Annotated in this window: 48 protein-coding genes, 1 tRNA gene and 1 pseudogene; 9 read left to right on the top strand and 41 right to left on the bottom strand. The window is 39.1% G+C overall.

Annotated features, from left to right (window positions below; genetic code table 11):
* Nucleotides 1-100: 100 nt before the first annotated feature.
* The 3 genes from ACIY19_RS06370 to ACIY19_RS06360 form a co-directional block, all read right to left on the bottom strand.
* Nucleotides 101-334, bottom strand: coding sequence for a hypothetical protein (locus tag ACIY19_RS06370; RefSeq protein ID WP_049489831.1), 234 nt, complete (start codon nt 332-334; stop codon nt 101-103).
* A gap of 86 nt (nt 335-420) precedes the next feature.
* Nucleotides 421-801, bottom strand: a complete 381-nt coding sequence (locus ACIY19_RS06365) for a rhodanese-like domain-containing protein (RefSeq protein WP_070569096.1) — start codon at nt 799-801, stop codon at nt 421-423.
* A complete protein-coding gene (locus ACIY19_RS06360) occupies nt 798-1,091 on the bottom strand; it encodes a YqgQ family protein (RefSeq protein WP_049477930.1) in 294 nt (97 codons plus the stop codon). Before ACIY19_RS06360 ends, ACIY19_RS06365 begins: the two co-directional genes overlap by 4 nt.
* Nucleotides 1,092-1,132: 41 nt before the next feature.
* Here ACIY19_RS06360 and ACIY19_RS06355 point away from each other — a divergent pair, with 41 nt between their 5' ends.
* Both ACIY19_RS06355 and ACIY19_RS06350 read left to right on the top strand, forming a co-directional pair.
* Nucleotides 1,133-2,041 carry a LysR family transcriptional regulator gene (locus ACIY19_RS06355; RefSeq protein WP_001222578.1) on the top strand — a complete coding sequence of 303 codons (909 nt, stop codon included), beginning with the start codon at nt 1,133-1,135 and terminating at the stop codon, nt 2,039-2,041.
* A 44-nt stretch (nt 2,042-2,085) separates the two neighbouring features.
* Nucleotides 2,086-3,885 carry an N-acetylmuramoyl-L-alanine amidase gene (locus ACIY19_RS06350; RefSeq protein ID WP_409002983.1) on the top strand — a complete coding sequence of 600 codons (1,800 nt, stop codon included), beginning with the start codon at nt 2,086-2,088 and terminating at the stop codon, nt 3,883-3,885.
* Nucleotides 3,886-3,916: 31 nt separating this feature from the next.
* On the opposite strand, the gene ACIY19_RS06345 is transcribed toward ACIY19_RS06350, so the two are convergent.
* From ACIY19_RS06345 to ACIY19_RS06330, 4 genes are all read right to left on the bottom strand, one after another.
* Nucleotides 3,917-4,228 (bottom strand): LiaF transmembrane domain-containing protein, encoded by a 312-nt coding sequence (locus tag ACIY19_RS06345; RefSeq protein ID WP_247925565.1) that lies wholly within the window; start codon nt 4,226-4,228, stop codon nt 3,917-3,919.
* A 230-nt stretch (nt 4,229-4,458) separates the two neighbouring features.
* The gene (locus ACIY19_RS06340; RefSeq protein ID WP_409002982.1) at nt 4,459-5,940 is read right to left on the bottom strand and encodes a hypothetical protein; all 1,482 of its coding nucleotides are present in this window, start codon (nt 5,938-5,940) and stop codon (nt 4,459-4,461) included.
* Between the two features lie 156 nt (nt 5,941-6,096).
* Nucleotides 6,097-6,987, bottom strand: a complete 891-nt coding sequence (locus ACIY19_RS06335; RefSeq protein WP_409002981.1) for a hypothetical protein — start codon at nt 6,985-6,987, stop codon at nt 6,097-6,099.
* Nucleotides 6,988-7,674: 687 nt separating this feature from the next.
* Nucleotides 7,675-14,106: a S8 family peptidase gene (locus tag ACIY19_RS06330; RefSeq protein WP_409002980.1), complete on the bottom strand. Its 6,432-nt coding sequence runs from the start codon at nt 14,104-14,106 to the stop codon at nt 7,675-7,677.
* Between the two features lie 504 nt (nt 14,107-14,610).
* On the opposite strand from ACIY19_RS06330, the gene ACIY19_RS06325 reads away from it, so the two are divergent.
* Complete coding sequence (locus tag ACIY19_RS06325) at nt 14,611-15,867, top strand: ISL3 family transposase (RefSeq protein ID WP_409002979.1); 1,257 nt, start codon at nt 14,611-14,613, stop codon at nt 15,865-15,867.
* Nucleotides 15,868-15,960: 93 nt separating this feature from the next.
* Here the strand turns inward: ACIY19_RS06325 and ACIY19_RS06320 are convergent, their stop codons facing one another.
* The 17 genes and pseudogenes from ACIY19_RS06320 to ACIY19_RS06240 all read right to left on the bottom strand — a co-directional run bounded on the left by ACIY19_RS06320 (nt 15,961) and on the right by ACIY19_RS06240 (nt 33,633).
* Nucleotides 15,961-16,746, bottom strand: a complete 786-nt coding sequence (locus tag ACIY19_RS06320; protein WP_409002978.1) for an ABC transporter permease — start codon at nt 16,744-16,746, stop codon at nt 15,961-15,963.
* Between the two features lies 1 nt (nt 16,747).
* Nucleotides 16,748-17,566, bottom strand: a complete 819-nt coding sequence (locus ACIY19_RS06315) for an ABC transporter permease (protein WP_409002977.1) — start codon at nt 17,564-17,566, stop codon at nt 16,748-16,750.
* 1 nt (nt 17,567) lies between these two features.
* Nucleotides 17,568-18,559, bottom strand: a pseudogene (locus ACIY19_RS06310) (ATP-binding cassette domain-containing protein).
* 293 nt (nt 18,560-18,852) lie between these two features.
* Nucleotides 18,853-21,069: an N-acetylmuramoyl-L-alanine amidase family protein gene (locus tag ACIY19_RS06305; protein ID WP_200370240.1), complete on the bottom strand. Its 2,217-nt coding sequence runs from the start codon at nt 21,067-21,069 to the stop codon at nt 18,853-18,855.
* A 312-nt stretch (nt 21,070-21,381) separates the two neighbouring features.
* Complete coding sequence (locus ACIY19_RS06300; protein ID WP_001018995.1) at nt 21,382-22,263, bottom strand: class II fructose-bisphosphate aldolase; 882 nt, start codon at nt 22,261-22,263, stop codon at nt 21,382-21,384.
* Between the two features lie 139 nt (nt 22,264-22,402).
* Complete coding sequence (gene vncS / locus ACIY19_RS06295; RefSeq protein WP_409002976.1) at nt 22,403-23,731, bottom strand: sensor histidine kinase VncS; 1,329 nt, start codon at nt 23,729-23,731, stop codon at nt 22,403-22,405.
* On the bottom strand, nt 23,728-24,384 hold the full coding sequence (gene vncR / locus ACIY19_RS06290) for a response regulator transcription factor VncR (RefSeq protein WP_409002975.1): 657 nt from the start codon (nt 24,382-24,384) through the stop codon (nt 23,728-23,730). The genes vncS and vncR overlap by 4 nt, the downstream gene beginning before the upstream one ends.
* A 48-nt stretch (nt 24,385-24,432) precedes the next feature.
* Entirely contained in the window at nt 24,433-24,516 is an 84-nt protein-coding gene (gene pep27, locus ACIY19_RS06285) for a putative autolysis signal peptide Pep27 (protein ID WP_198523890.1), read from the bottom strand.
* A 179-nt stretch (nt 24,517-24,695) separates the two neighbouring features.
* The gene (gene vex3, locus ACIY19_RS06280) at nt 24,696-26,075 is read right to left on the bottom strand and encodes an ABC transporter permease subunit Vex3 (RefSeq protein ID WP_000902984.1); all 1,380 of its coding nucleotides are present in this window, start codon (nt 26,073-26,075) and stop codon (nt 24,696-24,698) included.
* 50 nt (nt 26,076-26,125) lie between these two features.
* Nucleotides 26,126-26,773 (bottom strand): ABC transporter ATP-binding subunit Vex2, encoded by a 648-nt coding sequence (gene vex2, locus ACIY19_RS06275; protein ID WP_084971582.1) that lies wholly within the window; start codon nt 26,771-26,773, stop codon nt 26,126-26,128.
* A 12-nt stretch (nt 26,774-26,785) separates the two neighbouring features.
* Nucleotides 26,786-28,063, bottom strand: coding sequence for an ABC transporter permease (locus tag ACIY19_RS06270; protein ID WP_409002974.1), 1,278 nt, complete (start codon nt 28,061-28,063; stop codon nt 26,786-26,788).
* Nucleotides 28,064-28,235: 172 nt separating this feature from the next.
* Complete coding sequence (locus tag ACIY19_RS06265) at nt 28,236-28,670, bottom strand: hypothetical protein (RefSeq protein ID WP_409002973.1); 435 nt, start codon at nt 28,668-28,670, stop codon at nt 28,236-28,238.
* 149 nt (nt 28,671-28,819) lie between these two features.
* Nucleotides 28,820-28,905: transfer RNA gene (locus tag ACIY19_RS06260), tRNA-Leu, on the bottom strand.
* An 80-nt stretch (nt 28,906-28,985) separates the two neighbouring features.
* The gene (locus ACIY19_RS06255; RefSeq protein WP_409002972.1) at nt 28,986-29,561 is read right to left on the bottom strand and encodes a cysteine hydrolase family protein; all 576 of its coding nucleotides are present in this window, start codon (nt 29,559-29,561) and stop codon (nt 28,986-28,988) included.
* Nucleotides 29,561-30,349 (bottom strand): GTP-sensing pleiotropic transcriptional regulator CodY, encoded by a 789-nt coding sequence (codY, locus tag ACIY19_RS06250; protein WP_000940725.1) that lies wholly within the window; start codon nt 30,347-30,349, stop codon nt 29,561-29,563. Before codY ends, ACIY19_RS06255 begins: the two co-directional genes overlap by 1 nt.
* 283 nt (nt 30,350-30,632) lie before the next feature.
* Complete coding sequence (locus ACIY19_RS06245) at nt 30,633-32,210, bottom strand: DEAD/DEAH box helicase (RefSeq protein ID WP_049479576.1); 1,578 nt, start codon at nt 32,208-32,210, stop codon at nt 30,633-30,635.
* A gap of 196 nt (nt 32,211-32,406) precedes the next feature.
* Entirely contained in the window at nt 32,407-33,633 is a 1,227-nt protein-coding gene (locus ACIY19_RS06240; RefSeq protein WP_409002971.1) for an OFA family MFS transporter, read from the bottom strand.
* Between the two features lie 192 nt (nt 33,634-33,825).
* On the opposite strand from ACIY19_RS06240, the gene ACIY19_RS06235 reads away from it, so the two are divergent.
* From ACIY19_RS06235 to ACIY19_RS06220, 4 genes are all read left to right on the top strand, one after another.
* Nucleotides 33,826-35,142 carry an FAD-containing oxidoreductase gene (locus ACIY19_RS06235; RefSeq protein ID WP_409002970.1) on the top strand — a complete coding sequence of 439 codons (1,317 nt, stop codon included), beginning with the start codon at nt 33,826-33,828 and terminating at the stop codon, nt 35,140-35,142.
* A gap of 99 nt (nt 35,143-35,241) precedes the next feature.
* Nucleotides 35,242-36,585, top strand: a complete 1,344-nt coding sequence (murT, locus tag ACIY19_RS06230; protein ID WP_206284402.1) for a lipid II isoglutaminyl synthase subunit MurT — start codon at nt 35,242-35,244, stop codon at nt 36,583-36,585.
* Nucleotides 36,585-37,367 carry a lipid II isoglutaminyl synthase subunit GatD gene (gatD, locus tag ACIY19_RS06225; protein WP_125389078.1) on the top strand — a complete coding sequence of 261 codons (783 nt, stop codon included), beginning with the start codon at nt 36,585-36,587 and terminating at the stop codon, nt 37,365-37,367. The genes murT and gatD overlap by 1 nt, the downstream gene beginning before the upstream one ends.
* 127 nt (nt 37,368-37,494) lie before the next feature.
* Nucleotides 37,495-38,577 (top strand): M24 family metallopeptidase, encoded by a 1,083-nt coding sequence (locus ACIY19_RS06220; protein ID WP_409002969.1) that lies wholly within the window; start codon nt 37,495-37,497, stop codon nt 38,575-38,577.
* 40 nt (nt 38,578-38,617) lie between these two features.
* Here the strand turns inward: ACIY19_RS06220 and ACIY19_RS06215 are convergent, their stop codons facing one another.
* From ACIY19_RS06215 to ACIY19_RS06135, 17 genes are all read right to left on the bottom strand, one after another.
* Complete coding sequence (locus ACIY19_RS06215) at nt 38,618-39,079, bottom strand: ECF transporter S component (protein ID WP_206284404.1); 462 nt, start codon at nt 39,077-39,079, stop codon at nt 38,618-38,620.
* Nucleotides 39,057-39,830, bottom strand: a complete 774-nt coding sequence (locus ACIY19_RS06210) for a bifunctional hydroxymethylpyrimidine kinase/phosphomethylpyrimidine kinase (RefSeq protein ID WP_206284405.1) — start codon at nt 39,828-39,830, stop codon at nt 39,057-39,059. The genes ACIY19_RS06215 and ACIY19_RS06210 overlap by 23 nt, the downstream gene beginning before the upstream one ends.
* Nucleotides 39,820-40,569 carry a tRNA pseudouridine(38-40) synthase TruA gene (truA, locus tag ACIY19_RS06205; protein WP_206284406.1) on the bottom strand — a complete coding sequence of 250 codons (750 nt, stop codon included), beginning with the start codon at nt 40,567-40,569 and terminating at the stop codon, nt 39,820-39,822. Before truA ends, ACIY19_RS06210 begins: the two co-directional genes overlap by 11 nt.
* A gap of 97 nt (nt 40,570-40,666) precedes the next feature.
* The gene (locus ACIY19_RS06200; protein WP_000816259.1) at nt 40,667-41,818 is read right to left on the bottom strand and encodes an MFS transporter; all 1,152 of its coding nucleotides are present in this window, start codon (nt 41,816-41,818) and stop codon (nt 40,667-40,669) included.
* A gap of 112 nt (nt 41,819-41,930) precedes the next feature.
* Nucleotides 41,931-42,554, bottom strand: a complete 624-nt coding sequence (locus ACIY19_RS06195; protein WP_000775204.1) for a Pr6Pr family membrane protein — start codon at nt 42,552-42,554, stop codon at nt 41,931-41,933.
* A gap of 2 nt (nt 42,555-42,556) precedes the next feature.
* The gene (locus ACIY19_RS06190; RefSeq protein ID WP_001061600.1) at nt 42,557-42,895 is read right to left on the bottom strand and encodes a zinc ribbon domain-containing protein YjdM; all 339 of its coding nucleotides are present in this window, start codon (nt 42,893-42,895) and stop codon (nt 42,557-42,559) included.
* Nucleotides 42,896-43,104: 209 nt separating this feature from the next.
* Entirely contained in the window at nt 43,105-43,623 is a 519-nt protein-coding gene (locus ACIY19_RS06185; RefSeq protein WP_409002968.1) for a Dps family protein, read from the bottom strand.
* Between the two features lie 188 nt (nt 43,624-43,811).
* Entirely contained in the window at nt 43,812-44,570 is a 759-nt protein-coding gene (gene tpiA, locus ACIY19_RS06180) for a triose-phosphate isomerase (protein ID WP_255777841.1), read from the bottom strand.
* Nucleotides 44,571-44,666: 96 nt separating this feature from the next.
* Complete coding sequence (locus tag ACIY19_RS06175; protein WP_049505240.1) at nt 44,667-45,344, bottom strand: DnaD domain-containing protein; 678 nt, start codon at nt 45,342-45,344, stop codon at nt 44,667-44,669.
* A gap of 8 nt (nt 45,345-45,352) precedes the next feature.
* The gene (gene metA, locus ACIY19_RS06170; RefSeq protein WP_001122729.1) at nt 45,353-46,297 is read right to left on the bottom strand and encodes a homoserine O-succinyltransferase; all 945 of its coding nucleotides are present in this window, start codon (nt 46,295-46,297) and stop codon (nt 45,353-45,355) included.
* 186 nt (nt 46,298-46,483) lie between these two features.
* On the bottom strand, nt 46,484-46,996 hold the full coding sequence (locus ACIY19_RS06165; RefSeq protein WP_001049315.1) for an adenine phosphoribosyltransferase: 513 nt from the start codon (nt 46,994-46,996) through the stop codon (nt 46,484-46,486).
* An 86-nt stretch (nt 46,997-47,082) separates the two neighbouring features.
* Nucleotides 47,083-47,841 (bottom strand): class I SAM-dependent methyltransferase, encoded by a 759-nt coding sequence (locus ACIY19_RS06160; RefSeq protein ID WP_061426931.1) that lies wholly within the window; start codon nt 47,839-47,841, stop codon nt 47,083-47,085.
* Between the two features lie 499 nt (nt 47,842-48,340).
* A complete protein-coding gene (gene rplA / locus ACIY19_RS06155) occupies nt 48,341-49,030 on the bottom strand; it encodes a 50S ribosomal protein L1 (RefSeq protein ID WP_001085675.1) in 690 nt (229 codons plus the stop codon).
* A 207-nt stretch (nt 49,031-49,237) separates the two neighbouring features.
* A complete protein-coding gene (rplK, locus tag ACIY19_RS06150) occupies nt 49,238-49,663 on the bottom strand; it encodes a 50S ribosomal protein L11 (protein WP_001085809.1) in 426 nt (141 codons plus the stop codon).
* A gap of 122 nt (nt 49,664-49,785) precedes the next feature.
* Complete coding sequence (gene ldcB / locus ACIY19_RS06145; RefSeq protein WP_000747819.1) at nt 49,786-50,502, bottom strand: LD-carboxypeptidase LdcB/DacB; 717 nt, start codon at nt 50,500-50,502, stop codon at nt 49,786-49,788.
* A gap of 17 nt (nt 50,503-50,519) precedes the next feature.
* The gene (locus ACIY19_RS06140) at nt 50,520-50,981 is read right to left on the bottom strand and encodes an HIT family protein (protein WP_409002967.1); all 462 of its coding nucleotides are present in this window, start codon (nt 50,979-50,981) and stop codon (nt 50,520-50,522) included.
* Nucleotide 50,982: 1 nt separating this feature from the next.
* Nucleotides 50,983-52,020, bottom strand: a complete 1,038-nt coding sequence (locus tag ACIY19_RS06135) for a M42 family metallopeptidase (protein ID WP_409002966.1) — start codon at nt 52,018-52,020, stop codon at nt 50,983-50,985.
* A 139-nt stretch (nt 52,021-52,159) separates the two neighbouring features.
* On the opposite strand from ACIY19_RS06135, the gene ACIY19_RS06130 reads away from it, so the two are divergent.
* On the top strand, nt 52,160-52,711 hold the full coding sequence (locus ACIY19_RS06130; protein ID WP_049505244.1) for a DUF1307 domain-containing protein: 552 nt from the start codon (nt 52,160-52,162) through the stop codon (nt 52,709-52,711).
* Nucleotides 52,712-53,032: 321 nt separating this feature from the next.
* Entirely contained in the window at nt 53,033-53,572 is a 540-nt protein-coding gene (locus ACIY19_RS06125; protein ID WP_125441411.1) for a DUF1307 domain-containing protein, read from the top strand.
* Nucleotides 53,573-53,681: the final 109 nt, after the last annotated feature.

The raw sequence follows: 53,681 nt of genomic DNA, 5'->3' as shown, positions 1-53,681 counted from the left end.
TATCATCATAACTCAATTTCATAATAAAACACCCCAAAAGTTAGATTTTTTCTGTCTAACTTTTGGGGTGCAGTACATTTAAAGCTTTTTTCTCTTTTGCTTATCTAAAAAATATTGCGATGGCTGCAATCCAGTTAAGAACAGAAACTACAAGTCCTACGATATTGAGAATTTTTTCTGTTTTATAGTCTAGTCCAGATTCTTTTTGGTATGAAAAAGCCAAGACCAATCCTATGATCCCCAAAATCAGACCCACTATTGGCGATAGCAAACCAAGGACGATAGATAAGATACCTAAAATAAGTGAAGGTTTTTTCTTTTGTTGTGAATTCATATTACAAAATCTCCTTAAATTTAATATAAATGATGATACCATAAAATGCTAGCTTTATCTATCATTCGACAGTTTTTTACAGAATCTTAGCTAGTCTTGACCTTCCCAATCCAAGAATCCAATCCATAAGAAAGGATATAAATCTCAGAGAAACCTTGTTTCTTCAAATAAAGTGCTGCATTGGTCACTCGTTGTCCGCGTTGGTTTTCGTAGAGAAGGACAGGTTTATCCTTACGAAGGGCTGCAAGGCTTGACTTCAACTGATTTGAAGGAATATTGCGAGCTCCGAGGATATGTTTTCTGTGAAATTCTGCTGGTTCACGGACATCAATCAATTGCCCTTTTCGAATCAAGGCTTCAAATTCTGCATTATCCACAATCTTAGCCGCACGACGAATACGAAGGTAGTTATAACCCATCCATGCCGCCATCGCTAGTACGATTCCCCACAAAACCCAAATTGTCATAAGTTCTTATCTCCATTTTTCTCTATGTAGTCTAATTCTATCTTGTGCTCTCTACGAAGAACAGCTTCCGCCTCTAGATAGTCTAGCTTGTCCATCAGACCTGCATCATAGATCCGAGAGAGTTCGAGCTTCATCAGTTCAATATCATACAAGCGCTTCCCCATGTAAACAATAATGCCAAACTGTTTGAGAAATTGCTGCACATCATAGAATGTTTTCATAGCTTTCATTCTAACAGATTTTAGACTTTTTTTCAATACCAGTTTGGGGCTTTCCTCTCTTCCTTTCATCTTCTTTGCTCATTCTTCACCAAGTATGGTACAATAAAAACATGAGAATTCAACAACTACACTATATTATCAAAATCGTCGAAACTGGCTCTATGAATGAGGCAGCCAAGCAACTCTTTATCACCCAACCCAGTCTCTCTAATGCTGTTCGAGACTTGGAAAATGAAATGGGCATTGAAATCTTTATCCGCAATCCCAAGGGAATTACCTTGACGCGTGATGGGATGGAGTTTCTCTCCTACGCTCGTCAAGTTGTCGAGCAAACTCAGCTTCTGGAGGAACGTTATAAAAATCCTATCGCCCACCGCGAACTTTTCAGCGTTTCCTCTCAGCACTATGCCTTTGTAGTCAATGCCTTTGTCTCTCTGCTCAAGAAAAGTGATATGGAGAAATACGAACTTTTCCTTCGTGAAACTCGGACTTGGGAGATTATCGATGACGTCAAGAACTTCCGTAGCGAGGTCGGTGTCCTCTTTTTAAACAGCTACAACCGCGATGTTTTAACGAAAATGCTAGATGACAATCACCTCTTAGCCCACCACCTCTTTACCGCTCAACCCCATATCTTTGTCAGCAAGACCAACCCTCTAGCTAAAAAAGACAAGGTCAAACTGGCTGATTTGGAAGACTTTCCTTATCTGAGTTATGACCAGGGGACGCACAACTCCTTCTACTTTTCAGAGGAGATTCTTTCACAAGAGCACCACAAGAAATCCATCGTAGTCAGTGACCGTGCCACCCTCTTTAATCTTTTGATTGGTTTGGATGGTTACACCATTGCAACAGGGATATTGAACAGCAACCTCAACGGAGACAATATCGTTTCCATTCCACTGGACATTGACGACCCGATTGAACTAGTCTATATCCAACATGAAAAAACCAGCCTGTCTAAGATGGGCGAACGCTTTATCGAATACTTACTAGAAGAAGTTCAATTCGATAATTAATAGAAAAATGAAAAAGGGAAAAAGAAAAAGTTAGGAAATAAAAAGTGAAAAAGATACTACTGACCAGTGCTTTAATCCTTTCAATCGCAGGATTAGCACCCGCATCCGTCTTAGGAGAAGAAAACACAACTCAATCCACATCTGCTGTCAAGGAAGCAATTGCCAAAGAAGAAAAGAAAGAGTCGAGTGTTGAGGAAAACTCTAAATCAGAAGTTCTTCCTAAAGTAGATGTGCAAGAAGACAAGCCCAAAAAAGAAGGATGGTACCAAGAAAATCATCACTGGCGCTTTTACCAAGATGATAAACCTGCTTTGAACTGGAAACAAATCCAAGGCAAATGGTACTACTTCGATCAAGATGGTAATCGTCTTCATTCTACTGTCTACAAAGGTTATGCCTTTGACCAAGATGGTGTCATGACAGAAAATAGCTGGACCAAACTGGACAATCAATGGTATTATGCTGATTCCTCTGGACGACTTGCTCAGAACACCTGGAAAAAAATCAATGGTTCTTGGTATTATTTTGACCAAACTGGAAGCATGCTCAGCAACACTGCCGTTGACGGCTATCTGCTCACAAAAAGCGGGGCTATGGCGGAAAAGGGCTGGACAAAATTAGATCAAATTTGGTACTATGTCGCTCCTTCTGGAAAGATCTCGCAGGATAAATGGGAGAAAATCAACGGTTCTTGGTATTACTTTGACAAAGACGGTGGAATGCTGAGTGCGACAACCTTCAAGGGCTACCTCTTCAACCAGAGCGGAGCTATGGCAGAAAACAACTGGGTCAAAATCAAGGATACTTGGTTCTATGCGAACGGGTCAGGGAGATATGTCCAAGAAAACTGGCAAAAGATTCAAGGTTCCTGGTACTCATTTGACCAGAATGGTGGGATGCTAGCAGACAAATGGAAAGAAAGCTACTACCTTAAAACCAGTGGAGCCATGGCGGAGAATGAGTGGATCTTCGATAAAGCCTACAAGAGCTGGTTCTATCTAAAAGCGGATGGTCGTTATGCAAATCAGGAGTGGATTGGAGCATACTACCTCAAGTCAGGTGGTTACATGGCAAAGAGCGAATGGATTTACGATAACTCTGACAAAGCACGCTACTACCTAGATGATAATGGACATTATGTTTCAGGAACTTACAAGATAGACGGTAAGGAACACCTGTTCCAAAAATACGGCCAATGGATTTCTGAAGTTTCAACTGAAGGTGGATTTGTAAAAGGCCAATACAGCAATACCATTTTCCTAGATCCTGGGCATGGTGGTCGAGATTCAGGTGCCTTTTACTACAATGTAGCTGAAAAAGATCTCAACATGCAGATTTACCGTAAGCTTCGTAGTAAGTTGGAAGAACTAGGTTACAAGGTCCTCACTTCTCGTGATAGTGATATTGACGTTGATTTTGTTACCGAACGTTCTCGTATGGTTAATAAAACCAACTCGGATATTTTTATCAGTATTCACTTCAACGCTACTGGTAATACCTACTCAAAAGCGAGCGGTATTCAAACCTACTCCTATAGCGATGAACCTGATTATCCAAGTAAGATTAATAAATACTGGCACAATCACCCAGATCGTATGAGTGAAAGCAAACGCCTCGCCACTGCCATCCACTCCTCTCTCCTAGCAGAAACAGGGGCCAAAGACGCTGGTCTGTTGGAGAGCAGCTATGCCGTACTACGCGAAACAGCCAAACCAGCCGTACTCCTTGAACTTGGTTATATGGATAATTTCACTGAAAGCCAACAAATCAGAGATAGTCGCTACCAAGATAAACTGGTCGCAGGCATCGTAAAAGGGATCCAAAAATATTACGCTGGTAAATAAAAATAAAGTCTCGAGAAACCTCGAGACTTTTCTATTTGTCTTCTTTTTTATCTGGAAAGAGATAGCCAATGCCTACACAAGCTAGCACTCCCGCACCAATCACCAAACCACTTGAAATTGGCAAGAGATCAAAAATAGCATTTGCAATGATAAAGGCGATAATCAAGCACATCAGACTAGCCTTGTAGTCTTTTTTCAAAAGATTTTCTAGAGTGAAATAGAGGAATAAGCCAACTGGAATCAGTGACCAGAGGTTGACATCTAAACTTGGCCATCCAACAGAACCGAAATACAAGACCAGCGCTGCAGCTACTAAAAATACAAGTCCCAATAATTTTTTCATTTTTTGTCTCCATTTTCTTTTTTATTGACTTGAGTTGTCTGATACTGACCCCTCACGTCCTTTACATGAACCATTATAGCAGAGGAATTTTTCAAGAACAAGCCCGTTTGCCTATCTGGTCAATATCTCTGTCTAAGTGGTTGAATATAAAAACGGAGAGAACAACGATTGTCCTCTCCAGATGTTATCTTTTTTTCAATCCACTACAGTTGATAAAGAGCCAAAAAATATTACTCAAATTTTTTCCAACTAAGTTTATCTGCATCTAACACTGTAGATTGATTTAAAAGATTTTGTAAACTCTCCTCGGTATATTTTTCTCCTTGCTTATCCTTTATATTAGGAGTATCTGCCTTTTTATGAGTTACTGGGTCTTCACTATTAATTGTTAAAGATAATACTTCAACAATCCTAGTTCCATCAAGTGTGAATTTGTACTGACTAAGACCATGTAGAAATGCACCCCCTGAACCATATTCCCAAAAACTACCATCTGTCATTGGATATACATGAGAACGATAGCCTCTTCCTGGGAAATTATCGACTATCTTATCACCTTCCAAAGTAAAAATACCGAAAATTTCACGTTTCCAAACTAATTTTGTATCATTAGTTGATACAGAATTTTCATTTGTTGTTCGGACTTCACTAGCTATAACCAGCTCATTTACACCATTGTGGTCAAAATCATATAAAGAATAATAAAGATCTCTAGGTTTACCGCTAGATAATATTTCACCATTGACAAATTTTGATCCTTGTATATATTGACCAGCTTTAATCGTTTTTAAATATTCATCCAATACAGGTTGATAATCTTTTTCAGTTCCTTTAATTTCTTCTTTGCTTTTTAGTCCTGATACTGTTACTTCTACAACATTTTCCTCAAATGTTTTTCCTTTTGACTTTAACTCTTTTAAATAAGAATCTTTAACCTTAAATGTTAATTTATCACCGTTCTTCAGATTTTTGGGTTTATCTGTTTGTTTGAATTCTAGAACAGAATTTGGACTATCTAAAAATTTACCATGGCCATCGACTCCTGTAAATTGAATATTTGCTTCTTTTATTAAATCTTCCGCTGAAACCTTCTCATATTCCTTTAAATTTTCAACTTTAAAAGTTTTCTTCTCAGATTTTATAGGAACATTAGGATTTGTAACTGTCACTGCAATAGTTACTTCTTCTCCATTTTTTAGTCCATTTTGCTTATCGATATCAATATGTACACTCTCAAACATTGATTTAATAAGTGGCATTTTAGAAGCATATCGAGGATCTGATTCTATTTTCTTTTGTCCATCTGGATCAGTAGCGAATAGTTTTGCTTGGTCTTTATCAACACCAGCTTTTTCTAAAATAATCTGCATCATCCAAGATTGAAATTCTGTCTCATTAGATTCCTTTAGTTCACCATCTCCATCGTAACCAGAAAATTCAACAGTTAGTACGTTGAATACACTTTTTGGTTGAGACTGAAAATAAATATAACCACCTAAAGAAAACAAAACAAGTAATAATACAATAAAAATTCCTACAGACTTCTTCCGATTAGTTGATACAAATTTCTTAATTTTTTCTAAGAAAGATTGTTTCTTTATTGATTTACTCCTATCCGCACTTAAATTTTTTAAATAAAGTGACAATTCTTCTGGTGTAGGTTTACGACCATTTTGCTCTTCAAATTGATTTATCCAATCTTTATTATTCATTCTTCTCTCCCAATTATTTTTCAATTAATGTTCTTAAACACTAATACCTAATCAAACAACCATAGATTGTCTGTTCTTAATTTCCACAAAAATTTTGTCTTGCTTAACTCATAAAACAACCTCACTAATTTTAAAATCCTAAGTTGTCAAATTAAGTTAGTTTTTTTTCTTTTCCTTAGATTCTAGAGAAGTTTTGATTGCTTCGCGTTCAGCCTGTAGTTGAGCTAAATTCTTCTCCTCTTCCTCAAGTTTACTAGTATCTGGTTTAACACGATAATAAAAATTTTCTGGTTCCGTAAACATACTAGGACTTTGTCCAGCCACAAGTCTATCTTCAGCAGTATTTGATTGATCAGTATACTGTCCAGCGGACTTGACAATGCCTCTAGGTATTGCATATAGCACAGCTCCTCCTGCCATTAAACCTTTTGGCCATATACCAAAAGAAGCTGTATCAGATTTAGGATGTTCTTGACCTTTTGGGACTTTTAATTCATAAGTAGATTCAACTTTTTGACCATCTCTATAGCCAATTGCATATATTTCACTAGACTCATTAATAGAGTCATTAATAACAAATTCTTTACCCGACGGTGTACGCCATGTACCTTTCAAACTTGATAAATCATTATTTCTTAATGCTTCAATATCCAGTTTCGGAACTGCAGTTTCTTCTTTTAACTTGTCAACTAACTTCTCTGACTCAGAGACCTTGCTATCTAAACTGGTTAGCTGTTCCTTGAGTTTTTGAATCTCCTCTTCTTTCTTCTTCTCATTCTCAGACGCTTTCGAAGTATCTATCGCTTCTTTACTTGTGTTCTCTTTTTTAGCAACTGAAGAAATGGCTTCATTTGACTCTTTCTTTGCGTTAGGTGATAATAAGAAGAGGCTTGCTAGGATTGCAACAACCAAGAGACTAATGGCAATGCCAATATAGACTTTTATTTTAAAAAACTTACCTCTAATCTTAGATGGAGAAGAGCCTCTCACTCCCTTCGAGACAGTTGTCTTAGGATCATTTGTCTCTTCATAATTTTTCTTAGTCATAGTATTTCTCCCATTTTTCACTATATTTTACCTATATCTTAAGCAAATTCACAAGATTTGTCAGTATCCATGAATGGATGGATTTTCAAAAGAAAACCAATCAACTAATCCTTAAATATTGGCATCAATAGAATCATCCATTAAACTCTATATCGAATTTATTAATATAAATTATACCATAATTTTTAAGAATTTTATATATTTTTATAGTCTAACTATGATAATGAAAAGGAGCTGCCCTTTCATATTATTCACTAATTTTATATTTATAAAAATGATTAAACAAACTTATTTACTTGTCAAATTTCAGATAGAGTAACCTTAAAATAAACACTCAAGAAGTGATTCAATCAAGAAATTATCTCACGCTTGTTAGGATTCACTTTGAGAAAATTAGCCTGTACTTCATCAAATAAATCTTGAGTTTTTACTATAATTGTAAAAGCACAATTTTGAATATATAGTTCGATACCGTATTTTATGAAGTTGGTAGAATCCAAAAAATCTTCCTATTTTCAATAAGAAGATTTTTTGTTATCTAAATGAAGTCCATTAATACATTCTAAAAGAGTATAATTATCAATGTAAACTTAAGAATTAAGTATTAAATAGTAATTGTCAGCAAATTGTTTCATCACCTCACTATCTAATCTCAGTACATAAACCATTTTTTCTATAGCTTTTGTCTTAATCTTGATTTTTTTTCTTCAATCCAAGAAAAGCTCCTACTATAAACATGATTCCGGCAGCTAATAGTGTCTGGGCTCCGCTTGCTGTTCCAGTTTTTGGCAACTCATTAGGACTGTTACTAGTTGATTTACTATTGATGTTGGTATTTTTATTAGTTAAGTTTCCTTGTTCATTTAGATAAACGTTCTTGTTAATTTCAAAGTTTTTATCATTTTCATCAGAAACAATACTGTTGACATCATTAGTTGAATCAGATTGTGTTTTTTCTTTCTTTTTCGATACATCAAAAGTAGGTTTATTTTCCTCCTCCTTTTTCTCCTCTATTTTCTTGAATACAGGTTTTATAAAGGTATCTTTTGATAGATTAAGAACATAGCCAGCGTCTTTTTTCCCTTCGAAACCAGAAATTTCCCAACCATCAAATTGGTATCCTTTTTCTAATTCACCCTTATAGACAGGTAACATAAAATCTTCTTCCGACACTATCGTTGAACTCATTTCTTTTCCATTTTGAATGGTCACAGTCACCGTATGAGGTTTTAATTCGCTTACCTCTCCCGTATCTTTGTTTAAAATGAATTCTTTTACGGTTGTATTTCTTGCAAAATCTTTTACAACAATCTTAATGTTTAGTGTCTTATCTGTTAGTTGTTTAATATCATCAAATGATTTATATTCTTTTCCATTTACATAAATATGTTTGTCTTGAATCTCACCATCGAATCCATTATTTCTTTTATCATTGATATTAAAGACTACAGATTTTCCGTCAGCATATTCGATACTAGTATTTCCTTTTGGATCAATCTTTACTTCTGGTTTAACATTATCATATAAAAATTGATAGTGTACTCCAACCGCTTTCGCATTCAAATCGCTATAGCCAGTTTGAAGATAAACATTTCCATCCATATCTGTTACCTTATCTGGAAATCCGTTTGCTTTATAGTCTTTCATTCCCCAGTCCATGATGTCGCCGTCTTTAACATTAAGCTTAATGTTAAAATCTCTAGTGTTATCAATGTGTAAATCTCCGTAGATTAAATAATTATCTACAACAGATTCATTAACTCTCAACTCCCAGTTAAAACCACCCTTATCAGAAATCTTACCTCTTAAATAAAACTCTGGATTTCGTACATAAATTTTATTAAATTTAGATGGATTAAAGTAGTTCTTGTCCATTGAAAGATTTACTGGTTTTGCATCAATAAATAACGTAGAGCCATCTTCTTTTATAGCTTCTACATTGGACTTATCCTCTCCAGTGTACTCTTTACCATCCTTACCAAATAATACAAGTTTAGAAGGATCTGCTACAAGATTTCCGTCTTTATCGATAGCTTCCCCTTTATCGTTCATTTTAAATGTAAACACTTGATACCTTACAATGTTAAAGCCGTCCAAAGCCGACATTAATACAGCTTGAGTACTTCTTCCATCTTCAACATTTCTACTGTCAGAATAAATTATTTTTTCTGAAAGGGCTCTTAGATTAGGATTGGCCTTTTGTATTTTTGCTATATCTTCCTTGCTATAGACTCCATTTCCTTCTAACATATCCGTTTTTCCAGGATTATAGGTAGTCACTTTTAGTGCATAGCCTTTTCTCAGAATGATATTATCCTTTAATAGATATTGTTGTTTTTCTGAATCAGAATAGATTTTACCAGATTCCATTTCAGTTAAATTATTTGGTTTATTCTTTGAAAGATCTCCTTCTCCTAATTCTATTATATTCCCATAACTTGATGCATAGGGATATTCTGTTTTAGTTTCCTTATTTTTTTCAGGCATTCTAATTTTAGTTTTAGCTTTTGTTTCACCCTTATCTTTTACAAGGATATTCATATCTCCTGAAAAAGCTAATCCATCCACAATATCATTAATATTAGCGTATAAATCAAATGTCATCGTTTTTGAGTGGGAATCATACTTGGTCGTTTTGATTTCTATCGATTTATAGTTATTACCATAATATACCTTGGCATTTTTAGAAACATTACTTATCTTTCCAAGAATTTCAAAGTGTCCATCTTTAGACGGGCTTAGAACACCATAAATTTTTGATTTGATTTCGTCAAGTTTTTCAGTTTCATATTCTAAGGCGCTACCATCGTCATAAGCAATGATATTTCCCTTATCATCGTATTTATAATCGTATTCTTCTGTCCTCTTACCAGTTTCACTTGTAAAGTCATCAACTTCTCTAAATTTCTTTTTAATGAGTTTCTTCAAGTCTTTACTTTCAAACTCTCTAATTGTTGAAATCGTTTTATGAATAGTCAAGCTAGATTTTTCTTCGATAGATTCTTCTTTTTCTTGATGATGTTCTACCTCAGCTGTCTCTTTGTTTAGGCTATCATCTTTAACACTTTTTAAATTCTTAAATTTAGATTCAGGAATTTCTCCAAGCTTTTGATATTTAGATGAATCTTGATCAGGATCTACTAGATAATAGGAAATCATCCCCTTTTCATCAGCATGATCAGCAAATTTAATTCTATGAATCTTTGTGAAATTGCTAGAGCCATCTAATGCAATGACTTCAATGATTTTTCCTCTTAAATCTCCTGCACCATTAATTTCATAAATGGTATTTCCGTCTTTGTCAAGTTTCCTATTTCTTCCTTGACCCTCACCTGCGTAAGTTACTTCAAGATTTTTCTCAACCTCTCCATCTTCATTAACAAGAGCGGCGCCAGCATACCAAACTTCGTTCGCAATCTCGTCAAATTTTTCAGGATGTTCTTTTTGATCTCTCGCAAATAGCGTTTCATTCTTATACTGATCTTTTACCTTATGATAAGTATCCTTTGTAATCAGCTTAATTTTTTCAGGATTTGAAAAATCAACCGAAACAATCTTAGGGGCGGTGTTATCAATTTTTACAGGAATATAGGAAACCTGCCATGGGTAATCTTTAGTTAATCTATATTTAAATTTATAGAAATATTGACCTTCCGCAATCGGTTCAAATTGACCTCTTATCTTAGTAGCAGGATCTTGATTATCCTTACTTTCTGGTGCATTTTCTTCTCTACCTCTAGGATTATAGATGAGTCCATCCCACTTCAAGTCACCCCAAACTTTTAGTTTAGATGATTTGATTCCCTTTGCATCATTGCTTTTAGAATTTAAAATTCCTCTAATAAAGTGTTCTCTCGAAATGACTTTTAAGTCTCTTTGATTTTCTCCCTCTTTATTTGTATTTACTATTGAAATCAATCCTTCTTCTGCACTTCTTAATACAAGTGGAGAAGGTGTTAATCCTCTTTCAAGTTGAGCATCTTGAGGATTTCCATTTGAATCTAAAGGATAAATGTTAGCAATCTTAGAACCACTTGATGATGGAGCGTTGATCCCTTGGTTATTGAAAGCAAATAATTCTGGATTTTGATCCAGGGATGTTGTATTTTTATCTTTTCTATTTTGTATAACTCCTGCTGGATTAAATTTATCTATACCATGTTCTCCACCAATTCCCTTATTTAAGGTTCCTGGAATTTTCGGTTTACCATCATCATCATAACCTCCCAGTGTTTTTGATCTTGACCCTTCTTCCCAAGCCCATTTATCAAGGATTGGTTCGTGGTTCCAATTCCCAGCAAATCCCATTAGAGGCATCGACAAAGAAGGTTGGAAGTTTATTTTCTTCCCGTTGGAGTTTAGAGCTTCCATTTCCTCCACTGACTCAAAATGAATAAATGATTCTACAAATTTATTTTTGTTTTTGGCCTCTCCAACATTTATAACCGCATTCAAATCAAAGCTAGAATTTGCGCCTATAGTGAAAGTATCATGCTCAAATGTGATATTTGCTCCTTTGACTTTTTCTGGGTGAATTTCTGGAACAATTTGCTTACCATCTGGAGATTTTTCATCTTTATATGTTTCATCAAGTTTTAATCTGTCAGTTAGAGAATCTGTAGTTATCGCTGATGCTGAAACTTTAAAAGTCAAAGGTCTGTTTGATGTATTGTGAAGCTTGATTGTAAAGTATTTTTTATCACCTTTTATTTCTTTAAGAGAAATGGAACCATATGAGTTTACCAAACCTTTAGAATCAGTGTTTTTGAAAGTTGCTACAACTTCATTTCTCAAAGCATTGGCCACATTAATTAGGCCTGCTCCCTGTTGTCTAGGTGATGCAAAGTATTGACTTTTTTCTTTCCAAGAAGTTGCATCCATCATCGGTCTTGCAGTATTTTGTAGGGCAATTTTTGTAAGACTTGTAAGATCTATTTTGTCATCTCCCTTAAGATTTTTCAATACAGGTCTTTCAAGCATTTCCTTTAATTTCGGTCTAATCAAAACAGTAGAAGCTGCCACGATTGGAGTCGCCATACTAGTTCCTGACATATAGCCATAAGTTGATTTGCCATTAATAACATTAAGCGTGGATTTAATATTTTTACCAGGTGCTGAAACATCGGGTTTTAAAAGTAAATCTATTCTTGGCCCCCAAGATGTAGATCCTGCTGGAACGATGATATCTTCTTTATAGAGTTCTTTGTCTGTGTCAGGTGCAAACTTAAAGTCAATCTCTTTTTCGTCACCTACATTCGGTTTGTTGGAATTAAAACTTTCCATATCAATTGGATAGTATTGCTCCAATTTATCTTTAAAATCTTCTTTATTATTTCTTTTGACTTCAGTTTTTTTATCAGGATTAATCATGTTCCATAGCTTTACACCATCATCTCCTGAAATTGAAAACACTTGACTTTTAGTACCTTCATCCGCTTCATATCCCATAGCTGGAAGCTCTGTCCAATTATCTCTATTGTAGTAATTTACAGTATTTACAACCATAATGGCGCGTGCACCCTTATCCATAGCTTTTTTAAAAGCATTTTTTAAATCCTTTGTATAAATTCTATCCATTACTGCAATTTTGCCCCTAAGATCCAAACCTATCAAATCTTGGTCTTGCCCCTTGCCTATATATACAAATTTTAATTTACTAGGAGCTTTTGTTCCATCTTCATTTGTTGTGATTTTATTCTTATCGAAAAAGGCCCCTATATTTCTGTATTTAAAACTTTCTCCACCTATGTTAACTTTATCAAACTCAACTGTTTGATTTTTAGCAGAAGCGACCGCTATCGCATCTTCATGTGCTGCAGTTCGTGTTACATTTCCAGTGTCGGTCATTTTCAGATGATTATTTGCTACTAAATCCCATGAAGAACTTGAAGCAGAAGTCGCATAGTTACCCGTAGCGACAACCATTGGAATGCCTGCTTTTCTTAATGCCCGAATAGCTTGCCAATATTTCTCACCTACAAGACCTGTTCCTGTAAAACCAGATGATACCGAAACAACATCAACGTTGTGTTTGATAGAATCTTCAATAGCATGAAACATTGTTTCATCACCCGCAAACCCAGATCCTGCGTCAGAATACATTTTGTAAGAGAAAATTTGTGCATTAGGTGCAATTCCATCTATGCCGTTAAAGTTTTTGATGTCTTGTTCAGTATCATTTCCAGCAAGAATCCCTGCAATATGCATCCCATGTGGGTCAAAATAATCCCTTCCATCATCATATTTTTCTACAGTGATTTTGCCACCATTATAATAATTGAACGCATGAGGGATTTTATCACTCAACCAATAATTTTTATCAGTGCCTTTTAAGTCTTCTTTTTTAAATCTCATTGAGGCTTTGGCATCATCATCGATTCTCATAGCCTTATGTCTATAATCTGTTCCAGTATCGATATTTGAAATGACCATACCTCTACCATCAAAATTTTTCCCAAACGGAGCATTGATAGACTTTAGGTAATCAATAGCTTCCTCAACTCCAATTTCCTTTCTGGCATGATTCATCATGGGTTGGACTTTTTGTGCCCTTTCAACCGATGAAATACCTTCTATTTGTTTAATTTTGTCCAAGTTATCTGGAGTTGTTTCAATGGCAGCGCCATTAAAAATCGTATTATAGGTATATAAAACTTTTGTATCCTCAAGATTGGATAGTTCCTTAATTACTTTTTCTCCAGATTCTTTATCTTTAAATTCAGCAATATAGACAAGTTTATCTTCTTTTTTAGGATTTTCTGTATCTTTATTTACAAATGAGTTCGCATCATCTCCTTTGGATTGATTGGAGTCTTCTTTGATACTTGCTCCTTCGTTACTAGTTTTTTTGTCTATCTCAGAATTTTTACTAACAACTTCTTTTTCCTCAATAACTGTTGTCTTCTTCTCCTCAGTATCCTTTGAAGTTTCTATAACATTATGAAGTTCTTCAGATTGTTCATTGTTTTTTGTTTCTTTATCTGCTACTACTTTTTCTTTATCAGAAATTCTTAAAGCATCTTCAGAACTAGTTGTATCTGCTAAAATCACCTCATTGGGGGCATATGCTGCTAAAATAACTGCAGCAGTAGTTAATGACAATACCGTACTTTTTTTCATTATAATTCCTTCATTTTTTATTTTAAACCCAATAGATAGAAAACTTTAACCTTGCTAGCCTTTGTTATAAAAAGTTTTATGACGTATCATCTAGTGGGGTAGAGTAGTACATTTATATATAATTGTTAGCTCTCTGAAAAATAGTATACCAATTAAAAAAATTTAAGTCAAGAAAAATTAACCCGGGTTAATTTTTTTTTTAATACATGTTAACAAATAGTCTAGTCAATAAATATTATAGTTAACTGGCTACAATATAAACTCATTCCTACCATCAAAAATATTATCAATTAACTGGAATAACTACCAAAATTACAAAAATGGGGTATGGATACAATTTATGCATCAATAAATATATAAAAACAACCGCTATAATTTTCGGCTCTATAATATTTGTAGTGGGTAAATCCCTTATAGATATTATGGAGCCTATTTTGTTGTAGAAAAAAAGTCCCATAAGATCTATAATAAAAAGCGATCAAACAACTCATTAGAAAGATTCATATGGAACAATTACATTTTATCACAAAACTACTCGATATCAAAGACCCTAATATCAAATTTATGGATATCATCAATAGGAATACTCACAAAGAAATCATCGCTAAACTAGATTATGAGGCACCATCTTGCCCTGATTGCGGAAGTCAAATGAAGAAATATGACTTCCAAAAACCGTCGAAAATTCCTTACCTCGAAACGACTGGTATGCCTACTAGAATTCTCCTTAGAAAGCGTCGTTTTAAGTGCTACCAGTGCTCGAAAATAGCGGTCGCTGAGACTCCTCTAGTAAAGAAAAATCATCAAATCCCTCGTATCATCAACCAAAAAATTGCTCATAAGCTGATTGAAAAGACTTCTATGACCGATATTGCACATCAGCTTTCCATTTCAACTTCAACTGTCATTCGAAAACTCAATGACTTCCGTTTTAAGCATGATTTTTCTCATCTTCCTGAGATTATGTCCTGGGACGAGTATGCCTTTACAAAGGGAAAAATGAGTTTCATTGCACAAGACTTTGATAATCTCAACATTATCACCGTTCTTGAAGGTAGAACACAAGCTATCATCCGAAATCACTTTCTGCGCTACGATAGAGTCGTTCGTTGTCAGGTGAAAATCATTACTATGGATATGTTTAGTCCTTATTATGCCTTGGCTAAACAGCTTTTTCCATGTGCTAAAATCGTTCTAGATCGATTTCACATTGTACAACACTTAAGCCGTGCTATGAGTCGTGTTCGTGTCCAAATCATGAATCAATTTGAGCGAAAATCTCATGAATACAAGGCTATCAAACGCTACTGGAAGCTCATCCAGCAGGATAGTCGTAAACTGAGTGATAAACGTTTTTATCGCCCTACTTTTCGTATGCACTTAACGAATAAAGAGATTCTAGACAAGCTTTTGAGCTATTCAGAAGAGTTGAAACACCACTACCATCTCTATCAACTCTTACTTTTTCACTTTCAGAACAAGGAGCCAGACAAATTCTTCGGACTTATTGAGGACAATCTTAGGCAGGTTCATCCTCTTTTTCAGACTGTCTTTAAAACCTTCCTAAAGGACAAAGAAAAGATTGTCAACGCCCTTCAACTACCCTACTCCAACGCCAAATTAGAAGCAACAAATAATCTCATTAAACTCATCAAACGCAATGCCTTTGGATTTCGGAACTTTGAAAACTTCAAAAAACGGATTTTTATCGCTCTGAATATCAAAAAAGAAAGGACGAATTTCGTCCTTTCTAGATCTTAGCTTTTCATCAACCCACTACAGTTGACAAAGAGCCTAATTTTCAACGGTTGTTTGTAACATATTTAATTTTTAACTCTCATTCTATTTTATCTCTTACGAACCCGCACTTTCGTAGGCATCCAAGCCCTTGTCCCATAGTTTCAAAGAAATGACAAAGAAGACAAGGGAAATCAAAATCAACCCACCAATGTTAAAGAGCCCGTCTTTGTCCTGCAAGAAATAGCTGGCAGGATAGTAGGCCGTAAAGGCGAAAGGCACGATAAAGCTAATCAACCAACGAAGGAGCGAATTGTAAATGGAAATCGGGTACTTGGCAAAGTCATTAAACATATAGAAAATGTAAATCATGGCACCTGACTGCTTGGTCCAAAAAGCGATACTGGCAGTCGCGATTTTCAAGGAAGTATAGATCAAGGTCGCAAAAGGAATGCAAACTAAGAAAATCAGGAATTTTGGAAGAGTCCAAGCAATGCTAATCACTGTTGTTCCCAGTAGGATACCACCGACCAAGAGTTCGCCCAAGGCATCAATCTGAAAGGTCTCAACGAGGATATGGAAGAGCGGATTGATAGGACGCGTCAGGTACTTGTCAAACTCTCCTTTTCGCACCAAACGTTGCCCCAGAGCCCAGAGATTGTCAAAAAAGAGATGGTCCAAACCCTTGGGAATCAAGGAGAAACCATAAATAAATGCAATTTCTTGAAAGGTCCAACCTTCTAGGGATGGAATATGTTGAAAGATGACATTGAGAAACAAGAGGTTCAGGCCTTGAGTCAGAAAAACTCCCAAGACACCAACCACAAAATCGACCTTGTATTCCATGATTTGCTTGATGTATTGTCTGATAAAAATCAGATGCATACGCTGATATTTTTTCATACTAACCTCCTTGAATGGTGATAAAGGACTGGACTCGTTTCCAAATCAACTGAGACAAGCCCACCATCACTAAGAGCCAGAAGAACTGCAAAGCGAGCGCCTGAAGAATCTGACTGGCATCGTATTTCCCAACAATGATCATGACTGGGGTGTAGATCAAGGATGAAAAAGGCAAGAAGGACAGAATATCTGAAACGATTTTAGGAAAGAAAGCCAAGGGAATCAAACTTCCAGACATAAAGGCAACTATGGAGGTCTTGAGTAGATTGGAACCCCATAGATTTTTAAATACAAAGGCTGAAAAACCAAAACAGATATTAAAGAAAAAATTAATCAGGTAGGCTAGGGTTAAGCTAAAGAGATAAATAACAGTTAAGCCCAGCACTTCTACAATCCCTTGCCCCGATAAGACTTTCATCAAAACAATCACACTTAAAAATGGCAGTCCAACAGAGATAAAAATCAACCACTTGGATCCAAGCTCGGTAAAGAGGTAAGAAGCCGCAAAATGCACTGGTCGCAACAAGCGCATGATAATGGAACCATCCTTGACCTCCTCCCCAATCATAAAGGACGAATCCGACCTGGTCAGAAGATTAGTCACAAAACTCATGATGATGTAGAGGGTGATATCTGCCATACTAAAGCCTTGAATCAAGGACTCCTGCGAGGAATCAAAGACCGCCTTCCAGAGATAGAAGGCGACAAAAGCCCCCATAACATCACCAATCCGATAGAGAATAAAGTTGACTCGATAGGTAATCAACTCCTGAACACCTGCATTGATAAAGGGTTTATAACGTCTCCACAATTTGACCATCTTAGAGCTCCTTTCGATAGAAGCGACGGATAATATCCTCAATATCCGTATCTACCATCTTCAAATCGCGGATTTCAAAATCAGACAGGGTTTGCTTGATAATATCAGCCGACTGGTAGCGGGAACTATCGAATTCAATATTGAGACTGTTTCCTTGTCTATCAATGGTCATATCCGAAAAATCTTCATAGTGAGAGACGAGGTGACTTTGACCTGGTACCAGTTCAAAGGAAAGTGTCTTCATCTTGCCAAAGGTCTCCTTGAGCTGACTCACCGTTCCATCAAAAATCTCCTGTCCCTTGTCAATCATGAAAATCCGATCACAGAGCTGCTCAATATCACTCAGGTCATGAGTGGTTAAGAGAATGGTAGTCTCTTCTTCCTGATTAATTTGAGTAATGGCCCGACGAATATTGTCCTTGACCGAAACATCCAAACCAATGGTCGGCTCATCTAAAAAGAGAACCTTAGGATTGTGGAGCAAGGAAGCCGCAATATCTGCCCGCATCCGTTGACCAAGTGAAAGAGTCCGCACAGGGTCCTTGATAAATTCCTTCAAATCCAAGACTTCATTCAAAAAGTCCATGCGCTTATGGAAGAGCGAGTCTGGCACATCGTAAATCTCTTTTAAGACCGTGTAGGTCTCTTGCAGAGCCAAATCCCACCATAGCTGAGTACGTTGACCAAAGACCACCCCAATATCCTTGACATAGTCTTGACGATTGTCCTGCGGAATCTTGCCGTTAATCCGACAAAAACCAGATGTCGGTTTCAAAATCCCTGTCAGCATTTTGATGGTTGTCGACTTCCCAGCACCATTTGCGCCGATAAACCCTAGAATCTGCCCCTTGGGAACCTCAAAGGTCAAATCCTTGACCGCTTCAAAGGTCTGCTTTTCAGGATGAATAAAGGAGCGCAAAGCTCCCTTCAAACCTGGTTCCTTTACTGTCTTCACAAATTTTTCTGAAGATGTTCCACTTCTATCATTGCCATAAATCTCTCCCTATCGCAAGGAATAGCAACATTGTATTTTTGACTACAAATATCTAAATCCTTACTTTCTACACCTTCTCAATATTATTACAGAAGGCTTTATACCAACCTATTATACTCCAATAAAAAATAGAATGCAAGCGTTTGCCTACAGATTATGAAATTAGAGATTTCACTCTTAAAATAATACTTTTAATCAAAAATTCTGGTTTAATCGTTTCCTTATAATACAAAGAAAACCTGCCCAGAAGGGCAGGTTTGTATTAAAAATGATTTTACCTCAAATTTTCAATTTAATCAATACATTCTCCATTTTCATTAACTCTATACCCGTCTATTGTAGTGCTAACTGCGAGTTCTCCTGAAGAATATAAATAATACCATTTTTCGCCAATTTGGAACCAACCAGTTACCATTGATCCGTCTTCATTTAAATAATACCATTTCCCTGAATCTTGAATCCAACCTGTCGCCATAGATCCATTATCTTTCAAGTAATACCAGACATCATTATACTTAAACCAACCTGTTACAAGGACTCCATCATCACTTAGATAGTACCAATGTTCATTATCTTGAATCCACCCCCTTGCTAAAGAGCTGCTATTATTTAGATAGTACCAAGCACCATCATTTTGTTTCCATCCTGATTCCGATGAGTCTTGAACATCATTTATTACTTGAACAGCCTCAATAATTTCCTTCAATTCAACTCGTTTTCTATCTTTTATGACAGATTTAATTTTTTCCTCAACAAATTCTTTAGCAAAATTTCGACTGTTCTCTTTTTTCTGGAACATATTTTTTAATAAACCTTCTAAATGTTCATTAAAGACAGCTTCTTGTATTTTATTAAATTCTTCCTGAGATAAAGAAATTACCATCACAAGATCAATAAATTCTTCTTTTAATTGAGCAAACATTTCCACGCGATCATCTTCTATAAATTGATCAGCAATTAATTTTACACCAAAACCTCCTGCAATACCACCAATAATTGCTCCTGCAGCTACTCCAAAAGGTCCAGCAATTGCACCACCAACTGCACCTGCACCTGCACCTGCAAGCATTCCACCTCCAGCAACTGCTACATTTTTTAATAGCTGTTGTGAAGAAATTCTTCCTAATAGGGCATCAAAGATATCTGGTGTGATAATAACTGCAAACGATATCACCGGTGCAGCTCGTCTTGCAACCACTTCAGCTGTAATTTTTTTTCCAAAAAAATCATTAATTTGTTTTGTAAATATTTTTGCGAATTGCTGTGACGCAACATAGATACTAGTTCCCATAGCTAGGGTTCGTAGTCCTGCTTTACCAGCCATTAGAGCTGCATCTTTGGTTTCTGCACCCGACCATTTAGCCTGAGAAAAGACAATAACAAAGCTTATACCTACACCTGGTAATGAATTAATAGCTCCATCAATTGCATCAAATTTAATTGATGTTAAATTTCCTCCTTGAGCTATCAATCTTGACTCTCTATAGGTAATATGTCCCTTTCTGATATAATTTTTCGCTTCTTCTGGGTTATTAACTCCCTCAACTTTTCCTTGTCTAATTTTTTCTCCAAATAACTCTACTGCTTTATCATATTGATCTTTTGGAACTTCTAATTGCATTCCTTTGTATTTGTACATTCCACTTTCAGAATCGAAAGCTGAGTTAACTGTTCCAGTTGCTCTTGCATAATATTTGGTCTGAATCTTTTGATTTCCGACTTGCCGATCTGCACCGTTTTTTGCATTGTTTTGACCAATTTGTTTGACATCTTGAAAAGGATATTTAATCCTATCAATTACATTATTAGCATATTCGGCAGCATGACCATGCCCAGATGGAGCACTAACCATTGCATTTATTTGAGCTTTATGCAATCTATCACCAACACTTAATAAAATCCAGGAAATAATTCCTATTTCACTTCCTCTTCTAAAGGTAGTTGAATTAACATTCTTTTTACCAATTTTTAATAACTGTGTATTTAAATTTTCAACTTGTACATCATTTGTATAACCAGAAGCAATCAATTCATTCAATTCTCTAACAACATAGTTCAAACTATTCGAGACATTCAAACGTTTAATAATCCCATATGGGTAGTAAAATGCTAACTGATCATTATCATCTACCTCTACTTTCCATAAATTGGAAAATGGGAAAAATTGTACGTTACACCTTTCTTGATCTTTGATTTGCATTTTTTCGAAAATTCCATACTGGGTTAAGAGTAAACCATATTCTGTGAAATCTTCTTCCTTTAAACTTCTAACCGGAGAATAACCAAAATATTCAAATTCAGTATTAGAGAATTCATTATAAAATTCTTGTTCTGACTCAATAAACCACTTAGCCCGTCCATAAGGTACTGACTCACCATAATAATCAAATCCATTCTGTGCAATAGACCTAAATACTCGTCTAACACTATCCTCACTGTGAGTATGAACCTCTTTAATTTTTCTTTTCCAAAAAAAATACTGAAAAAAACTGATTATATTTTCTTTCATACTTGATAATAACCTCTCCACTATTACTAACCATTTTTTAAAATCATTGGCTCCCTTAACTTCTAGTATAGAGTTAAATTAATGATATTGAATAATACTTCAGAAATTGTCTATAAACTCCCTGACGCTTACAAATTAGTTAATTCAATTATAGCAAAAGGATAATATAAAATCTATACCAAATATAATAACTTTAGTTCGTGTAAAGAATGGAAATATAGAGTAAGTTTCTATCAAATTAAGATTTTTTAATGTTATCCACACCAAAAAACCCACCCAATGGGCAGGTTCTTTCTGTAATGTTCAGCTAGATTACGCTTTACCTTCTGAACCGAATACGTCGATACGTTCTTCAACTGATGCTTGGATAGCTTTTACACCGTCAGCCAAGAATTTACGTGGGTCGAAGAGTTTTTTCTTGTCGTATTCTGCTTCGTTTGCTTCGTAGTCACGAGCAAATTTACGAGTTGCGTTAGCGAATGCGATTTGGCATTCAGTGTTAACGTTAACTTTCGCAACACCAAGTTTGATAGCTGCTTGGATTTGGTCATCAGGAATACCTGAACCACCGTGCAATACGATTGGGAAGCCTGGAAGAGCTTCTGTCAATTTCTTCAAGTGGTCAAGGTCAAGACCTTCCCAGTTTGCTGGGTAAGGACCGTGGATGTTACCGATACCAGCTGCCAAGAAGTCAATACCAGTTGCAACCATTGCTTTAGCGTCTTCGATTGGAGCCAATTCACCTTTACCGATGATACCGTCTTCTTCACCACCGATTGTACCAACTTCAGCTTCTACTGAGATACCTTTAGCGTGTGCTTTTTCAACAACGTCTTTAGCCAATTTAAGGTTTTCTTCAACTGGAAGGTGTGAACCGTCAAACATGATTGAAGTGTAACCAACTTCGATACACTCAAGTGCATCTTCGTAGTGACCGTGGTCAAGGTGGATAGCTACTGGTACAGTGATACCCATTGACTCAACAAGGTTAGCGATCAAGTTGCGAGCAACTTTGTAACCACCCATGTATTTCGCAGCACCCATTGAAGTTTGGATCAAAACTGGAGCTTTTTTAGCTTCTGCTGCGCGCAAGATAGCTTGAGTCCACTCAAGGTTGTTTGTGTTAAATCCACCAACTGCATAACCGTTGTCACGAGCTGCTTGGACAAATTTTTCTGCTGAAACGATTGCCATTTGTCAGGCCTCCTATATATTTTTTGGGACATCCCATTTACATTGTTCATTTTATCACTTTTTGATAAAAAAAGCTAGTTTTTCCCATACTTTAGATTGAATTTCTTACAATCCAATCAATGTAACCCCTTTCTTCTCCTTAGTCCTGAGTGACTTTGGGATAACGTATGAAGAAGGTCAATCGAGCATCCTGGATCTCAAAATGATAAGGTAATTTCTCGTGTTCTAACATACTTTTGACCACAAAGATCCCCATCCCCGAACCCTTGGCCTTGCGACTAGCATTGTCAGAAAAAGACTGTGCCAGCTTTTCTTGTTCTTCAGGACTACAGCTATTCTCGATATAGAGCTCCCCTTCTCTCTCGCCGATACGGACCAAGCCACCTGGAGTGGAGTGCTTGATAGCATTACTGATGAGATTCGATAGGATTAGTTTCATTACAGATGGGTTTATGTAAGCCTGCTGATGGGTTAGGCTAATGTCCACCTGAAGTTCTCTCTCCTTGGCGAGCAAAGCATAATCCTTGACCAGACTTTGCGTCATCTGAAAGAGATCAACCTCTTCTTTCTCGTCTCGCAATTCCTGAACAGAAGAAAGAGACAATATCTGGAGAACGTGGTGACTGAGGTCATCCACAATCCCCAAGGCAACTCCAAGATAGTGGTCTCTATCCTTATAACGACCGACATTTTCTTTCATATTTTCGATTAGGATTTTCAAGCTAGCTAGTGGAGTTTTCAATTCATGAGAAGCCCCTCGTAGGAACTCAACCTTCATCTTCTCCAGCTGGAGAATAGCTTCATTCTTGTCATGCAAGTCCGCAATGACAGTCAAGAGATGCTGGTAAAGGCTATTGATTTGTTCCTTGAGATCACCTATCTCATCCTTAGAATCCACGCGCAATCGCACTTGGGCATCCAAATCCATCATCCGACGGGTCACCCGCTTGATTTCCAAAATCGGGGCAACAATGGTCCGAGCATAGATGTATGCTACCAAAAGGGAAATCAGAAAGGATGCCAACAAAGTATAGGGAAGAAATTGGAGACTGATCTGCTCTGCTTCCTTTTGCAAATCCATGGACGCTAAAAACTGGAGAGTCATGGTGCTACCATCTTGCGTTTTCACCTCACGCTCCTCGATAAAGAGAGAAGTGGTCTGGCGATCCGTGTCCAGAGGAAGGTTGTCCTTGATTTCTAACTTGTCTTCGGTCATTTCTCCCTTGACAGCTCCTTTGATATCACTGCTCTGGGAATACAAATCCAACACTTGCTCGATACTTTGCCTATCCTTTCCTTCTAGGGACTGGGCAATAGCTGTCGCTTTCTGGCCAATGGTTTCCTGACGATGGCTCAGATAAGTCGAAGGAAAGAGAAAATAAATGGCTAAATGAAGACAAATAACCAGAACACTAAAAATCGAGAAGGTATAGATAAAAATCTTTGTAAATAAACCTGTTCGTTTCATTTTCGCTCCAATTTATAACCAACATTGCGCACAGTGAGGATGCAATCCAAGTCTAGCTTTTTCCGCAGTTCTTTGATATAGACATCAATGACACGGTCAAAGGGAACCTCATCTGTCGCCTTCCAGACCGCATCAATTATCTGAGAACGAGTCAAGGCCCGGCCTTCATTTTTCGCCAGATAGTCCAGAATTTCCAACTCTTTGGCATTAATGGCCACTTCTTGACCTGCGAGGCTTGCACTGTAACTCTCAAAGTCCACCTTGGTATCCTTATAAGAGAAGACTCGTCCTGTATCGTAGTAGCGCTTGAAAATCGCGTCCACCCTTACTTTTAAAAGGGAGAGAGAAAAGGGCTTTTCCAGATAACCGTCTGCTAGAGAAGCGAAGGCGCTCATCTTGTATTCCTCATCCTGAAAGGCGGTCAGCATCAAGACAGGAACCTGGCTGCTTTTACGAATCTCCGCTAGGACTTCTAGGCCATTAAGCTTGGGCATCTGGATATCCAGTAGTACAAGAGCAACTTCATAGCTGGAAAATTTTTCCAGAGCTTCCTGTCCATCTGCTGCCTCAATGGTTTCATAACCACAATCCGTCAAATAGTCACTGATCCCCTCACGGATCATCTCTTCATCTTCTACAATTAAAATTTTCATACTTTAACTGCTCTCTATTTTTTATTTTTCTTAGAATAAATACCTACTCTATTTTCTATTATAGTCTCTTGCTGGCCTTTTGTCTGTAAGTAACTGATCACTAGATAAAACGTTGTGAAATTCCTTTCTCATAAATTCCATAGCTTTAGTATATTATATTTAAGCAATAAAGTACAAAGAAAACAACTGAAAGCAATGATTTTCACCACTGCTTTCGGATTTATTTTGAATTGTTAAATAGCCATTCCTATCCACTATTCTTGAATAGAAACACAAGATGCAATCTTTATTCCAGACTCATTTTTTCAAATTTATTCACCATCCAGCAAGAGCTCTTTTGGCTGTTTTCTAAGGAGATTGCTTGAAGCAAGCGCCATAACGAGAACCACTAGAACCAAGGCAAGGACAAAAATGATGATAAAGTCTGATGTCTGAATGGAAATGTCTAGGCTCGACAAGGTCTTGCTAAAGCCATCTACTTCTGCACCACCACCAAGGTTAGAGGCTTGAGCCGCCTTACTAGCCTGTTTGGCAACACCTGAAGTCACATTGGCAAGGACAGTGTTTCCAATTGCACGGGCAGTGTAATTAGCTAGGAAGTAAGCAGAAACTAGAGCAGGGATAGCAATCAAGATAGATTCGGTGATGAATTGACCCAAGATACTTGCCTGCTTGAGGCCGATAGAGAGGAGAATTCCCACTTCCTTGCGACGGGCGTTGATCCAAAGGCTGAGCAAGAGGGCAAGGAGGAGAACTGAGAAGCTCAAGCTACCCCAGAAGAGGAGGTTGGCCATCTTGTACATACCAGATATAGATTGCTCAAGAGCTGGGTAGTTAGAGGAGCTCTTGACGAGTGTGTAGCTCTTCCAGTTGATACCACTGATGCCATTCAACTCTTTCATAACATCATCCAAGTTCTTGTCTGCTGTTACAAAGAAGGTTGCGTCCCCATAAATGGCTGTGTCTTCTGTGTATCCATAAAGTTTTGCAGCAGTGTGAATGTCTGTAATAGCTGTGTTTTCGTAAAGTTCTTGTGAGTAGGTTACTGCTGACTTATTATGACCATCAAAGAGTCCCTTGATTGTCACTTCAACTGTTTCCTTGGCTCCTTTTTCATTATCTGCATCGTAGATATTAGAGTCCAGTTTAACCTTGTCCCCTACTTTCCAGCCGTGTTTGGCTGCCAAGTCCTTGTGCAAGAGGATTTTATCCTTGTCGTCGTTGGTTAGGTGCTCACCTTCAACCAGCTTATATGAGCCAGAGACAAACTTATCTTCTTTTGAGGAGTCATTGACACCTGTAATCATCAAACTACTTCCAAACCGTTTGGCACGGTCTGCGGTGAGATTTTTCTTGGTTTCTGGCGTTTCAATCAGGTCATATCCAGTCAAATCTCCAATGGCGTTGATACGTTTCACATAAGACTCGATGGCCTTGTTTTCAGTGATTTTTTTGATGTCCTCACCCTTGATATTCCCAGCACCACGAGGCGTTCCTTGATTGACGCGACGATTGATTTGCATGGAGAAGCTATTGGTGATATTTTTAAAGGTCTCCTGAGAAGCCTTGGCAGTAGCTCCCTTGATTGACAAGCCGACCAAACTCAAGCTCGCCATGAGGAGAATAATCAGGAAGATGACAATCGATTTGAAAAACTTCCTTGTAACATAGGCAAATGCGTTGTGTAACATAGATTCCCTTTCTAGATTTGATTTCATAATTCTATCAAAACAAGCTCAAATTATTTACTAGTATTGCGCGTTTCAGTCAGTTTCTTATCCTTTAATTCAAGTGTAATATCTGACGCTTGTGCCACTTCTTTACTGTGAGTTACGACGATGACACATTTACCTGTTTTCTCGGCAAGTGATTTGAGCAGTTCGATAATATCTCCAGCAGTTTTAGGGTCCAGATTTCCTGTTGGCTCATCAGCTAGAATGACTGGAGCTTCTGAAACCAAACTGCGAGCAATAGCAACACGTTGCTGTTGACCACCTGATAACTGGAGAACGTTCCGCTTGATCTGACTTTCATCCAAACCAAGTTCAAGAAGAGTATCCTTACTGGCCTTTTTGTTAACCAAGCGGATATTTTCCAGCGGAGAAAGATAATCTATCAAGTTATAATTTTGAAAGACCAGGGAAATATGGTGCATGCGATGGTAGGAATAACCCTTATTCCGAATGTCCTCTCCTTGGAAAAGGATAGAACCTTCAACAGGACTATCTAGACCGGCCAGTAGAGACAAGAGAGTGGATTTTCCTGCTCCTGACTCACCAATGATACTATAAAACTTTCCGGGTTCAAAATTATACTTGATCTGATATAAAACTGCTTCAGCAGTGTTCTTATAACGGTAGGTAACATCTTGCAATTGTAATAAAGTCATGATTTCTCCTTCTTAACTAATAGATGATAAAATTTCCTTAGGTGATTTTCTAAATAAGAATAGGAAACAAAGGGCTACAGACAAGCAACCAATCAGGAGCAGAAAGACATAGGATTCTGCAAAGGATAGGAGACTGGTTGATAGACTGCTTGCTTTAGCTAGCGTATCTTGTAAGGTTGCCTGATCTCCACTTGCTAGTACAGTTTGTAGCAGATAGGATGTAATGGCTTTCCCAGCAATAAAAGATGGAAGCAAAGCTCCAAGAGATACCAACACCACCTCTAAACAGAACTGTAGGAAGATTGAGCTCTTGCCTTTTCCAAGTGCCAGTAAAATCCCTACCTCGTAGACCCTTTCTCTCAACCAGAGAGACAAGACCAAAATTAAGGCTCCAGCTCCAGCTATCAACATCCCATAAAGGAAGATAGTTAGGAAGGTTTGGAAGGTTGCCACTGAGTCTTTGATTTGTTCAAAGGCCTTATTTTCCTTTTCGACTTGGTAGCCTTGATTTTCCAAGGTCAAGTTCTCCACCTGCTTCATGAGTCCATCCATTTCCTTAGGATTTTCTACATAGAAGCGCGCTGCACTAACTTGAGGTTCACTATTTCCCAAAAGGGTTTGGCTACTTTCATAGTCTGTAAAGACTTGGTTTTCACTGAAGTCAGAAGACAAGCCTGTAAATTTCTCTTGTTTTTTACCAGAAAAGATGCCGACAATTTCAAACTCAACTGTCTGTCCTTTTCCAGATTCTGACTGTCCAGCATCCAAGCGAATCTTGTCATGAAGCGAAAGACCGTTCTTTTTAGCCAGCTCTTCGTGGATCAGGATTTTCTTGGAATCCCCTTTTTGAAGGTGTCGCCCTTCTTTTAGATTGAAAGCTGAGCTGGTGAAGGTAACATCCTTGGATGAATCCTCAAGAGCCGTTAAGCTAACCAAATTCTTGTCCGCAGCTGACAAGTCATCACGTTCGACGCTCTGCTCACCACTCACTGCTTCCTTGTCTTTTAGTTTTGCGACCGTCTCGAGTTCAGGAGAGACATTTTCCAGTCCCTTAATCTTGCTAACTGATGCTAGATCCGATAACTTGAAGGTCTGACCATTCTCTATCTTCTTAATAGAAAAAGAGGTATTAAGAGATTTGTAAAGATTGCTTTCTACTGTTTTGTTGGACTTCATCAGCGTCAAACAGGCTGAAATTCCTGCTAAAAGAACAAATAAAATCAGAAATAAAATAAAACTTCTCAGTCGTTTTCTGCTGACATAAGCCCAAGCTCTTTGGATTGGATTCATTTGTCACCTCCATATTTGTAAGACCATTATAAAACCCAAATATGAAATGTTTATGAAATCGAAAAAAATTTTGATTTATTTTTTATAAAAAATAAAAAAGCTAGCATCCGCTAACTTTTTAAACAAATAATTTACTAATCAAAAATCCACTCCATTCTATATATGATGGGCATCATCTTTCAGCTAAGTATTTTTCAATTTCTTCGACTTTTAATTTCCTGACTTGTGTTTGAGGAAATTCTTGATAAGGCGAGATAGAAAAGCTTGGTTGCAAATTGTCGCATCTTTTATCTGGATTCTTCTTGAGATAGTCTTTTAAAGCTTCCCTGTTGGCAAAAATCTTATATGAAACCCTTCCTTTATTTGACTTGATTTGGTAAATGCCACAGCTTGTCTTCATACTATAATCTGCCGCCCGTAAATAATAGCTAGCAATTTCTAGCGATTTGAACGGAAAATTCCAACGATGTAAACCGTTTTTCGTATGCTCTATACAGATACAACGACCACAATGGCTACAAATATATTGCCTATGCTCTCTTAAACATTCCTGAGGATTCAGTAAGGGAGTCACACGATTTTTCTCACTATAACATTCGACACACATGATTTGACATTCCTTTCTCTCACCCTTAGTATAGCAAGCTTTCTCATAAAAAGACAGTTCTTGATACCAATCTCTTCCGATAGTCGAACTGCAGCTCTAGCCCTCCTTGAAAAAACAAAAAGAGCTAGCTAAAGCTAACTCTTACCCTATGCGGAGAGAGGGACTTGAACCCTCACGACCTAAAGCGGTCACAGGATCCTTAGTCCTGCGCGTCTGCCAATTCCGCCATCCCCGCGTCGATTACTTTACTAGTATATCAACTTTCAAAATCTTTGTCAACACTTTTTTCAGATTTTTTTCATTTTTCCAAGGGAATCATTCTTTAATTTCAGACAGATTTTCATCCAGTAATTTTGCTCCCAATGTGTTCTTAAAATGCCCAAGAGCAAACTGATGATTTTCTGGCCAGATAGAGGCAACCGCAGGTTTGACAACTTCAATGTTATAACCTAAATTGTAGGCATCAATAGCCGTATGAAGGACACAAATATCGGTCAGAACCCCCGTCAAGATAACTGTAGTAACCCGACGTTCTCTCAGGCGAATATCGAGGTCCGTTCCTGAAAATGCTGAATAGTGACGCTTGTCCATCCAAAAGACGCGACTATCGTCCTTATTTTCCGCATAGAAATCAGCTAGGGGGCCATAGAGGTTACGGCCACTAGTCCCAATGATGTTGTGCGGTGGAAAGAGCTTGCTTTCCGGGTGGAAGGTATCCTTCTCCTCATGAGCATCAATGGTGAAAAAGACATAGTCTCCACGATCAAAAGCTAATCTGGTTGCCTGATCAATGGCTTTTGATATTGCTTGAGCGGGTGCTCCAGCAGTTAGCTTTCCATGATCTGCTACGAAATCCTCTGTATAGTCGATCGAGATTAAAGCTTTTGCCATTAGTAGTCCCTCTTTTTCACTTCCTCAAAAATATCACCAATTAGAACTTTGAGATAAGTCCCCTTCATTCCTAATGAGCGACTCTCAATAATTCCCGCTGACTCCAGTTTACGAAGCGCATTGACAATCACTGAACGTGTAATGCCAATACGGTCTGCAATAACAGACGCAGTCAGCTGTCCTTCATTTCCATCCAGCTCAGCTAAAATAGCTGAAACGGCACGAAGTTCTGAATAGGAAAGGGTATTGACCGCCATGGTAACAGCCGTACGACGGCGAATATTTTTCTCATCTTCTTCACGTTGGAAGTTCAAGAGTTGAATCCCTACCACCGTGCTCGCAATCTCAACAAGAATCAAATCCTCATCTTCAAATTTCTTATCATTGCGCCAAATAATCAAGGAACCTAGGCGAATCCCTGATACATGAATCGGAGCAATGGTCGTCAAACCATCTGGAAAGTCCGCACGGCTCTCTACAGGGAAAATAGTCAAATCATGTTCAACAGGAAGATTTGCTTCCGTGTCGTAAATCATGTTTGCCCCTTGTACATAGACCTCAGGGAAGGTTTTGGTTTGGAAGAACTGTTCTACACGGTCATTATTGGTCTTATAACGCATAAAGTAGCCCAAGAGACGTCCCTTGTTATTCACAATACAAGCGTTACAATCAATAATATCTGCTAACTGGCGTGTGATCGCATTGTAAGGAAGTTCATCTTGGAGTTGCTCCTCAGAGCGCTTTAGAATAGACGTGATTTTTCTTGTTTTTTCTAATAAATGTGCCATTTTTTACCTCGCATATAATCGCTTCCATTATAACATAGAAAAGTCTTTATTTCAATAATTATCTGAAAATTGCTTATTTAATTACAATTTTGAACAGCAAAAATATTTTAGAAAAAAAAGCGATTTTTTTATTGACATCCTATTTTATTTTTGATATCATAACATCATAAGAAGATGACATGATAAATCCCTTTCCGTTTCACCTATCCTTTACCATCACCATCTTCTTTTACTATCGGTCTCCTTATATATAAAAGCGATTCACACTGTGAATCGCTTTTTTCTATTTGTCTCCTTTGTTACGAATAACAAAGCCGGTTTTCTTTTCGCTTGAAGTGTTGCGAGGTTTTTTATTGTCTTTATTACGGTAACGTCTGTCTTTATCAAAACGATCGTTCCCACGACTGCCTTTCTTGAAATCATCACGGCGACCATTGCCACGGCGATCACGGTCTCGACGGTCGTCCCCACGACGGCCTCCACGACCTCCCTTACCTTTGCCACCGAATCCATTACCTGATGGTTTAAATGGCAGTGGTTTTTCACGCGCAATCTCCACTTCAGGCAGGCTGTCTGGATCTTGGACTGTCAGGCTCAAGATATACATAGCCAATTCTTCTGGACTAAATTCAGCAGCTAACTTACGAGCATCTTTAGCAAATTTTTCAAAGTTCCCACGAATAGTTTCATCCGCAAAATCACGTTCGATTTTCTTGAGAGCTACTTGTTTCTTAGCTTGGAAGGCTTCTTCTGCTGTCGCTGGTTTCAAGCCTTTCATGCGTTTCTTAGTCAAGTTTTCGATGATTTGAAGGTAGCCCATTTCATTTGGTGCTACGAAAGTAATAGATTGACCTGACTTACCAGCACGACCTGTACGGCCGATACGGTGAACATAACTTTCAGGATCTTGTGGAATATCGTAGTTGTAGACATGGGTCACACCTGAGATATCCAAACCACGTGCTGCCACGTCTGTCGCAACCAAAACATCAAGATTCCCATTTTTAAAATCACGAAGGACACGAAGACGTTTATTTTGGTCTAAGTCACCATGAATTCCTTCTGCACGGAAGCCACGAATTTTAAGTCCACGAGTCAATTCATCTACACGGCGTTTAGTACGACCAAATACAATAGCAAGTTCTGGTTGTTCCACATCCATAAGACGTGTCATGGTATCAAATTTCTCTTGTTCCTTGACACGGATATAGTACTGATCCACCAGCTCTGTTGTCAATTCCTTGGCAGCAATCTTCACATGCTCAGGGTCTTTCATAAACTGAACACCGATACGTTTGATAGCATCTGGCATGGTTGCTGAAAAGAGCAAGGTTTGACGATTTTCAGGGACACGGGAAATGATGGCTTCAATGTCTTCAAGGAAGCCCATGTTGAGCATTTCATCCGCTTCGTCAAGGATCAGGGTTTCAATGTCTTGTAATTTCAAGGCCTTGCGTTTAATCAAGTCCAAGAGACGGCCTGGTGTTCCTACCACGATGTGGGCACCAGATTTAAGGGCCTTGATTTGTTTTTCAATGCTGGAACCACCGTAAACTGAGCGAACTTTCACTCCTTTGCTACGGCCAAAGCGGAACAGTTCTTCTTGACTTTGGACAGCGAGTTCACGAGTTGGAGCGATGACCAAGGCTTGGATAGTCGCTTCTTCTGTACGGATTTTTTCAAGGGTTGGCAAGCCAAAGGCTGCAGTTTTTCCTGTACCAGTCTGAGCTTGACCGATAACGTCTTTTCCTTCGAGAGCCAAGGGAATGGTCTGTTCTTGGATGGGACTGGCTTCTACAAATCCAGCTTTTTCAATCTCTGCTAGCAATTCAGCAGACAAGTTAAATTCATTAAATTTCACGTTATTCTTCTTTCTAAAGGTGGTGCGAAGCCACCCTATAGGGCTTTAGTTTATACTTTTCTTTTCATGACGTATCTTCTACAAAAAAGAGATACCGTGTTGCTTCTTTTCCACGAAAGAAAAGTACTAGTTTCTTTGCAACCTATCTAGTATAACACAAGAGCCGGGCAAAAGATAGTAGAATCTTTAAGGAAAATCATGTAAGCGGTTTTTGGATTTCCTTTTTGATTGAACGACCTAGATAATAAGACAAAGCCAAGGCTATACTATATAAAATGAGAAAAACGAACAAGGTTTGTGTGTAAGAATGAGCTATTTTATAAGTCTCTGCTAATAAAATAGGCCCTGCTAAACCAGCCATTGCCCAAGCTGTTAAAATATACCCATGCAGAGCTGCCAATTCCTTGGTTCCAAAAATATCACTGAGATAAGCCGGAATCAATGAAAAACCAGCTCCATAGCAAGTCATCAAAATAGACATAGCGACTACAAATAAAATGGAATCTGTAAAGAGCCAAAGTGAGAGAGAAAAGAAAAGATTGACAAGCAGTAATATACTAAAGGTTAGAGGGCGACCGATATAGTCAGATAAACTCGCCCAGAGCAAACGACCAAACCCATTGAAAATCCCTAAAACGCCCACCATTACTGCTGCATGACTTGTGGACAAGCCAGCCATCTCCTGTGCCATTGGCGATGCCGCTGAAATTAAGCCTAAACCACAAGCTATGTTGATAAAGAAAATAATCCAAAGTATATAAAACCGATTGCTTTTCAGGGCCTGATTCGCAGCCATTCCTTGCGTCAAAGAGGCTGTTTTTTCTTTCCCTGAAACAGATAAAATTGCAAGCTCTTGCTCATATGGACGCTTAATGAATTGTGAAGCTAGGAGCATGATAATAAAGTAACTTGCACCTAAAATATAAAAAGTTTCTACAAGCCCTACCCCTGCGATGAGATGTTGCGCTATGGGACTAGTCAATAAAGAAGCAAAACCAAATCCCATAATCGCTAAACCTGTTGCGAGACCACGTTTATCAGGAAACCATTTTATAATCGTTGACACAGGGGTAATATAGCCTGCTCCCAAACCAAGCCCACCTAAAATACCATAAGCGAGATACAACAACCACAGCTCCTGACGGTCTATTGCAAATCCTGTTAAAATATTTCCACCTGCGTATAGAAAAGCAGATAGACTCCCCATGACTCTCGGACCAAATTTTTCTACCAAACGCCCCATAAATGCAGCCGATAATCCCAAACAAAAGATTGCTAGACTAAAGGCAAAGGCAACAGAAGCCTGATCCCATCCCGTTTTTTCAATAATAGGGTTGCGATAAACACTCCAAGCATAAGTCGAACCCAGCATTAAGTGTAAAATGACCCCAGCAAAGGCAATAATATAACGATTCGATTTCATAAAACCCCCTATTTTCGAACATTTATTCTATTTTATATAAAAATAGATAGGATTTTAGTTTATCAAGCTTGTCAAAAAATTACTAGTTTTTTGTCCAGAAAGCGTTTTTATCTTTTTCTGTCTTTTTCGTAGCAGAATTGTGCAAAAGTTTTTTTCTTGTGCTAGAATGAAAATCGAATAGGAGGACTATAAATGTTAACATATGATTTAATCGTTATTGGATTTGGTAAAGCTGGGAAGACACTAGCTGGTAAATTGGCTTCAGCTGGCAAAAAAGTTGCCCTGGTTGAGCGTAGCAAAGCTATGTACGGTGGAACTTGTATCAACATCGGTTGTATTCCAACTAAAACCTTATTAGTTGCTGCTGAGAAAGACTTGTCTTTTGAAGAAGTCATTGCTACCAAGAACACCATCACTAGTCGCCTCAACGGTAAAAACTATGCGACTGTTGCGGGTACAGGTGTAGATATCTTCGATGCGGAAGCTCACTTCCTTTCAAATAAAGTCATCGAAATCCAAGCAGGTGATGAAAAACAAGAACTGACTGCTGAAATTATCGTTATCAATACCGGTGCCGTTTCAAACGTCTTGCCAATCCCTGGACTTGCTACAAGTAAGAATGTCTTTGACTCGACAGGTATCCAAAACTTGGACAAATTGCCAGAAAAACTTGGTGTCCTTGGTGGCGGAAATATCGGTCTTGAATTTGCAGGTCTTTACAACAAACTTGGAAGCAAAGTTACAGTCCTAGATGCCTTGGATGCTTTCCTACCTCGTGCAGAGCCTTCCATTGCAGCTCTTGCTAAACAATACATGGAAGAAGACGGTATTGAATTGCTTCAAAACATCCGTACTACTGAAATCAAAAACGACGGTGACCAAGTCCTTGTCGTAACTGAAAACGAAACTTACCGTTTCGATGCCCTTCTCTACGCAACTGGACGTAAACCAAACGTAGAACCACTTCAACTTGAAAATACAGATATTGAACTAACTGAACGTGGTGCTATTAAAGTAGACAAACATTGTCAAACAAACGTTCCTGGTGTCTTCGCAGTTGGAGACGTCAACGGTGGACCTCAATTTACCTACATCTCACTTGATGACTTCCGTGTTGTCTATAGCTACCTTGCTGGAGATGGTAGCTACACTCTTGAAGACCGTCTCAATGTTCCAAACACCATGTTCATCACACCAGCTCTTTCTCAAGTTGGCTTGACTGAAAGCCAAGCAGCAGATTTGAAACTTCCATATGCAGTGAAGGAAATCCCTGTTGCTGCCATGCCTCGTGGTCACGTAAATGGAGATCTTCGCGGTGCCTTCAAAGCTGTTGTCAATACTGAAACAAAAGAAATTCTTGGTGCAAGCATCTTCTCAGAAGGCTCTCAAGAAATCATCAATATCATCACTGTTGCGATGGACAACAAAATCCCTTATACTTACTTCACAAAACAAATCTTCACTCACCCAACTTTGGCTGAGAACTTGAATGACTTGTTTGCGATTTAAGTTGAGACTGATTTGTTAGCCAACAGCCCTCTTTGGGCTGTTTTTGTTTCTGCGAAATCTCAAATCTGTCTTTTCCCTCTTTTATGATATAATAGAAACATGAAATTAAAAACTACTTTGGGCCTTCTTACTGGGCGTTCTTCCCACTTCGTTTTAAGCCGTCTTGGCCGCGGAAGTACGCTCCCAGGAAAACTCGCCCTTCAATTTGATAAAGATATTTTACAACATCTAGCTAAGAACTACGAGATTGTCGTGGTCACTGGAACTAACGGGAAAACCCTGACAACTGCTCTCACTGTCGGCATTTTAAAAGAGGTCTATGGTCAGGTTCTGACCAATCCTAGCGGTGCCAATATGATTACAGGGATTACAACAACCTTCTTGACTGCAAAATCTTCAAAAACGGGAAAAAATATTGCAGTGCTTGAAATTGATGAAGCTAGTCTCTCACGTATCTGTGACTACATCCAGCCTAGTCTTTTCGTCATCACCAATATCTTCCGCGATCAGATGGACCGCTACGGTGAGATTTATACGACCTACAACATGATTTTGGACGCTATTCGAAAAGTTCCTACTGCTACTGTCCTCCTTAACGGTGACAGTCCACTTTTCTACAAGCCAGCTATTCCAAATCCTGTAGAGTATTTTGGTTTTGACTTGGAAAAAGGACCAGCCCAACTGGCTCACTACAATACCGAAGGAATCCTCTGCCCTGACTGTCAAGGCATCCTCAAATATGAGCACAATACCTATGCCAACTTGGGTGCCTATATCTGCGAAAATTGTGGCTGCAAACGACCTGACTTGGACTACCGTCTGACAGACTTGGTTGAATTGACCAACAATCGCTCCCGCTTTGTCATTGACGGCCAAGAATACGGCATCCAAATCGGTGGACTTTACAACATCTACAATGCCCTTGCTGCGGTTGCTATTGCCCGTTTCCTCGGTGCAGATTCGCAACGGATCAAGCAAGGATTTGACAAGAGTCGCGCTGTCTTTGGACGTCAGGAGACCTTCCATATCGGTGATAAGGAATGCACCCTTGTCTTGATTAAAAATCCAGTCGGTGCAACTCAGGCTATCGAGATGATCAAACTAGCGCCTTATCCATTTAGCCTATCTGTCCTTCTCAACGCCAACTATGCTGATGGGATTGACACTAGCTGGATCTGGGATGCTGACTTTGAACAAATTGCTGACATGGACATTCCTGAAATCAACGCTGGTGGTGTTCGTCATTCTGAAATCGCGCGTCGTCTACGAGTGACAGGCTATCCAGCTGAGAAAATCACTGAAACAAGCAATCTGGAACAAGTTCTCAAGACCATTGAGAACCAAGATTGTAAGCATGCCTATATCCTGGCTACCTATACTGCTATGCTAGAATTCCGTGAACTGCTGGCTAGTCGTCAGATTGTTAGAAAGGAGATGAACTAATGGTTTATACTTCACTTTCCTCAAAAGCTGGCAACTACGCTTATCAGCTCAACATCGCCCACCTCTATGGAAACCTCATGAATACCTACGGGGACAACGGCAACATCCTCATGCTCAAGTATGTGGCTGAAAAACTGGGGGCTCATGTGACAGTTGACATCGTTTCTCTCCATGATGACTTTGATGAAAACCACTACGACATCGCCTTTTTCGGTGGCGGTCAAGATTTTGAACAAAGCATCATTGCTGGCGATCTTCCTGCTAAAAAAGAGAGCATTGACAACTACATCCAAAACAATGGTGTTGTTCTAGCCATCTGCGGTGGTTTCCAACTTTTGGGCCAATATTATGTTGAAGCCTCAGGCAAACGCATCGAAGGACTAGGTGTCATGGGCCACTACACCCTCAACCAGACCAATAACCGCTTTATCGGTGACATCAAGATTCACAATGAAGATTTCAATGAAACCTACTATGGCTTTGAAAATCACCAGGGACGTACCTTCCTTTCTGATGACCAAAAACCACTGGGTCAGGTTGTCTATGGAAATGGAAATAACGAAGAAAAGATCGGCGAAGGGGTTCATTATAAGAATGTCTTTGGTTCCTACTTCCACGGACCTATCCTCTCTCGTAATGCCAATCTAGCTTATCGTCTAGTCACTACTGCTCTCAAGAAGAAATACGGTCAGGACATCCAACTCCCTGCCTATGAGGACATCCTCAGCCAAGAAATCGCTGAAGAATACAGTGACGTGAAAAGCAAGGCTGACTTTTCTTAAACTAAGGAAAATTAGATAAAAGAACTCCACTATCTTGTCGGAGTTCTTTTTGCCTGTTCTTTTACCCTTCTCCCTTGCATTTTCTCTCTTTTTTTGCCAAAATAGAGGGGTAGAAAGAAGGTAGCATATGTCTAAATTACAACAAATCCTAACATATCTTGAATCAGAAAAACTAGACGTCGCTGTCGTATCTGACCCCGTCACTATTAATTACCTCACTGGCTTTTACAGTGATCCCCATGAACGCCAAATGTTCCTCTTTGTTCTAGCAGATCAGGAACCTCTCCTCTTTGTCCCAGCCCTTGAGATTGAGCGTGCAAGCAGCACTGTCTCTTTCCCAGTTGTAGGCTATGTGGATTCTGAAAACCCATGGCAAAAAATCAAAAATGCTTTGCCTCAGCACGACTTCAAACGTGTCGCTGTTGAGTTTGACAACCTCATCTTGACCAAATACCATGGTTTGAAAACAGTCTTTGAGACTGCTGAGTTTGAAAACCTCACTCCTCGCATCCAACGCATGCGCCTCATCAAATCAGCTGACGAAGTGCAAAAAATGATGGTTGCAGGGCTCTATGCTGATAAGGCTGTAAAAGTTGGTTTTGACAATATTTCTCTTGATAAGACAGAGACAGATATCATCGCCCAAATCGACTTTGCCATGAAACGTGAAGGCTATGAAATGAGCTTTGATACCATGGTCTTGACTGGCGATAACGCTGCAAATCCGCACGGAATTCCTGGAGCAAACAAGGTCGAAAATAACGCCCTTCTCCTCTTTGACCTTGGTGTTATGGTCAATGGCTACGCTTCAGACATGACTCGTACAGTAGCTGTCGGCAAACCAGACCAGTTCAAAAAAGATATTTACAACTTGACTCTAGAAGCCCAACAAGCTGCCCTTGATTTTATCAAGCCAGGTGTAACAGCTCATGAAGTGGACCGCGCCGCCCGTGAAGTCATCGAAAAAGCTGGTTACGGTGAGTACTTCAACCACCGTCTCGGTCACGGTATCGGTATGGATGTCCACGAATTCCCTTCTATCATGGAGGGAAACGACATGGTCATCGAAGAAGGCATGTGTTTCTCTGTTGAACCTGGTATCTATATCCCTGGTAAAGTCGGTGTTCGTATCGAAGACTGCGGTGTTGTTACCAAGGATGGCTTTGACCTCTTTACAAGCACCAGCAAAGGCTTGCTTTATTTTGATTAAACCTAGACAAGCAAAAAGTCAGCTATTGAAGCTGACTTTTTTATTTTATCTTCTTGACGCTCTGAAAAACTACAAATCCCACAATCATCCCCAAGGTATTTTGCAGGAAGTTTGGAAGAATTTCTGGTAAGGCTGCTGACCAGCCATTCATTAGGGTTGAGCCCAGAGCGTAGCCACTTACCATGACGATAGTAGCTAAGACTAGGCCTAGCCATTGCCATTTCCCTTTAAAACCTGCAAAATAACCTTGCAAGCCATGATTTATCAAGCTAAAGAACATCCACTGTGGATAGCCTGATAGAAGGTCAATTAGGAATCCTGCTAGTCCTCCAACGACAGCTCCTTCTTTACTGCCAAAGTAAAAGGCAGTAAAGAAAATACCTGCATCCAAGAGGGTCAATATTCCTGTTGCCGTTCCAATTTTCAAGTAATAACCTAGAACCACAGAAAGGGCGGTTAAGAGGGATACAAGGGCGATTTTAGTTGTTTTGGTTTGCTTCATATTGTCTTACTCCATATTGATCTGCTTGTGCAATAGCACGGTAAACGAAAGCTTTAGAATTTTCTACTGCTGGTAAAAGTTCATCCCCTTTGACCAAGTGACTGGCGATGCTTGAGGCAAAGGTACATCCTGCACCAGCATTTTGGCTTTGAATGACTGGGTTTTCTAGAACAGTGAAAGTTTGTCCATCATAAAAAACATCCACTGCCTTGTCCTGACTGAGGCGATTGCCTCCCTTGATAATAACTGCTGGCGCTCCTAAATCATGCAATTTCTGAGCTGCAGCTTTCATGTCCTCCAAGGTTTTGATCTCTTGACCCGCTAACAATTCTGCTTCAGGAAGATTTGGCGTAATCACACTGACGTGAGGGAAAAAACGAATCAACTCTTGGCAGAGCTCACTGACAGCTACATCGTGCGTTTCTTTGCAGACCAAGACAGGGTCCAATACCACAGGCACTCCTGGACGTTGCTTGATAAAGTCCAAGGCCTTCTCAGCCACACTGACAGTAGGAAGAAGGCCAATCTTAATCCCTGCAAACTCGACATCACGTAAGCTATTCAACTCATGTTGGAAAATAGTATCATCCGTAGGGAAGACTTCAAAGCCCTTTTCGGTCAAGGCCGTCAAACAAGTGACAGCTACAAAGCCATGCAAGCCGTTTAAGGTATAGGTGGCAAGATCAGCTGACAATCCACCGCCACTAAAAATATCATTCCCAGAAAGGGCTAAAATACGATTATTCTTCATATCGAATCTCCTTCAAATACAAACCATTTGGTGCCGCCGTTGGACCTGCTAGCTGCCTGTCCTTCTTCTCCAAAATCAGGTCAATCTGCTCAACTGGCATGCGGTTGTTGCCGATTTTGAGCAGCGTCCCCACCATATTGCGAATCTGCTTATACAAGAAACCATTTCCTGAGAAGGTAAAGGTCAAAAATTGGCCTGTCTCATCAACACTAAGACCGGCTTCTGTAATAGTACGAACCTTGTCCTCTACACTAGTCCCAGACGCTGTAAAACCGGTGAAATCATGGGTTCCCTCTAGCTTTTTGATTGCCATCTGCATCCGCTCCACATCGAGGGGATAGGGAAAGTGAGTAGCATAGTGACGACGCATCGGATTTTTAGGACGCCCCCTATCTACGATAAATTCATAAGTCTTGCTATGCTTGGCGTAACGACAGTGAAAATCATCTGCCACGATCTCAATCGAAATCACATCGATATCCTCTGGAGACTGAGTATCCAGAGCAAAACGGAGTTTTTCCTCATCCATCTGATAGGGCAGGTCAAAATGAATAACCTGACCAAGAGCATGGACCCCACTATCCGTCCTACCAGCACCATGAACAGTGATGGCTTGCCCCTTATTGAGTCTCGTTAAGGTTTTTTCGATTTCCTCTTGAACGCTCCGCGCATGAGGCTGCCGCTGAAAACCAGCAAAGGCATAACCATCATAAGAAATAGTTGCTTTATATCTTGTCATAACTTCTATTTTATCAGGAAATAAAAGTGTAAACAAGTTTAAAAACCAATAATTGTCCGGGTACAAATTTCAAAAAGAAAAACTTAGGAAACCAATCCTAAGCTCTCTTTTGAAGTGCGTACATAACAAAGATAGAAGTGACAATCAACCAGCAGCCTAGAATGGTGAAGACCAACATACCGTTTTGAGTCACCAAGCCAATCGCCCCAAGAATAAACGGTGTCGTAAAGGCTCCAAAGCTACATCCTAGCACTGCAAATGATGTTGCCTGATTAAGGAGCTTGGCTGGTATTCTTTCAGAAAGAAGCTGAAAGACAGTGGTCAAGGCCACACTGTAGGAAAAACCTGCCACAACACTTCCAACTACCATCACACCCAATGACGGAGACAAGGCAATCACAATCTGCCCCAATCCAAAGGTGATACCCGACCAAAGGAGCAACCTTTCTTTAAACAGAGAGATAAAGAAAGAAAAACTCACACCTGCCAAGATACCAATTAACTGCATGATACTTAAAACCAAGCTCGATAACTGGGCATCCCCTAGACCTCTTTCCACCATCAGACTAGGAATACGAATGGTGATAGCTGTGTTGGTGCAGACAACAACTGCTGCTTCGACAGCCAATAGAAAAATTAATCCTTTCATCTTTCCTGTCAAACGAGTCGTTTCGGTCTCTTTTTTCTTTGTTTCTTTCTTTTCTTTCCCATAAGGGACAAAGAGCAGATAAAGGATCAATACTAAAAATCCCGCACTGTAGGCCAAGAAGGTCACTGTCCATCCCAAGGATAAGAGTTGACCGACCACTAGAGTCAAAATCGATGCCCCGACAACTTCTGCTGATCCGCGAAGACCCAACATCTGGATCCGTGTCTTTCCATGATAGCGTTCGCTAATGATGGAAATGGCCTTGGCATTAATCATTCCAACACCCAAGCCAAATAAAATCCGCATCGCAAAGACAAAGTTGTACTCCTGATACCAGAAGGGAGCTGTTCCACCGATAGAGAGGATGAGAAGGCCCAGACTAATCTGAAGTCTCTCAGGAAACAACCGCTCCAAAAACCCATTTAAAACCAGCATAATCATGATTCCAAAAGAAGGAAGACTGACCAGGAGCTCGATTTGTTCTTTGGGGTATCCTTGATAGTAGTCAAACATGGCTGGCAGAGCACTTGAGATGGAGAAGGAGGTAATCAAAACGAGGGAGAGGGCCAAAATACTAGCCCGTTCTAAATATTGTTTCATGAATTTTCTTTCTGTATATTTCTCACTGTTGATCCTTTTAAAAGGAAGATGGCAAGAAAAGAAGGAGCCCGATTGAACTAGAGACTCCGTCCTAACTTTCCTAATAGGAAGACTATTTTCGCTTGATTTGCTTGATCAGATAGAAGATGAAGCCTGCAACCATATACGCCGCAAAAATGATCAAACACCATTTGATAACCACGTCCCAACCCTTGTTCACATTTAAAAAGAAATAAGGGAAGGGATTGTCCTTGGAATTCGGAATATTGAGTTTTAAGACCAAGCCATTAAACAAGGCAAAAATCATATAAACCAAGGGCAAGATAGTCCACAAGACTGGATCCCAGATCTTGTATTGACCCCGTTTATCAAAGAAAAGGGTGTCGGCTAAAAACCAGAGTGGAACGATATAGTGGCAAAGGAAATTTTCCACACGGTAAAAGTCTGTCGCAATCGGAGCAAGCATAAAATGGTAAATCACACAGGTAATCATGATACTCATGGTAACACCACCCTTGAGACGAAGCAAGGTCGGACTTTGCCAATTTTCACCTGAACGGCTCATCACACGGAGCAGATAACCCGTGAAAATCGTTACCAAAAGATTGGACAACACTGTGTAGTAAAGGAGCATACCAAAGCCACCGTGCTTGGTAATCTCCAAATAAACTCCTGTAAATGCCGCTAAGAACAAGAGCACACGACTATAAAAGATAAATTTGTAGTTCAGTTTCATGGCTAGATTTTCTTAACAAATTCTGACTTGAGTTTCATAGCTCCAAAACCATCAATCTTACAGTCGATGTTGTGGTCACCTTCTACGATACGGATATTTTTAACGCGAGTTCCTTGTTTCAAATCCTTTGGCGCACCTTTTACTTTCAAATCCTTGATAAGAGTTACAGTATCGCCGTCAGCCAATTTATTTCCATTGGCATCAATAGCAACAACACCTTCTTCTACTTCTGCAACTTCTGCAGGGTTCCATTCATAGGCACACTCTGGGCAGACCAAGAGACTTCCGTCTTCGTAGACATATTCTGAATTACATTTCGGGCAATTTGGTAAGTTGTTCATAAGTCCTCCTTAAACTAACAATTATTCTTTAAAATTCATATGTTATTGAACAGCAACTATTATACCGTAAAATCCTAGATTTGACAATGTGTCCTAAGTCTAGCAGACAAAAAAATCATGCAACTTTTTACAGTTACATGACTTTTAAAAGATGATTGGTCATGGGCACTTATCAGGCGCCTCATGATAAAAGGGGTAGCAACTATATTTTACAAACCAGGAGCTTGTCCAAGTTCTGCTGCAAGCATCCAAACTGTTTTCTCAAGTTCAGCCTTAGCACCAACAAAGATATCGTTTGTAACATCATCACCTTCTTCATCAGTCACATCCAAAGCTTTTTGGAAAAGAGCGATGAGATAGCGATAAATCGCTAGAACACGTTCCAAGCTTTCTTCAACGTTACGGAATTCTCCTTCTTCTTCTTCGATTTCACTGTGTTGAAGGAATTCTGTCAAAGTTGAGTAAGGTTTGCCGCCAAGGGTGATCAAACGTTCGCTGATTTCGTCAAGATAGCCATCAAGGCTGTCCATGTATTCATCCATTTTTGGATGCCATACGAGGAAACCACGACCACGCATATACCAGTGAACTTGGTGAAGGGCAATGTGAGCCACATACAAGTCTGCTACTGCTTGGTTCAATACTTCCTTTGTTTTTGCCAATGCTACTGGCACTGTTTTAGATAATGTTGTAACGTCTTTTACTGCTTCTTTTTTCAATTCAACCATATTTCTTACCTCTTTCATTTTTTTATAACCATCTTATTAGTGGTTACAATATAAGTATACTACTACCAGAAAACGATAGCAAGGAAATTGTACTATCTGAGAAAAGTTGTAATAGACTGATAATTTAAGAAAAATTTACAGCATCTACAAAAAAGACAGTCTTAGAAGACTGTCTGGAATAACTGAGATTATTTTACAAAATCAAGCAATGCCAAGAAGCTTTCAGCTTCAAGTGACGCACCACCAACAAGGGCACCGTCAACGTCTGGGCAAGCCATGTATGAAGCAACGTTTTCAGGTTTAACAGAACCACCGTATTGAACACGAACTTTGTCCGCAACTTCTTGACCAAAGTCTGCAGCTACAACGTCACGAACGACTTTACACATTTTTTGTGCATCGTCTTGTGAAGCTGATTTACCAGTACCGATAGCCCAGATTGGCTCATAAGCGATAACTGATGCAGCAACTTGTTCTGCAGTCAATCCACCCAATGCAGCAGATACTTGAGCACCTACGAATTCAGCAGCTTTACCAGCTTCGTAAGTTTCAAGTGACTCACCACAACAGATGATTGGAAGCATACCGTTTGCAAAGATTGCTTTTGCTTTTTTGTTGATATCTTCGTCAGTTTCATGGAAGTAGTCACGACGTTCTGAGTGACCGATAACAACGTAGTCAGTACCGATTTCTTTCAAAACTTGTGGGCTAGTTTCACCAGTGAAAGCACCTGCATTTTCAAAGTAGCAGTTTTGAGCAGCAACTTTAAGGTTTGAACCTTTAGCAGCAGCAAGAACAGCTGTCAAATCAAGAGCTGGAGCTGCGATACCTGCTTCAACAAGGTCTGATGAAGGAAGTTTTGATGCAACGGCTTCAACGAATGCTTTTGCTTCTTCTGGATTTTTGTTCATTTTCCAGTTACCAGCGATAAATGGTTTACGTGACATTTCACATACCTCTTTTTTCATTTTATTCACTATTATTCTATCATATTTATAAGGAGCTTGCAAACCTTACTCTAATTTTCAAGATTTTTCAAGCGGCTAATCTTGCCACAAATTCATGGCATCGAGGAAATCAGCCGAAGCCTGAACTTGTTTGGGATTGTTGGCTTCTCGCTCTGCTCGTTTGGCCTCTACTTGGGCAACAGACTGGATACCTTCATGGCGCCAGTTTCGTAGGATTGCCTGAATATATTTCCAGTTTGGCTTGCCATTGAGAACGGCCTCTCGGAGAGCTTCCTTGATCAAATCCGCCTTAACTCCATCTTCTTTGACAGTCTTAGAAAGATCTTCGATTTCAAATGGTGTTAATAAGCGTCCCAATTCCTGCTGAAAAGTTTCAACCAGATCCTTCAACTGATTCTGCGGGTTTGGGGCTGTTGTAGCTGGAGTTTGGCTATCTAGTAAGCTATCCAAGCGTTCAAAAGCCAAACTAGCATCAAAAATTAGCTCAATTTCCCCATTTAGTTCAATGGTCCGATATTGTAGCAAACCATTTTCAGTCAAATTCGAAATAGATTGGTTGACATCTGCCACCTCTTTCCCAATGATTTCAGCAATCTGACTAGGCGAAACATCTCCTAGGGCTGTGGTATTTTGTAAATAGAAAAATTGCCAGACGAGAAAATCTTCGCTGGAAGGAAAGAGTTCCTTAAAATGCAAGAGCAGGGCACTTGGCAAAACCAAGTTCCCTGATTTAAAAGCGTCAAAATATGTCATAATTCCTCTTATAGATATCCAAATGCAGCCGCATCATCCTCTACCTTTCTCCAGTCAAAAGGGGTTTCTTGATAAACCGCATAGTTTACCCAATTACTGAAAAAGAGAGCAGCTGATGAAGACCAACAGAGACAGGGCGTCTCATTCACATCATCATTTTTAAAGTAGTTCTCTGGGATATGAGGGTCGAGTCCCGCCTCATAATCACGAAAATACTCTCTTGCCAAAGTGTCACGATCGTACTCCAAATGACCAAAACTATAAATCTCACGTAAATCTCGACTAGCTAGGATAGAAACCCCAACCTCAGGACCTTCTGACAGAATCTCCAGATTGGTCTTGTTTAAGATTTCTTCTTTTAAAATCTCAGTATGACGAGAATGAGGAGCTACATAGCGATCATCAAAACCTCTAAAAAGAAGGTGCCCTTCTTTTAAGGTGTCCTGTGGATAAATGCCTGATAGTTTCCGATCCATCTGGTGCTTTTCAACGCCATAGCGAACATAAAGACCTGCTTGTGCTCCCCAACAGATATGGAGGGTTGAAAAAACATGCGTCTTGGACCATTCGATGACCTGCTTGAATTCCTCCCAGTAGTCCACCTCTTCAAAAGGCAAATGCTCCACTGGTGCTCCTGTGATAATCATTCCATCAAAAAAGTCATCCTTGACCTCTGGAAAGGTCTTATAGAAGGTTTCCATATGTTCGGCACGAGTTGTCTTGGAACGATGTGTTTCCATATATAAGAAATCAATATCTAATTGCAAAGGGGTATTAGCCAAATGCCGTAAGAGTTGCGTTTCTGTTACCATCTTTTGAGGCATGAGATTTAAAATCAAAATCTTCAAGGGGCGAATATCCTGATGAGCAGCCCGTTGGTCGTCCATAACAAAGATATTTTCTGTCCTTAAAATCTCCACAGCTGGCAATTTTTTATCAATTCGAATCGGCATAATACCCTCCTAACAGTTCTCTATTTCGGGAATGATGTTGTCTGTTTGAAAGTAAAAACCTCCAAATACTTCTTCCCTTTATTATACTGTATGAAGATATAGTTTTCAATTATAGTTTTTTTCTAACTAGCTATAGTTAATTTATATAGCAGATGAAGAGAAAACAGCCCCAAGGACTGTTTTTCATTAATAATGCATAAGTACCTTGTAATCGTAATCTCCGATTTTTTCACGGCCTTTAAGCTCATCCAACTCAATCAAGAAAGCACAACCGGCTACAATTCCACCAAGTCTTTCAATCATCTCAATCGTTGCTTTGACAGTTCCACCTGTTGCCAAAAGATCATCTACGATGAGAACACGTTGACCTGGCTTAATCGCATCAGCATGCATGGTCAAGGTATCAATACCGTACTCTTTCTCATAATCAGCAGAAATGACTTCACGTGGCAATTTCCCTGGTTTACGAACAGGTGCAAAGCCAATTCCCAACTCAAAAGCAACTGGGCAGCCAACAATAAATCCACGAGCCTCTGGACCCACGATCATGTCGATTTTCTTATCTGTTGCATACTGAACAATTTCACGAACAGCATAGCTATAAGCATTTCCATCTGCCATCAAAGGGCTGATATCACGGAAGGTGATACCTTCCTTAGGATAATTTTCAATCGTTGCGATATAATCTTTTAAATTCATCTTTATCTTTCTTTCAAAGTTTTTTACTCTCTATTATAGCATATTTTTTAAGAAAGAAAAAAGGAAAAGTTAACTTCAATAATTATCTAACGATTTGACGATTTATAACTAGCCATAGCAATAAAGCCCAATTTCTGTTTATTCTTAGCAAACATTTTATACATAGTTAAAAACTGCTTCCTATTCTCCTTTTTACAAGCATTTACGCAAATTTTCAAAGTTCCTAGCCAACCTTCGTCATAAATCATACCTGATAATTTCATTAATGTCATTTCACCAGTCAATACTTTCACATCACGATAACCTGATTCTATCATCACCTGTTCCCAAGCATCTTGAGTTAAAGGACCTACATTTACATGAATTGCTTGTGACAATTCCTGTCTGACAGACTCTTTAGCTTCCTTAAGAAGCACATCATGTGTCAAAAGAAGACCTTCAGGTTTTAAAACCCTTAGATATTCCATTACACATTTTTTCTTAGCTTGATCGGCTTGCATAGTCAGCATAGCTTCATTTATAACAATATCAAAACTAGCATCTTCATAAGGAAGTTTCATTGCATTTGCTCTTTCAAATCTGATCAAATGACCAACACCTGCCGTTTCAGCAGATTTTTTAGCCACTTCTAAGGCTTGTCCATCCATATCAACAGCAGTTATCTTACAACCAAAACGCTGTGCCAACTCAATTGCTGTAGTTCCCCTATTGCACGCAACTTCTAGTATTCTCTTTTCTTTTGAAAATTCTCCTTCTGCAATTAACCAATCTGTAGCACGTTTTCCTCCTGGACGTAAGCGTTTTTTCCCCAGTTTTGCTAAAAACTTATGACCTGCTTCTGACATTTGAACACCTCTATTTTTTCTTCATTATAACATAAAATTATATTATCTGACAATTCTAATCTATTATTTGATAAACTAGAATCAAAAGCATACAAGCTACCATGACTATAGCATAAATCTATTAATCACCTCTCTAGTTCGAATTCAATTGCTCACGTAGTTTACGCATATAGGTTACAACTACATATTTGTACTTTAGAGTTGCTGGCCTCCTTATCCGCTATATACGCTTTACTATCACGTGCCTATTCGTATAGCCAAGATTTCTCTATCTCTTTCTCAGCCGATTCTCATTTCCAACGTCAGACTTAAAACGGTCTATCCCCAGACCGTTTTAATCCGCTACCTCACGATAGTCAGACTTGGGAATCGCTATTGGGTTCACCGGTAGTAGGTGCCCACCGAGGACTTACACCTCAGATATACGACATGCCCGTCGTACATCAAAAAAAGTTGAGACATAGCGTCTTCAACTTTTTTACATTACTTTAACTACTGATTAAAGTGAGTTTACGTCAACTTTGATACCAACACCTTGAGTAGTTGTGATAGTCAAGTTTGTTACGTAAGTTCCTTTAGCTGTAGCTGGTTTTGCTTTTTGGATTGTTTCGTTGAAAGCTTTAAAGTTTTCAACCAATTTTTCAGCTTCAAATGATACTTTACCGATGATTGCTTGAACATTACCTGCACGGTCAGCACGGTAAGTGATTTTACCACCTTTAGACTCTTCAACTGCTTTAGCAACATCCATTGTTACAGTACCAGTTTTAGGGTTTGGCATCAAGTTACGTGGTCCAAGGACACGTCCAAGACGTCCAACAAGAGCCATCATATCAGGTGTAGCGATAACTACGTCGAAGTCCAACCAACCGTCGTTGATTTTAGCAACAAGGTCATCTTCACCAACAAAGTCTGCACCAGCAGCTTTTGCTTCTTCAGCTTTTGCACCACGTGCGAAAACAAGAACACGTGAAGTTTTACCAGTACCGTTTGGCAATACCATTGCTCCACGGATTTGTTGGTCAGCTTTTTTAACGTCGATGTTCAAGTTGTAAGCAACTTCTACAGTTGCGTCAAATTTTGCAAAGTTAGTTTCTTTTGCAAGTGCTACAGCTTCTTCTACGCTGTATGCTTTTGTGCTGTCGATTTTCTCAAGAGCAGCACGAAGTTGTTTGCTTTTTTTAGCCATTTTCTATTCTCCTTGTAAGTGGTTCAATCGATTTTCATCTCCCACGTCACTTCTCGAAATGATGAAGTCTTGCGGGTTTTCAGTCTACTATTTTTCTCTTCCTACGGCCTTAAGCTCCCTTGCTGTACCCAAGTACAAGGCTCAGTCACTGGCCTAGTATGAAAAGCAACTAATAGACTGCTGTGAGATTTTCTACTGTGTTATTGATTAGTCAACAACAGTGAATCCCATAGAACGAGCAGTACCTTCGATCATACGCATTGCAGACTCTACGTTTGCTGCGTTCAAATCTGGCATCTTAGTTTCTGCAATTTCTTGTACTTGTGCACGAGTAACTGTAGCAACTTTAGTTTTATTAGGTGTACCTGATCCTTTTTCAACACCTGCAGCTTTTTTCAAAAGAACAGCAGCTGGTGGTGTTTTTGTAACGAAAGTAAATGATTTGTCTTCGTATACTGAGATAACAACTGGAATGATCATACCAGCTTGGTCAGCTGTACGAGCGTTGAACTCTTTTGTGAATCCCATGATGTTGATACCAGCTTGACCAAGAGCAGGTCCAACCGGTGGAGCTGGTGTAGCTTTACCAGCAGGGATTTGCAATTTTACAAGTTTTTCGACTTTTTTAGCCATTTTTAAATCCTCCTTTGTGGTTTTGGCGGTAATGTAAGTTTTTTACCTCCCACAAGTATGCTTTACACATACCTTTCCATTATACACTATTTATCTAAAAATGCAAGAGAAAAATTACTTTTTTAATCGACGTAATCGCCGCCTTCAAAGCCATAGTACTCTTCCAAACTGAGACCACTTGCAGCAATTTCTTTAGCTTCTTTTCCAACGTAGCGGAGATGCCATTCTTCTGCCATGTAGCCAGTCTCCTTTTCCTTGCCTTTAAGATAGCGAACAACAAAGCCATAGTCAGCCGCATGGTCCAAGAGCCACTGGGCTGCCTTTTCTTCAGTAACTAAATCCCCATCTGTCCCAATCAAATCAAAAGCAAGACCCGTCTGGTGTTCACTGTAACCTGGGCGTGCTGAGTAGCGATCTGCTGCTTCCTTACCATCTTGATTGACATAGTCTTGGTAGAGCTTAGCCTGAGTTTCATAACTCCTAAACCCACTGTATTGGTCACTGATTGGATAGCCCTCAGCCTGCATAGCTGCGATTAGTTTGAGCAACTCTGCCTTGGCTGTTGGATTTTCTCCTGGATTGTAATCTTTTGACAAAGGATAACGTTTATTAGCTAGGATAATCTCATCGTATTTCCCTTGGATACTATAATAGCTCCCTTTATTGCTAACTTCTGCCTTTTTCTGACTAGAAGCTTGAGATTTGCTACCTACAGTTCCTTCCGGTTGACTGCTTTGCTCCGTTTTTTGAGTGTTTTCTTCAACTTTGGTTTTTTCTTGCGAACAAGCTGCAAGGGTCAATGCTAGTAAACCAGATAAAATGACATATCTTTTTTTCATTTCTTTCTTCCTCTCTCTTAGGCCAAATACTTCTCCAATTCATGAGATAAGATTTTAATCATCTCTTCCAGCTCTGGCGATTGTACTTGGCAATCTTCTGCCGCCATTTCTTCCCAGGGCACCCACCAGACTGGGCCACGGCCATTCAAACCGTGACTCTTCATATCACCTGCTCTTCGGGGAAAAAGATGCCAATGAGCGTGGGCATCGCCATTTCCTAGGAGTTCAATATTCATCTTTTCAGCCTCAAATGCTTTGGCGACTGCTTCTTGGACTAAACTCATTTCCTCTAAAAAGCGAAGTTTTACAGAAGTTTCCATATGATGGAGTTCTGTGACATGATCTTTTGCTAAAAATAAGGTATAGCCCTTAAAGTATTGGTAGTCACCAATAACAACATAGCCTGTTTCTAGTTCTTTTACAAAGTAGGGATTTTCTCCTGCCTTGATCCATTCAATTCTTTGACAAATCAAACACATATTAGTCTACCAATGCGCTCTTGAGATAGGCATCGACCATACGCTCAGTCGCCACTACTGAATCAATATGTGTTCGTTCGTAAGAGTGACTTGACTCAATACCAGCTCCAAGGAGGGCATGCTTGACCTCGGCTCCTGCAGACATAGCTGCCGAAGCATCCGAACCGTAAAATGGATAAATGTCGAGCTTAAATGGAATATCTTGCTCCTTTGCCAAAGCCACTAAATGTTGACGGAAGTCGTAGTGATAGGGACCTGAAGCGTCCTTGACACAGATAGAAACTGTATACTCATCCGTCTGCTGGTCATCGCCCATAGCTCCCATATCCACAGCTAGATATTCCACTACCTGAGCTGGAATATTGGAGTTTGCACCGTGACCCACCTCTTCAAAGACTGAAAAAGCAAAATGAGTTGTTACTGGCAATTCAAGCCCCTCTTCCTTATAAACACGAAGAAGATTGAGCAAAATCGCTGCGCTGACTTTGTCGTCCAAGTGACGAGACTTGATAAAACCAGTCTCTGTCACGACAGTTCGCGGATCAAAACTGATAAAATCACCGACCTCGATGCCCAAGGCGCGGGTTTCTTTTTCATTGGTTACTTTTGCATCCAAACGCACTTCCATATTGTCCTGCGTACGTTCTGCAGTTCCCGCATCTTTGTAGACATGGCAAGAAGTTTGATGGATGAGAATAGTCCCAGATACCTTTTGACCAGTGCTAGCTACATGAACCGTACAGTTCTCCCCTTCAATCATGTTCCAAGGGAAACCACCGATGCGATCCAATTTGAGACGGCCATCCGGTTTGACTGCACGAACAATAGCACCTAGCGTATCCACATGGGCAGTCACATAGCGCTGTTGGTCATCATTTTGACCTTTAATAGTAACATTGACACCACCCTTGGCTGTACGAACCGGCTGGTAACCAAGTTTCTCTATAGTATGGACTAGATAGTCTGAAATCTCACGAGTAAAGCCCGTCGGAGATGCAATAGCAGTTAGTTCTTTGATATAGTTTATAGTCTGATTCATTTCTTCACCTCTTTCCTACCATTATAACATTTTTCTAGTCAGACTCCTTCTCAAAAGGAGAAAAACTGTGTTTAGTTGCTTTCACTATAGATCCATGTTATAATACAAATACTTTGATTATGAAAGGAAAGTAAAAAATATGAAATCATACTTTAAAGTATCACTAGCCCTTGTGGCTTCACTTGTTCTCCTGCTCGGATGTTCCAAACAAGCATCAACACCTACCAACAGCAGTACCAAAGAAGACACAACAACTCAGTCAAGTGAGAGCAAACAAAGCAGTCAACAATCATCTGAAAAGAAAGAAACAACTAAAACACATACCTTTGTAAACAAAAATAATTCTGGAATCACTTCTACCTTGGTTTATACTGTAGAGGGGGACAATGTTATCAAGCAATCAGCTAATAACATTGCTGATCCTGAAATCCTTGGTGCAACTCCAGAAGATGTCAAGAGTTTTATCGAAGAAAAGTACAAAGGTTATAATGGACTCAAAGGTGTTAAACAAACGATTGAAATCAAAGATGGAAAAGTTGTTCAAGATCTAGAAGTTGATTTCTCAGTTGCAAGTATTAGCGAACTTAGAAAAGCACTTCCTGAAGAATATTCTGGTATCGGCAATCGTGTCAGTTTCTCAAACTCTAAAAAAGCACTGGAAAAAATGGGATTCACAGAAAAGACGAACTAATCTCCTAAAATTTCATATAGACTAGTGTAGGTCCACCCCAAAAGTTAGACAGAAAAAATCTGACTTTTGGGGTGTTTTATTATATCCCTAACCGATGAGTCCAATAGATTCCTCCCAATCCCATAAAAAGTGCATTTAAAACTTCACACCCTTATAAAGCCATACGATAAAAGATTTTTGAAATAGATAGAGACAAAACATTAATCGTCAGACTAGTTTCTATTCGTTGTCATGTCAGGTCAGATGAGAGGGGAGGTCTAGTTGATTTTGTAGTAGAATCATGTTATAATACAAAATACTTTGATTATGAAAGGAAAAGACATGAACAAATATTTTAAAATGACTCTTTGTATAGCTCTACCATTAGCTATCTTATTGGGATGTTCAAAACAATCAACAACCTCATCAACTAGCTCAGCAAAAAGTGAAACTACTCAGGTAGAATCTACTAGCCAGCAAGCTACAGAAAACAAATCTGAAGTAAAAACTGTGACCTTTGTAAATGATACTCGTACTGGCTTTAATTCTACTTTAACCTACACTGTGGAGGGAGACAAAGTATTGAAACAATCAGGTCATAATGTCTATGATCCAGAGGCTCTTGATACTACTGCTGAAACTCTTAAAGCATTTGTTGAAAAAACTTATAAAGGATATCAAGGCCTCAAAGGTGTTACTCATAGCATCAAAATCAAAGATGGGAAGGTCGTTCAAGATGCTGAAGTCGACTTCACAGTCGCAAGTATTGACGAACTTAGAAAAGCCTTACCAGAAGAATACTCAGGCGTAGGTAACTATGTTAGCTTTACTGCTTCTAAGAAAATGTTAAAAGATCTTGGATATACTGAAAAAACTAACTAAGTGTCTTTTACAAAAATAAAAAACCTCGGCTTTGAACTGCACCCCAAAAGTTAGACAGAAAAAATCTAACTTTTGGGGTGTTTTTATTATGAAATTAACTTATGATGAT

Source organism: Streptococcus sp. ST14 (assembly GCF_046098195.1).
GTDB lineage: Bacteria > Bacillota > Bacilli > Lactobacillales > Streptococcaceae > Streptococcus.
This window is presented reverse-complemented; position numbering and strand designations above follow the sequence as displayed.

Coding starts and splice junctions, on each gene's coding strand:
- ACIY19_RS06190 (WP_001061600.1), bottom strand. CDS start 42,895: ATGAACAACTTACCAAATTGCCCGAAATGTAATTCAGAATATGTCTAC.
- gatD (WP_125389078.1), top strand. CDS start 36,585: ATGGTTTATACTTCACTTTCCTCAAAAGCTGGCAACTACGCTTATCAG.
- ACIY19_RS06215 (WP_206284404.1), bottom strand. CDS start 39,079: ATGAAGCAAACCAAAACAACTAAAATCGCCCTTGTATCCCTCTTAACC.
- metA (WP_001122729.1), bottom strand. CDS start 46,297: ATGCCGATTCGAATTGATAAAAAATTGCCAGCTGTGGAGATTTTAAGG.
- ACIY19_RS06195 (WP_000775204.1), bottom strand. CDS start 42,554: ATGAAACTGAACTACAAATTTATCTTTTATAGTCGTGTGCTCTTGTTC.
- ACIY19_RS06265 (WP_409002973.1), bottom strand. CDS start 28,670: ATGTGTGTCGAATGTTATAGTGAGAAAAATCGTGTGACTCCCTTACTG.
- truA (WP_206284406.1), bottom strand. CDS start 40,569: ATGACAAGATATAAAGCAACTATTTCTTATGATGGTTATGCCTTTGCT.
- ACIY19_RS06305 (WP_200370240.1), bottom strand. CDS start 21,069: ATGAAAGAAAATATAATCAGTTTTTTTCAGTATTTTTTTTGGAAAAGA.
- ACIY19_RS06270 (WP_409002974.1), bottom strand. CDS start 28,063: ATGAATCCAATCCAAAGAGCTTGGGCTTATGTCAGCAGAAAACGACTG.
- ACIY19_RS06340 (WP_409002982.1), bottom strand. CDS start 5,940: ATGAATAATAAAGATTGGATAAATCAATTTGAAGAGCAAAATGGTCGT.
- ACIY19_RS06255 (WP_409002972.1), bottom strand. CDS start 29,561: ATGGCAAAAGCTTTAATCTCGATCGACTATACAGAGGATTTCGTAGCA.
- ACIY19_RS06210 (WP_206284405.1), bottom strand. CDS start 39,830: ATGAAGAATAATCGTATTTTAGCCCTTTCTGGGAATGATATTTTTAGT.
- ACIY19_RS06130 (WP_049505244.1), top strand. CDS start 52,160: ATGAAATCATACTTTAAAGTATCACTAGCCCTTGTGGCTTCACTTGTT.
- ACIY19_RS06325 (WP_409002979.1), top strand. CDS start 14,611: ATGGAACAATTACATTTTATCACAAAACTACTCGATATCAAAGACCCT.
- rplA (WP_001085675.1), bottom strand. CDS start 49,030: ATGGCTAAAAAAAGCAAACAACTTCGTGCTGCTCTTGAGAAAATCGAC.
- ACIY19_RS06175 (WP_049505240.1), bottom strand. CDS start 45,344: ATGACATATTTTGACGCTTTTAAATCAGGGAACTTGGTTTTGCCAAGT.
- ACIY19_RS06345 (WP_247925565.1), bottom strand. CDS start 4,228: ATGAAAAAATTATTGGGACTTGTATTTTTAGTAGCTGCAGCGCTGGTC.
- vex3 (WP_000902984.1), bottom strand. CDS start 26,075: ATGTTACACAACGCATTTGCCTATGTTACAAGGAAGTTTTTCAAATCG.
- vncR (WP_409002975.1), bottom strand. CDS start 24,384: ATGAAAATTTTAATTGTAGAAGATGAAGAGATGATCCGTGAGGGGATC.
- ACIY19_RS06335 (WP_409002981.1), bottom strand. CDS start 6,987: ATGACTAAGAAAAATTATGAAGAGACAAATGATCCTAAGACAACTGTC.
- murT (WP_206284402.1), top strand. CDS start 35,242: ATGAAATTAAAAACTACTTTGGGCCTTCTTACTGGGCGTTCTTCCCAC.
- tpiA (WP_255777841.1), bottom strand. CDS start 44,570: ATGTCACGTAAACCATTTATCGCTGGTAACTGGAAAATGAACAAAAAT.
- ACIY19_RS06235 (WP_409002970.1), top strand. CDS start 33,826: ATGTTAACATATGATTTAATCGTTATTGGATTTGGTAAAGCTGGGAAG.
- pep27 (WP_198523890.1), bottom strand. CDS start 24,516: ATGAGAAAGGAATTTCACAACGTTTTATCTAGTGATCAGTTACTTACA.
- ACIY19_RS06365 (WP_070569096.1), bottom strand. CDS start 801: ATGACAATTTGGGTTTTGTGGGGAATCGTACTAGCGATGGCGGCATGG.
- ACIY19_RS06165 (WP_001049315.1), bottom strand. CDS start 46,996: ATGAATTTAAAAGATTATATCGCAACGATTGAAAATTATCCTAAGGAA.
- codY (WP_000940725.1), bottom strand. CDS start 30,349: ATGGCACATTTATTAGAAAAAACAAGAAAAATCACGTCTATTCTAAAG.
- ACIY19_RS06135 (WP_409002966.1), bottom strand. CDS start 52,020: ATGAATCAGACTATAAACTATATCAAAGAACTAACTGCTATTGCATCT.
- ACIY19_RS06160 (WP_061426931.1), bottom strand. CDS start 47,841: ATGTCAGAAGCAGGTCATAAGTTTTTAGCAAAACTGGGGAAAAAACGC.
- ACIY19_RS06360 (WP_049477930.1), bottom strand. CDS start 1,091: ATGAAAGGAAGAGAGGAAAGCCCCAAACTGGTATTGAAAAAAAGTCTA.
- vncS (WP_409002976.1), bottom strand. CDS start 23,731: ATGAAACGAACAGGTTTATTTACAAAGATTTTTATCTATACCTTCTCG.
- vex2 (WP_084971582.1), bottom strand. CDS start 26,773: ATGACTTTATTACAATTGCAAGATGTTACCTACCGTTATAAGAACACT.
- ACIY19_RS06200 (WP_000816259.1), bottom strand. CDS start 41,818: ATGAAACAATATTTAGAACGGGCTAGTATTTTGGCCCTCTCCCTCGTT.
- ACIY19_RS06140 (WP_409002967.1), bottom strand. CDS start 50,981: ATGTGTTTGATTTGTCAAAGAATTGAATGGATCAAGGCAGGAGAAAAT.
- ACIY19_RS06355 (WP_001222578.1), top strand. CDS start 1,133: ATGAGAATTCAACAACTACACTATATTATCAAAATCGTCGAAACTGGC.
- ldcB (WP_000747819.1), bottom strand. CDS start 50,502: ATGAAAAAAAGATATGTCATTTTATCTGGTTTACTAGCATTGACCCTT.
- ACIY19_RS06185 (WP_409002968.1), bottom strand. CDS start 43,623: ATGGTTGAATTGAAAAAAGAAGCAGTAAAAGACGTTACAACATTATCT.
- ACIY19_RS06320 (WP_409002978.1), bottom strand. CDS start 16,746: ATGAAAAAATATCAGCGTATGCATCTGATTTTTATCAGACAATACATC.
- ACIY19_RS06315 (WP_409002977.1), bottom strand. CDS start 17,566: ATGGTCAAATTGTGGAGACGTTATAAACCCTTTATCAATGCAGGTGTT.
- ACIY19_RS06240 (WP_409002971.1), bottom strand. CDS start 33,633: ATGAAATCGAATCGTTATATTATTGCCTTTGCTGGGGTCATTTTACAC.
- rplK (WP_001085809.1), bottom strand. CDS start 49,663: ATGGCTAAAAAAGTCGAAAAACTTGTAAAATTGCAAATCCCTGCTGGT.
- ACIY19_RS06330 (WP_409002980.1), bottom strand. CDS start 14,106: ATGAAAAAAAGTACGGTATTGTCATTAACTACTGCTGCAGTTATTTTA.
- ACIY19_RS06370 (WP_049489831.1), bottom strand. CDS start 334: ATGAATTCACAACAAAAGAAAAAACCTTCACTTATTTTAGGTATCTTA.
- ACIY19_RS06125 (WP_125441411.1), top strand. CDS start 53,033: ATGAACAAATATTTTAAAATGACTCTTTGTATAGCTCTACCATTAGCT.
- ACIY19_RS06300 (WP_001018995.1), bottom strand. CDS start 22,263: ATGGCAATCGTTTCAGCAGAAAAATTTGTCCAAGCAGCTCGTGACAAC.
- ACIY19_RS06220 (WP_409002969.1), top strand. CDS start 37,495: ATGTCTAAATTACAACAAATCCTAACATATCTTGAATCAGAAAAACTA.